This is a genomic window from Parasphingorhabdus sp. (assembly GCF_039977335.1).
Classification (GTDB): Bacteria; Pseudomonadota; Alphaproteobacteria; order Sphingomonadales; family Sphingomonadaceae; genus Parasphingorhabdus.
The window spans coordinates 1,776,849-1,833,523 of record NZ_JBDWDI010000004.1; the positions used below are offsets into that span (position 1 = coordinate 1,776,849).

Below are 56,675 nucleotides of genomic sequence, written 5' to 3' on the forward strand. Positions count from 1 at the left end.
GAGTCTCGCCAGAATTGGCTAAAGACTTCCCGATGATTTGCCGTCAGTTCGCGATATTTGATGATATCGACAAAGCGCTTGTCAAAGAAATCACCGCCAGCGATTTTCCGGAAGCCGATATATTGTTGGTTGGTGATCATATGCCGCCCTATTTCGATCGGCATAACCGCTCTCAATTTGATCCAGAGCGGGTGCCCTGGCTTTACCTAAAAGCCAAAGGACAGTCTGAAGTCGCGCAATGACCGCGATTGACCGCTTGCGAGGCAAGCTTCCTTTCATGGCTATCTGGTTCGCTGTTTGTGCAGTACTGATCATCGTATCGTTCGATCAGATAGCATCCGGCATCGGTTGGGGCCCGGATGACCAATTGCGTCAGGTACAGATACGTGATTGGCTGGCGCGGCAAAGCTGGTTTGATACCACGCAATATCGTATTGGGGCGCCGGATAGCCAGCCTATGCATTGGCCGCGCCTGATTGAGCTGCCTTTGGCTCTGATCATCTTCATCTTGAAACCTGTCATTGGGCCGTTGGCTGCCGAAACAGCCGCTATGGTCGTGGTACCCTTGGTCGCATTGGGTATCGCTATGTGGCTCGTCGCGAAAATAACCGAGCAGCTGTTCGATCGCCAAACTGCTTTGCTATCCGCAGCCCTGACAGCGACTGCTGTTTCCGTCATAGCGCAATTGCGGCCGATGCGGATCGATCATCATGGCTGGCAGATCGTGCTCGCACTGGTGGTGCTATGGACGATGTTCTGGCCAGACAAGCGCAGAGCCGGCCAAATCATGGGCCTTTCTTTGGCCCTGTGGCTGTCAATATCTCTTGAAGGTTTACCCCTGTCCGTTGCGTTCATTGTCTTGTTGGCATTTCGCTGGATTGTTTCGCTGGACGAAGGGGTCAGGCTATTCTGGACACTGGCTGGATTTCTGGGCGGTACCATCGTCCTCTATTTGGTCAATCACGGACAAGTGGAAATGTTCGCAAATTATTGTGATGCACTCTCGCCGGTCCACATCTTTTCTTGTCTGGCGGGTGCAGCGATTATCCTGCCGGGCATATATTATGGTCCAAAATCGGTGATAGCACGATGCGCTTGGTTGATAACCGCTGGCGCGTTCGCTTTGGTGACGATCGCGGCCCTTGAACCGCAATGTATGGGCAGTGCTTTCGGGCAGTTGGATCCATTGGTGCGGGACTATTGGCTCGTCAACGTCCGTGAAGGTATGCCGATCTGGGCGCAGCCATGGAGAGAAATTATCACCCTATTTGGCGGCTCGATTATCGTGGGTATCGGCAGTCTGATTTACATCCAATGGCTCCGGCCTGATGCGGCTGATAAGAACAAGCTGTTTCTATTGGCCTACGCGTTGCTCTGGGCATTCCTGGTCTCTTTGTTGGTACAGCGCGCCGCCGCAGTTGCTGCGGCTTATGCCTTGCCGCTTGTTGGTTGGGCTGTTCATCGTGCTTTTCTTGGGGCACGTGGAATCAAGCGCCCGGTCAGCCGGATATTGGCAACGGTAGCGGTGGTTTTCCTGATCTTGCCGGGCCCGCTTTTTCTGGGACTAGCCAATGCTGTTCGCGGTGAAGCTGAAAATGATAGCGAGCCGCTGGTATCATCGGATGGCAAGCCGGCTTGCGATTCCTCTGAGTCATTGGCAGGGCTAAATGCGTTACCGCAGTCTAATATTATCGCCCCGTTTGATTTCGGTCCCGAGATTTTGGTGCAGACGCAGCATAGCGTGTTGGCGACGAGCCATCACCGCAATGACGATGCCATGGCCGATCAAATACGAATTCTCACGTCAAAACCTGAAGTGGCCCTTGATCTGATTGAAGCGCGGCAAATTCGCTATATTGCGATATGCCAAGAAGAGTCCGAACTTAAATTATATGCTAGCAAGCATCCAGATGGCCTTGCGGCCAAATTGCTGGAAAAAGGGCAGCCCAATTGGCTGCAGACTGTCCATTTACGGGACAGTGCCCTAACAATATGGAAAGTGGTGCCGAAAGAGTTGCGTAACGGAACGTAAAATAAGATAGCTTCCTGTATAGACTAGTAAAATCCAGATTAGGGAGAGGGAAATGGCGAAGATCACCGGACTAGGCGGCGTATTTCACATTGTGAAAGATCCTGCGGCAACGCGGCAATGGTATAAGGATAATCTGGGACTGGATGGCGAATATGGTCCCATGCTGAGTTGGTCCGACGAAAAGGGAGATGATCCTTATAGCCTGATCAGCCACTTCTCCCCGGACACTGACTATCTCGAACCCAGTAAAGCCAATTTTATGATCAACCTGCGAGTTGATGATCTGGATGCCTATGTCGAGCAACTCAAAGCGAAAGGCCTCGAAATTTTAGGTCAGGTCGACGAGGGCTATGGAAAATTTGCCTGGATCCTCGATTGTGACGGCGTCAAGCTGGAGTTCTGGCAGCAGATGGAAGCACCCGAAGAGGGCGGCTAGCCAATATTGGAGCTCATCAGGCCGGAATAAATTTCAGAGCCAGGCCATTGATACAATGGCGTTTTCCAGTGGGCTTGGGCCCATCACTGAAAATATGTCCGAGATGCCCTCCACAGCGGCTGCAATGGACTTCAGTGCGTGGATAACCGATTTTATAGTCGGTCGATGTGCCGACGCGGCCCTTTATCGGTGCCCAGAAACTGGGCCAGCCGGTGCGGCTATCAAATTTGGTTTTTGAGGAATAGAGGCCCAAGTTACAGCCTGCGCAGGCAAATACACCCTGGCGTTTTTCTTTGTCTAGCGGGCTAGAATAGGCGCGCTCGGTGCCTTCCTGCCGTAATATGCGATAGCGCGCGGGCCCGAGCCGTTTTTTCCATTCGGCTGGTGTTCGGGTAATCTTGAATTTGCCGGATTTAGCATTGGCGCTATTCCCGAAAATACCGGTAAAGCTTGCGACGCCATAGGCACCCGCACCCAATAGTCCGGTGGCAATGAGTTTGCGTCTGCTAAGGCCTGTCATGTTCCGTCTTTCTTTGCTGTTCGCCTACTATTCGGTTCTTCTGCAAAGATAGTTACAATATGACGGCTGAACAAAGGCTTATCAATATTTGGCCCGTCGCTTTCCAGCGATCAATATTTGGACAGCTTAACCTGCATTTTACGGAAACCGTGGACGAAACAGGCATGGACGCGTTTCATTTCGCCGGTCAGATTGACCTGCATCCGGCGTTTAGCCATTTCCTCAAGCAAGATTCGGATTTGCAGCTCGGCAAGCCGGGCGCCGACGCAGCGGTGAATGCCATAGCCAAAAGCCAGATGCCGCCGCGCATTTTCACGGTCAACGATCAACTTATCCGCATCAGGAAACACGTTTTCGTCGCGATTGGCCGAGATATACCACATGATCAACTTGTCGCCCTTTTTGATCTGGTGCCCGAACAGATCGGCATCATCTGTCGCAGTGCGCCGCATATGAGCGAGCGGTGTTTGCCAGCGGATGATTTCCTGTACCGCATTGGGGATCAAGTCTTCGTTTTCTTGCAGCTTCTGGCGCTGGTCAGGAAACTGATCGAGGCCGTAAGCCAAACCAGACATGGTATTGCGGGTTGTGTCATTGCCACCAACAATCAGCAGCACGAGATTGCCCATAAACTCATGCTGATCCATATCTTTCATGGCTTCACTATGGATCATCATGGAAATGAGATCAGGCGTCGGTTCAGCGTTTACCCGCTCGTTCCAGAGATTCTGGAAATAAGCCCCCATTTCGTACAAAATTCCTCGACGCTGCTCGTCCAGCTCTGGTGCTAGCGAGAGTTCGACATCGCCAGCCCAGTCTGACCAATAGGTCAGCAGGCGGCGGTCTTCCCAGGGAAAGCCAAAGAGAATCGCTAGCATGCCAGTGGTGAGCTCAATCGAGACCTTGTCGACCCAGTCAAATTCTTTGTCCCAAGGCAAGCCGTCGAGGACCTCGGCAGTCCTATGCCGAATTTCCTCTTCCATCCGTTTCATCTCGGTGGGCGTGAAAGCCGGCGCTACGGTGCGACGCTGGCCCGTATGTTTAGGGCGGTCCATTGCAATGAACATCGGCAATTGAAAATCCGAATCGTCGCGTTCTTCTGCAATGGTTATGCCGCCATTATTGACATCGGACGAATAAAGTTCGGGCAGGGCCTCAACATGCTGGATCGTTTTATGATCACAGATATTCCAATAGGAGCCGTAGTCCGAATCTTCGACTTTGTTGATCGGTGCGTTGGCCCGCATCTCGGCAAAAGGGGCGCGCCATAAATCTTTGCTGTAGAGATCTGCCTTGCTGACATCGCGCGGATTGGGGTTAGTGTCCGCGACCGGCGGATTGTCCTTATACCAAGCTTCCAATGCCTCTGCGGCAGTAGGGGATGTGGTAAGAGTTGATGCGTTTAGGACGGGACTGGTGGCCATGATTCTCTCCTGCCGTTGCCCTTCCTGGGCAATCGGTTGCGTTTCAAAACCCGTTTAGTCTGCCTTTATTGACAGCAATGTCAACGGCCTTTCGCCAAATTGATAGAATCATGGAAGAATTTCAGGCCGATTTCCAGTCGCCCAATCGTTTCAACAGGCTTTTCTTACGCGCACTATTGCCCGACTTCATTACATTGCGGCGGAACAACATCACACTGAAGCGAATGATGACCAGCGTGAACATGGCTTGCCAGATCAGAGCCACGCCATGCTGCCAGATATCATCCATCTGCGCCGCCCGTGCGATCATCGCGAAGGGAGAGCTGAATGGAAAAACCACAGCAAACCACTCTACCGGCTCACCCAATTTGGTGACGGTAAAGGCTGCCAGGAAAAATACCAAAAGCTGCCCCATCGTGACAGGCATGGATAGGGTCTGCACCTCGCGAACGGTTGTTGCCATCGCTCCGATACCCAGAAACAAGGAGCCCAATAGCAAATAAGCCATCGAAAAATAGAGCACCATCAGGACGCAAAATAACGGCCAGCCCACAGCTGGTGCGGCCAGATTGGGAAGGCCGGCGCTAACGACCGAGACTCCGATAAAGCCTAAAGTGGACCAGACCGTAATCCCCACCAGCGCCATGCCTAACATCGCAAACAGCTTGCCCAGGAATATGGCATCCATCGGAATGGCTGCGGCCAGTATCTCAATAATCTTGTTGGTTTTTTCTTCCACCAGATTGGACAGGACCATGCCTGCGAGGATCATGGTGAGCAGGATCAAGATTATCTGTCCGCCCTGCGCCGTGGCAATTTGGGTCCGCTTTTTGGAACTGCCAGTAGCGGCCACGAAATCGGTTTTCACGGCGACAGGATTGGAACCGGACAAAGCGGTTTCCGACAACAGGGCGACTTTACCGCTCCATCGTTTGACATCGCCTTCGGATCCGGTGAGCACCGGGGCTTCCAGGGAGCCCGAAATAATTGCGGTGAGGGGTTTGGATGCCGTGTCGAGCTTGGCCTTTATATCAGGGTCCGCCGGACTTACATCGGTTAACACCAGCAATTCCGGGAAGCTGCCATTGCCAAGATTTTTGGCCAAGGCGGTGCGCGCATCCAACAGTTTCGCTGTCTGACTTTCTTCCAGTGCCACACCGATGACCGGCCGATCAATATCTTGCCGGACCTGTTGGCCCAGCCCGCCAGCAGCAATTCCTATAATCAGCGGAAAAAGCGGGCCGAGCAGAAAAAAGAAAAAGGATTTGGAAAAGATGATCGCGGCAAAGTCGCGGCGAGCGATGACGAAAGCGGCGCGGATAGTCTCGATCATGCCGCTTCTCCTTGCAATCCGGCATCTGCGGCGAGGTCTTCTTCCATCTTCTTCGCCACGGCTTCACCCGCAATATGGACAAAGGCATCATGTAGACCGGGGCGTTCGATGGATAGCGATTGGATACCGGCATCCCCCTCTATCAGTGCCCGGAGCAGCGGTTCGACGCCGCTTTCCGGCAGGGTAAAGTGCCAGTTATGTCCAAGCGGCTGACAATCGGCGGGAATGGCCGATCGCCAAGGCCCCTCAAGATTGCGGGTCTCCAGATGGACTTGCGGACGCAGCCGGTCGCGGGCGGTCGACACTTTGCCAGTAAAGGGAATTTTGCCATTGGCGACGATCGCGATTTCTTCGCATAGCCGTTCGGCATGGGCGATGACATGGGTCGAGAAAATCACCGTCACGCCCTTGTCGGCCTGCCCACGGATCAGGCGTTCCAGCTTGCCTTGATTCAGCGCATCAAGGCCGGAAAAGGGTTCATCTAGGATGATCAGGTCCGGATCATGAACGATCGTGCCGAGCAGTTGTACGGTCTGGGCCATGCCTTTGGACAATTGGCGAATTTGCTTGTCTGCTGCGTCGCCGAGGCCGTGATCTTCCATCATTTGTCGGCCCCGTTTGCGCCCTTCGGCCAGCGGCAATCCGCGCAGAGCGCCCATGAATGCAATCGCGTCATAGGCTTTCATGGATTGATAGAGACCGCGCTCCTCTGGGAGATAACCGACCTGATGGGCTTTGCTGATCGGATCGGGAGAACCGAGCAAGAACCGTTCTCCTTCATCGGGGTCGATTATGCCGAGCAGCATACGCAATGTTGTGGTTTTACCGGCACCATTGGGGCCCAATATACCGAAAATACTGCCCTTTTTAATCGTCAGGTCAATGCCGTCGACGGCTGTGTCACCGTCAAACCGTTTAACAATGTTATGGGCTTCAATGGCGTTAGGGGAACTAGGTTCTTGTGCGCTGGAAGTCATTTACGGCTTTCCTAATGAGACGCTGTGATTGATAGTGGCCTCTTATGGCTGATGACAAGTTAAGAATAACCAAAAGCCTTGAAAAAAGGGCAAAGGAAGAAGGTTTCGCTGCCTTTGGTGTTGCGCCTGCGAATCTGGCCCCGATCACCGCCGAACGTCTAAAGGCTTGGCTGGCGGAGGGACAGCATGGTGACATGATCTGGATGGAAAGCCGTGCCAATGAACGGGCCGACCCCCAGACATTGTGGTCGGATGTGCGTTCCGTGATCATGTTGGGGATGAGCTATGCACCGACTACAGATCCGTTTGCCCTAGCCGATGTGGAAGATCGCGGCCGGATATCGGTCTATGCACAGGGGAAGGATTATCATGATGTCGTGAAGCGCGCTCTGAAACGCACAGCGCGCGGATTGCTGGAATCCACCGATTGTCCTGACGGTACGCAGGTAAAGGTTTTTGTCGATACCGCCCCTGTGATGGAAAAGCCGCTGGCCGAGGCAGCAGGGCTGGGCTGGCAGGGTAAGCATACCAATCTGGTCAGCCGCGACCATGGCAGCTGGTTGTTCCTTGGTGCTATCTACACGACATTGGAATTGGAGCAATCGACCGGTGGTGGAAATCGCTGCGGCAGCTGTTCAGCTTGTCAGGATATATGCCCGACCAATGCCTTCCCGGAGCCTTATCGCTTGGATGCAAAGGCCTGTATCTCCTATTTGACGATTGAATCAAAGGGACCGATCCCGCGGCAATATCGCGAAGCGATGGGCAATCATATCTATGGTTGTGACGATTGCTTGGCGGTTTGTCCGTGGAATAAATTTGCTGAAGCAGCGGCGGCCAATAAGGCTTTTCTTCCTAGAGCCGAACTAGCGGCGCCCGCTCTGGCGGATTTGCTTGCTATGGATGATGCCAGTTTCAGAAAGATATTCTCCGGATCGCCGATCAAAAGATCCGGCCGCAACCGGATGGTCCGCAACAGCTTGATCGCGGCAGGCAATAGCGGTGATGCGTCTCTGGTTCCGACGGTTACCGCGTTGCTGGATGATGAGGATAATGTTGTGCGGGGGTCGGCAGTCTGGGCCTTGTCGCAGCTTGATCCCGTTCGGTTTGATCGGGAAAAAGCAGCGCGGTTGTCAAAAGAGCAGGATGAAGATGTGCTCGTGGAATGGCGATCAGCCGTGTTTAACGGACCCGTAGGGCATTGACGCAGGACACGCGATCGACAGCCGCACCATTGCTGCGGCGGGTATCAATATGGGTGACCCGGCCTTCGCCACCGCTTTTTTCGGGGTAAAGATAAGCATCCAATATGCATGCGCCGCTGGAAAATTGCAGCTTCCGTGCGGGCGGTTCGGCGACATCGGCTTGCGGCGTTCCGAATAGGCGTTTCAGTTGATTGGCGGTTTTACCCATGACCAGTTCTAGCCCTTGTACCTTGCTAAGCGGCGATGCGGCAGCGGTAGGCAGTGCTGGCGCAGTAACCGCTCCCGACGATACGCAGGCAGCGAGCGCTGGCAAGGTGGCTAAGATCAATAGCTTACGGATCATATCAGTTGCTCTCTTTCAGACCGTTTTCACGTGTCTTATGAACCAGATGGGTAGCCATAGCGGCTCCCAAAACGGGTGCAAGGAAATTGACAAACGGGACCGCGAGCAACAGCGCTATGGTCAGTCCGAGCCCAAAACGGGTCAGCTTGTTCAGCCGCCAACTATCGTCCATCTGCGCGACATTGCCAACATGGCGTGCGGCCACCATATCCTGCAAATCGCGGCCAATAAGGATCGCGTTGACCCCAAAAAAGGCAATTGGAGCGCCAATGCCGGTGATCAGCAGCATTATATAGATAGGCGATGCCAATATGTTATAGCCAATAGCCCGACCAACCGATGCCAATCCCATTTTTAGCCCAAGCGCGTAGCCCGGCGGCTTGGCCAGCTCGGCCCGGGCCGGATAGTGGAGCGCTTCGACCGCATCGACAATATCATCCGAAAATATATTGAGCACGAATATCGCAATGACGCGAAACAGGAAGATGGTGGTTAGTGCGGTGAAGATGACTGCCACAGCCGCTGCTGCAAAGCCACCGCTTTCCAAAGCCGTCAGCGAGAATAACCAAGACAATAGAAAATAGGCACCGACCCCGAAAACCGCGAGAAGCACCACGGAAATCAAAAAGACTTTTAAAAGCAGAGATAATATCCGCCGGTCCGATAGCTGGCCGATGGAAAGAAGAAGAGCATCAATCATCGCAAACCCATGTCATGAAATTGCGCTTCGGGTCAATTCTGCTTGAACCCGCTGCGCCTAACCCCTAACGGACAGCGCTTATGCGCTCCCATATAAGGATATGTTTATGACCACCGAATCCCGTTACGATATTGTTGCCGTCGGCAATGCGATTGTTGATGTTATCGCACAGGCCGATGATGCTTTTCTGGAAGAAGAGCAACTGAACAAAGGGGCGATGACGCTGATCGATGCAGAGCGGGCGACGCAGCTTTATCGTGATATGGGCGTAGCGCGCGAGATTAGCGGCGGTTCCGGTTCCAACACTTTGGCAGGCGCTTCCACTTTGGGCCGTCAATGTGCTCTGATCGCGCAGGTTGCTGATGATCAGCTTGGCGAAGTATTTACCCATGATATTCGCGCTACCGGGATTGATTTTGATGTGCCGCCGCTGGGTAAAGAGCCGCCAACCGCACGCTGCCTGATTCTGGTGACGCCTGATGCGCAGCGTACGATGAATACTTTTTTGGGTGCTTCCCAGTTTCTGCCGCCTGCATCCGTAGATGCCGATTTGATTGCCAGCGGGGCCATTCTCTATCTCGAAGGCTATTTGTGGGATGCCGAAGAGCCTAAAGCGGCCATGGCTCTGGCGATTGATATCGCGCATAAAAACGACCGCAAAGTGGCATTCACCTTGTCCGACGGTTTTTGCATTGAACGCCATCGGGATGACTTTGCCAGACTGATAAAAGGCGGCATGATCGACATTTTGTTCGCCAATGAAGCGGAGATAAAATCGCTCTGTGAAACAGAAGATTTCGATGCGGCAGTGGCACAAACTGCGGCTCAGGTCGATACGCTGGTAGTGACGCGTAGCGAAAAAGGCGCGATTGCGGTGCAAGGTGGGAAGACGCATGCGGTTGCCGCCGAGCCAGTTGAAAAAATTATCGATACCACCGGTGCCGGCGATCTATTCGCAGCTGGATTCCTCAGCGGATATATTGAGGAGCGGTCTCTGGAAGATTGCCTGACAATCGGTGCCATCGCGGCGGCAGAGGTAATCTCGCATTATGGTGCTCGCCCGGAGACAGATTTGCGGGAATTGGTGAAACAGCGGCTAGGTTAAAAAGACTCAGTTTTTCATCTTGAACAGCTTGCGGTCTTCCGGCCCAAAGCCCCATTTCCAGATGACCCAGGCATAGCTACCCAATATCATTGGGATACCAACAATTAATTCGGCCCATTCGGGTAAATAGGTTGCGAGATAGCCGATGGCTGTGCCGGCCATAACGGCGAATATGAGCGACCAGCGCCAGCCGTTGACCGGTGCCTTGAGCAGTTTCGACAGGAACACGGCTTTGACGACCGAGGCATAGCCTAGTGCGATCATGAGGGCGGCGGCCACAGCAGCAGCCTGGAATAGCGGCGGCCATCCCATGCGCATGCAAATCTGAATGAAAGCGACGCTGAGCGCGGCTTGCAACAACAGCATCGAGAGAGAAATCAGGAGGTTGCGATGGCGGGCGATATAGACCAGCGCCGCTTCACTAACCACAGCCGTGGCAGCCACGGCCTCTGCAGCCAAAAGGAAGGCAAGCGCTCCCGTGCCCCCGACGAAATTGGGACCAACCAGCCCCATGACGGCTTCACCGGGGATGGCCAAGGCTAGCGCAATGCCGGCTTGTGCCGCGATGATCCAGAAACCAACCTGGCTGACCTGATTGGCAATGGCCTTCATATTACCGGCCTCTAAGTTACGGGTAATGACAGGGCCCAATATGGGATCAAAGCTGGTTTTGAGTTTCTGCGGCAAGCTCGCGACCTGTTGTGCGATATAATAGATGCCGACAATGGCGGGGGAGGCAAATAGCCCAAGAATGGCGAGATCCAATCGCCGCGACCCCCATTCGGCGGCATCAGCGGCAGCCAGCGGCATATTGTGGCGGGCCAGTTTGGCGAGTGCTATTGGCTTGGGCCGCCAGCCCCATGGCAGGCCATAGCTTTTCAGCAAAGGCCATAGCGATGCGATTAATGCGGCGATCATTGATACCACATAGGATATTATCAATCCGTCGCGCAGTGAATAGTAAGAAAACAGGAAAGCCGCGATACTGATGGTCCAGGGTTCGACGACGGCGCGGGCGCGGACAGTCGAGGCAATGTCATAGCGATAGGCCAGCGCTGCCAGCGCAATATCCGATCCCGCAATAGCAAAAATCACCAAGGGCAAAAACCGGTCGAGACCGTTTATTTCGCTGTTCGGGAACATGATTTGTGGGACCAAAATTAGCAATATGGCACCCAGCATCGAGGCAAAAAGACTGACCAGCAGACCGTCCCAAACGACGTGGACATGTGGTCTTTCAGTTCGGCTTAACTGCTCGGCAAGCCCGCGTTTCAAGCCGAGTGTCGCTAGCTGCGCGACAAATTCGACAATCAATATGGCATAAGCAAATCGGCCCAGTGCTTCCGCGCCGTAGATGCGGCCAGCGATGAACAGAAAGGGGAGGCGGGCCGCTAACCGCAGCAGAAACCCGAAAACATTGGTGCGGCCACCTTTGGCCAGCGCGGCAAGATCCTCTGTGTCAGTCTCCTGATCCTTTGTCCCGGAAGCGGTGTTATCACCAGACGTCGCGGCCTTTTCGGGCAACGGGTCAGTTGATGCACCTGATGATTCCGGGCTGGTCAAAAAAAAGTCTCCGGCTGGTGAACGGGTTCATAAAACGGGGGTTGAGATCGAACGCTCGGCTTTACCGCACTCGATCCTGATTGTCATCTTTTGCGCTAGCGCTGCTCAGCGACCAAAGGCCGTCCCATAAGCTGTGCGACTATAGACTGGGAATCTGTTTCCCCAGCCAGTAATGCACAAACGGCGTCGACAATGGGCATATCAATACCGCGTCTTCTGGCATCCCGCTGCAACACGGGTGCTGTTGAAGCCCCCTCCGCAACGGTGGCGCGGTCAGATAGAAGAGCTTGTGCCGACTGGCCTTCGCCCAGCCCCTTGCCCAACGAAAAATTGCGCGAACTGGTCGATGAACAGGTCAGGACCAGATCACCTAAGCCGCACAGTCCGGACAATGTCTCCGCTCTTGCGCCGCGCGCCGTACCGTAGCGAAGCATCTCGGCAAAACCGCGGCTGATGATGGAGGCGCGTGCATTTTGGCCCAAGCCCGCGCCCTCAACAATGCCGCAACCGATGGCGAGGACATTTTTCACCGCGCCGCCGATTTCCGCACCGACAATATCATCTGAAAAATATGGACGAAATGTAGATTTTGCGATGAGCGGGTAGAGCTTCTTCCAGGACTCTTCCGTATCGCAGGCCAGTGTCAGCGCCGTGGGAAGTCCTTGTGCAACCTCATGGGCAAATGTTGGCCCTGAAAGAACCGCGAGCGGGTTGTCAGGCCGAATGTCTTCAACAATCTCGCTCATCAATTGCTGTGTCGATTCTTCAATGCCTTTGCTGCACAGGATCAGTGCGGCATCGCAATCCGGCAAAGCCTGCAGGCTGGCACGCAGATGCTGGGCTGGCGTCACGATCAACAAGGCTTCGCACCGCGCGAGCGCACCCATATCCTGAGTTGCGCGAATATTTTGCCGGAGCGGATAACCAGATAGAAAAGACTGATTTTCGTGGTACTCGTTAATCTGTGCAACCACCTCTGGTTCGCGCGCCCCGAGCAGCAATTCGTCCTGACCCTCGGACAGAACCTGCGCTAACGCTGTGCCCCATGCGCCTGCTCCGATCACACCGATCTTGGCTTTGGTTTCGCTCATGCTTTCACTCCCGCACCGCGGGTTTTCTCGGCCGTCGGGTCCAACGGCCAGCGTGGGCGAGCGACAAAGTCCAGCGGATCGGTCAAGCCAGCGGCAAAGCGCTCGGCCCCCGCCCAAGCGATCATCGCTGCATTGTCCGTGCACAGCCATAGGGGCGGCGCGGTAAACTGCATGTCATGATCCGCCGCCAATTGTTCCAGCATCGCTCGAATGGGGCCGTTGGCCGCGACACCGCCAGCAACCACCAGATGCGGAACCGTTCCATGATCTCGTATAGCTTTTTCCAGCCGGTCTTTCAGGCAATCGACCGTCGCTTGCTGGAACGCAGCGGCAATATCTTCTGACTTATGTTCTCCGCTTTGATGGGCTCTGACCACAGCGCTTTTTAGACCAGCAAAGGAGAAATGCGGCTCTTTCGATCCTTTGAGGGGCCGGGGCAGCGGAACCGCAGCGGCATCGCCCGTTTTGGCAAGCGCTTCCACTTTTGGCCCACCGGGATAGCCAAGGCCCAGTATCTTCGCTGTTTTGTCAAAGGCCTCACCGGCGGCATCATCAATTGTTGTCGCTAGGCGGCGATATTGTCCAACGCCTTCGACCCGCAATATCTGGCAATGCCCGCCGGACGCGAGCAACAGCAGATAAGGAAATTCCAGATCCGGATTGGCGAGACGCGGAGATAACGCATGGCCTTCGAGATGATTGACCGCGACCAGTGGTTTGTCCGCCGCCATTGCGAGTGCTTTGCCGGTGACCAGCCCTACCATCACACCGCCGATCAGACCGGGACCAGCCGTTGCGGCAACCGCAGCCACGTCATCCAGCGTCATTTTAGCTTCGGTCAAAGCTGCCTCAATAAGCGGGGTTATGATCTCGGCATGGGCGCGGGCAGCGATTTCTGGCACCACTCCGCCAAAAGGTGCGTGGGCCTCTTCTTGACCTGCCAGTTTATGGGCCAAAATCTCCCGATCCGACGTGACCAATGCCGCTGCTGTTTCATCACAGCTTGATTCAATGCCCAAAATTATACTCATATCTCTTTTACTTAAGCCATGGTGGGATTAGGACAAGGGCCATGACAGCTAATGGCAACAACGAGCGGGAATTATTGGCGGGCGTGGACCGGCCTTTGCGAATGGGTACGCGCCAATCACCACTCGCGATGGTGCAGGCGGAAATGGCTGCCACGGCGTTACTATCAGCGCATGGCTGGCGACCGGAACAGGTTGAGCTGGTCCCGATGGTGGCGACGGGGGACAAGATTCAGGATCGTGCACTCGCCGATGTTGGCGGCAAGGCGTTATGGACCAAGGAATTGGATCGCGCTCTGGATGAAGGTGACATTGATTGCGCCGTACACAGCATGAAAGATGTCGAAACTTTGCGGCCCGATACGTTCGTAATCGCGGCGATGATGGAACGAGCAGATATCCACGATCGCTTGGTCGGGGCGGACAGTGTCGAGGCGTTGCCGCAAGGCGCGATTGTCGGCACGGCCTCTCCGCGGCGGAGAGCACAATTGCTAAGCCAGCGCAGCGATTTGGATATCCGCCTCATCCGCGGCAATGTTCAAACACGGCTAAAAAAGATCGAAGATGGTGAATATGCTGCTACACTTTTGGCTTCTGCCGGGCTCGATCGTCTGGATATGAACGAGGTCGGACAGGAGATTTCCGAGGATGTCATGCTACCGGCACCTGCACAGGGTGCGGTTGGTCTAGAAGCGCGGACCGACGCGAACCATGTGCGCCGCCTGTTGAAGGAAATATCCTGCACTCGCACATCCCGCGCCGTGACGGCCGAACGATTATTTCTGAAAGAATTGACCGCCGATTGCCATAGTCCGGTTGCGGCGCTGGCCACGGTGGATGGGCTGCGCGTGAACTTGCGAGCGGAAATATTGTTACCGGATGGCAGCGAGAGTATCAGTGGTGCCTCTGATTTTGACAGTGGCGACGTGAAGGCTCCAGCGCGCCTTGCCCGGAAGTTATTGGGTCGGGCGAGCGCGGAATTGAAAGCCATATTTGGTCGATGACGCTTTCGCTCTTAATTTTGCGGCCGATTGAGGGTGCCAAGGAAACGGCCCAGCGCGCGCAAAATATGGGCCTTGATGCCATTGTTGATCCGTTATTTGTAATTGAACCCATGGCTTGGACAGCGCCGCCCGCATCGGATTTCGATGCAATCATGGTGACGAGCGCCAATGGCGTGCAATATGCCGGTGCAAACCTTTCCCAATATCAGCAATTGCCGCTGTTGGCCGTTGGTGAAGCAACCGCAGCCACGGCCCGGGATGCCGGCTTTGATGTCACGGAAACCGGCAGCGGCGGCGCGGACGAGCTGCTGCAATCCCTGCCCGCCGGACGATATTCGCGAATCTTGCGACTGACCGGCAAAGATCATGTGAAATTGACACCATCGGGGCAAGAAATCACCCTTTGCCGGGTCTATCAAGCGCGTGCTCTGTCCTTGGGAGAAAAGGCGCAAGCGGCGCTCCGGCAGGGCCATGTGATTCTGCTCTATTCGGTTCGAGCGGCAACAATATTGGCGGACGAGATGGATCGTTTGGGCTTGGACCGTTCCATCAATCAAATCGCCGCTTTGTCACCCAATATCGCAAAGGCCGCAGGTGGCGGCTGGAAAAGCGTGCATTCCGCCGATCGGCCAACTGACGATGCTTTACTGTCTCTGGCTGGACGACTATGTCTGCCTTAAAGGCATAATGTGATATTTGGGGCCGGACGCTGAGCCGGCGAACAGGATCTAGGGAAGTTGAATGAGTCGGGACTATGAAAAAATCGCCTCTTCGGGCGGAAAAAGCAATTTGACCCGGAATGTTCTGGTGCTGATGGTTGTCGCCTTTGTTGGCGGTGCGATTCTGACAGGTTGGATATTTTCACGCTATAATCCGTTTGGTGGCACAGATGAGGCCGCCGCGACCGTACCAGCGGTGCAAACATCGGGTGCCGCTGATCCGGCGACAGCCTTGGCGAAGCGTATTGATGCAGACGGAACGGTATTGCCGCCACCGCCCGTAAAACCTGTGCCTACTGAAATTCCGGTGCTTACACCGGATAAAGAGCGAGCTTTGGCGGTGCGGGTTGCGGATCTTGAAGATCGGTTATCGCGGATCAATGTTCAGGCGCAGGCGGCTTCCGGCAATGCTGCTCGGGCCGAAGGCTTGCTGATCGCTTTTGCAGCCCGCCGCGCGCTCGATCGCGGTTCACCGCTTGGCTATATTGAATCACAGCTGCGATTGCGTTTTGGTGACGCCCAGCCCAAGGCGATGACGACAATTGTCAATGCGTCGCGGGAACCGGTGACGCTCGAAGAACTGTCTACGGGACTGGATGATATCGGCCCGTCTTTGACCAGTGGTTCCAGCGGCGAAGGTTTTTGGACGGATTTCAAGCGTGAAATGTCTGAGTTATTCGTGGTGCGCCGGGACGGAACGCCGTCCCCTGTGCCGCAGCAAAGGTTGATCCGTTCGAAACGCTATGTCGAAAATGGTAATGTTGATGCAGCTATTGCCGAGGTTGAAAAATTGCCGGGCACTGACAATGGCGATGAACTGACCAGTCAATGGATGGAAAAAGCGCGGCGCTATAACGAAGCGCGCCGGGCATTGGACGTCATTGAAACAGCGGCGATATTGGAACCACAGCAATTGCGTACAGCCGAAGGGGAACGTGTTGATCAGCCCTCGCCGCTAGCTCCGGTGACGCCGATACCAGCGCCCTGATCGTTACGTTTCAGACAGGAACAAAGCCGACAGTTCTGGGGGAACGCGAACAGGGCGTCCCCTGATTTGATCAATAATCGCCCAATTGGTCTTTGCTGATACCTTCAACTTCCCGTCAGCTCCCGCGAAACTGACATTGCGCCAGAAACGCGCGCCCTTTGGTGGTTCGGAAATCCAGGTTCGGCCAGTCACGGTCTCGCCAGCGCTGACATTGCCGCGATAGTCAATTTCATGACGGCTTACGACCCAGATATAGCGCTCGATATATTCCGGCGGAGCTATGGCTTGCCAATGGGCTGTAGCCAGTTCCTGAATCCAGCGCACCCAGACCGCGTTGTTAACGTGGCCTAGCTCGTCAATATCCTCCGGTTGCGCTGTTATATCGAGGAAATGCTCGCTCATTTCTCTGATTCTGTCATTCCCATCTGCCAGAGAATGAACGCAAACTCTTCTGCGACTTCCTCAATCCGGTTCCAGCGGCCGGACTTGCCACCATGGCCTGCGCCCATATTGGTTTTGAGCAACAAGATATTGTCATCCGTCTTGGTCGCGCGAAGCTTGGCAGCCCATTTGGCTGGCTCCCAATAGGTTACGCGCGGGTCATTGAGACCGCCAGTGATCAGCATCGGTGGATAATTTTGTGCACTGACCTGATCATAAGGTGAGTAGCTGCGGATATATTCAAAAGCCGCTTTATCGGTGATCGGATTGCCCCATTCCGGCCATTCGCCGGGGGTGAGCGGCAGGCTTTCGTCCTGCATCGTGTTGAGCACATCGACAAAGGGTACATGCGCGACAATCGCGCCCCAGAGATCGGGATCGCTGTTGACGATCGCGCCCATTAGCTCGCCGCCAGCAGACCCGCCAGAAGCGCTGATCCGGCTTTTTGCCGTATAATCTTTGTCGGCGAGACCTTTGGCGACATCGACAAAATCGTTGAACGTATTGGTGCGCTGCATCAGCTTGCCCTGCAGATACCAGTCGCGGCCGAGATCATCGCCACCTCTTATATGGGCAATGGCATAAACAAAGCCGCGATCGACGAGCGATAGCCTTGTGGTCGAAAAGCTAGGTGGGACCGCATAGCCATAAGCGCCATAAGCATAGAGATGCAGCGGTGCACTGCCATCCAATTTCGTGCCATTTTTATAGACCAGCGAAACCGGAACCATCGCCCCATCGCGCGCCTTTATGGTCAGGCGTTCGGTAGTGTACTGGCTCGCGTCATAGCCCGAAGGGATTTCCTGAACCTTCAGTGTTTCCAAACTCTTGTCCGCCAGCGCGTAGTCATAGACCGTATCCGGTGTGATCATAGATTCATAACTCAGCCGCAGCTTGTTGACATCATATTCCGGATTGCCATCGAGCCCAGCATTATAGCTGGCCTCAGGAAAAGCGATGCGCTCTATCTTCGCCGGATCAGAATAGGAGCGGATTTCGACCTGATCGAGACCATTGTCGCGGCCTTCGGTGACATAGAAATCCTTAAACGTCGTCATGTCCGTCAGGTAGAATTCGTCTGATCCGGCAATGAGTGTTGTCCACTCTCCCGGCTTGTCCAGCGATGCTGTCGCCAGACGGAAATTCACATGATCATCATTGGTGAGGATATAAAGTTTCCCATCATGCTCCTCGACCGAATATTCGCGGCCCTTTTTGCGCGGCGATATGAGCAACTGTTCTGCCGTCGGATTGTCGGTTGGAACCAGCCGCACTTCGCTGGTTTCATTGTCCCCGGTGGCAATGACGATAAACTTCTCCGATTGGGTCAGACCAATGCCAACGGTAAAGCCGTCCTGATTTTCTTTATACAGCTCGATATCATCTTTGGGATCGCTGCCGATCACATGCATCCGCGCATTGTCGGTGCGCCAGTTTTCATTGGCGAGACCGTATAACAGGTTTTTGGAATCTGCGGACCAGACCAGGCTGGACAAGGTGCCGGGAATAACGTCCGGCAGCATTTCACCGGTTTCGAGATTTTTGATCCGTGCTTCAAAACGTTCCGCGCCCGTGTCGTCAACGGAAAAGGCCAACAGCTTGCCGTCCGGGCTAACCGCCATCGCGCCGAGCCGGAAATATTCCTTACCCTTAGCCAGCTCGTTTTCGTCGATCATCAGAACATCTGCACCGCCGGAAACGGATTTCCGATAATGCTGCTTATATTGCATGCCCTCTTCAAACTTCGCCCAATAGATCCAATCGCCATCTTTTTGCGGGACGGAGCTTTCATCCTCTTTGATTCGGGCTTTCATTTCCGCAAACAGTGATTTGGTGAGCGCTTTTTGCCCAGCCATATTCTGCTCGAACCACTTATTTTCTTCTTTCAGGTAGTCGAGCACATCCTCATCATCGACCTTGGGATAGCTCTGATCTTTCAGCCAGTGATAAGGATCGCTAATCGTATAGCCGTGGCGTTCATAGCTATGAGGCCGCTGCTCAGCGACTGGCGGTTTTTCCATTTTTTTTGTCATTATCTCTTCTGTTTCAGATTGCGCGAAAGCTGGAGCAGCAACCAGATTGGCAGCCAGTATCAGCGGTAAAAATATCTTTTTCATAACGCCTCTCTTTGGGGAAATTGGTGGCGGAAATCGTCTGAAACACCTATGTGTTTGCTAAAGCGCTAATTCAAGGAGTTTCGCAGCCAATGTTGATGTCCACTTATGAAGCAAGGCTCGCCGCTTTGCGCGAGCAAATGGTAAAAGATGGCCTGGATGGCTTTGTTGTTCCGATTTGCGACGAGCATATGAGCGAATATGTCGGCGACTATGCGCAGCGCCTTTCCTGGCTAACCGGCTTTGGCGGATCAGCGGGCTCGGCAGTTGTGCTCAAGGACAAAGCTGCGATATTCATCGATGGGCGCTACACCATCCAAGTACGCGATCAGGTGGATGGCAAACTTTATGAATATGTCGGTACCGCAGATCAAAGTGTCATTGATTGGCTCGGCGCAAACGCGCCTGAAGGCTCTTCTATTGGCTATGATGCATGGCTGCATACGCAGGATTGGGCCAGATCGGCGGAAGCGAAACTAGCGAAGAATAAGGCGAATCTGGTGGCGGTTAAGACCAATCCCATTGATGCCGTTTGGGAGGATCAGCCAGAACCATCATTGGCGAAACTAGATGTGCAGCCGGATGAATTTGCTGGAAAAAGCGCTGCGGACAAGCGTGCAGATATTGCCGCTTGGTTGAAGGACGAAGGCCTCGATGCGACCGTAATCGCCGCGCTCGATTCTGTTGCTTGGGCATTCAATATTCGCGGCAAGGATATCAGTAATACGCCGGTTCCGCGCGGTTATGCGATAGTCAAAGCCGATGGCAATGCCGAGCTATTTGTAGCGCCGGAAAAATTGACCGATGATGTGCGTGTGCATCTCGGTAATGCAGTTGCGCTGCGGGATTACAGCGAATTTCCCGATGCTTTGGCGGAATATGACGGTCAGAAAATTGGTGTTGATCCGGAGCGATCCGTCGCCGCGATCTTTGGACAGCTCGAAGGGGCTGGCGCGCATATCGTCAAAAAGCGCGATCCCACAATTCTTGCCAAAGCGATCAAAAATGACACGGAAGTCAACGGCCATAAAGCGGCCCAGGCACGCGACGGCGCGGCGCTCAGTCAATTTCTCCACTGGTTTTCGCAAGAAGCGCCCAAAGGCAGCCATGACGAGCTATCGGTCGCGGCCAAGCTGGCTGAATTTCGTGGGCAATCCGACAAGCTGATGGACCTGTCTTTCCGTACCATTTCCGGTGCTGGACCCAATGGCGCGCTGTGCCATTACAGCGTGAATGAGGAAACCAATCGCAAGATTGAAACCGGCACGCTTTATCTGGTCGATAGCGGCGGCCAATATCGCGACGGCACCACCGATGTGACGCGGACCATGGCGGTGGGAGAACCCACGGCAGAGATGATCAAACGCTATACGCAGGTATTGCAAGGTCATATTGCGCTGGCAAAGGCCGTCTTCCCCAAGGGAACCACAGGCGGACAGCTCGACATATTGGCACGGCAATATCTCTGGGCCGATGGCGTCGATTATGCCCATGGCACAGGCCATGGCGTAGGCGCTTATCTATCGGTGCATGAGGGGCCGCAGCGGATCGCTGCTTTTGGCGGGTTTGCTGAGCCGCTGGTAGCTGGCATGATCTGCTCCAACGAGCCGGGTTATTATAAGGATGATGCGTTCGGTATCCGCATAGAAAACCTGATCCTTGTCGAGGAACGGGAAGTTCCCGGGGCAGAGCAGGATATGCTGGGCTTTGAAACACTGACCTTTGCGCCGCTCGACCGTCGTTTGATTGACGTTGCCATTCTGTCCGACAGCCAGCGCAAATGGGCCGATGATTATCATGCACAAGTGCTTGATATTGTAGGGCCGCAAGTCGAAGGCGACGCGCTCAATTGGCTCAAGGAGCAATGCGCCCCCCTCTAATCTGCCCCTCTAGTCTGAATGCTGGCGCGCTCCGCACTTGATGCGAAGCCCAGGCTTAGTTTTCACACCCGCTCATCCTGGGTTCGGCATCAAGTGTGGAGCACCAAATATCAACGGACAATTTTCTTCATGACAACAGACACCAAAGACCCTCGCGCCGGCTTTCGACTGATCACTCCTATCCGCGTGCGCTATGCCGAGGCGGATATGCAGGGCATTGTATTTAATGCAAATTATCTTGCCTTTGCCGATATCGGTGTAACCGAATATTTTCGCGAGCTTGTCGGCGCCACAGGCAATGAAGATTCTCCGGGCAAGTTTCTGGAACTATTTGGCGGCGACAATTGGGTCCGCCATGCCGAGGTCGATTTTCGCGCTCCCGCCAAGGCAGATGACTTAATCGATGTCTGTTTACGCATCACCCGATTCGGCCGGACCAGCTATTCTGCCATTGCTCATATCGTGCGTGACGATGTGCTGCTGAACGTTGTCAAACTGACCTATGTCTGGTTTGATCCGGCGACGGAAGAAGTAACGCCCGTGGCGCAAAGCTTTATCGATGCGGTAACAGAGTTTGAGATTATCGAACCCGAACGGGCTGTGGTCTCCGTCTAGCGCCCTCTAACAACCTCTAATTTGGGCTGTCATCCTTCAAATCCTTGGCCTGCGCCTTGCGCCGCCGCAGATTGGCGCGCAATTGTTCGGTAAGCCGTTCGGCCTTTGCGGCCTCCCTGCGCTGTTTTTCGGACTTTGGTTGTGGCTTTGGCATGGAGAATATCTGCCAGCGAAACATGAAAATTGCAACTGCGCTTGACAAGTCCTTAACCCTTTCGCCATAGGCGCGGGGCTTGGAGCAGATGGCTCCTGCAATGAAACTAGTGCTGCTGTAGCTCAGTGGTAGAGCGCGTCATTGGTAATGACGAGGTCGGGAGTTCAATTCTCCCTAGCAGCACCATTTCTTCCCCCGATTTTGAGCGTCTCCAGCGACATGAACTGGTGGCCAGTTTAGTCCCTAAGTTTCCGTAACTTAGCTTGTGCTGTTTGTGTGAACTGTTGTCCAGAGACCATTTGTCGTCTGCCATATCGCAGCAAATAGCCGGATTATCTCGAGGCCCCGAAACGCTGGCACGGGATGCACTTTTGAAATTTGAGTGATTTGGGGTTTATTCGAACCCTAGAAGCGTCCGCTGTCCAGCCCAATCAAGAGGGAGGTCACCAGCGCGTAGAAGGCGTCTTCCAGTCAGATTGACCGGTTGCGATCCTCGAACAATGGCAGTGATGATATCAGGTGCCAAAAAGCTTAACCGGGCGAGGTTTCTTAAATGCCTTTGAGAGTAATCCGATATCATAGGTGATGTTGTTCCATCGATCAGATAGTCTCGCGCCGCAAAAGCTTTCGCAATAAGACGCACTAATACCGGATCGGGTTGGTGCTTTGCAGGACCATTGTCCGGAGCGATAGCCAGACGAAGCTCGGACCCTTTGCTGACCAGTTTTGTTCCAGTCTTCAACGAGATCGCATGCGCATATCCGGCTTTACCTGTCCATTCGACACGTTTGCGAAGTCGCTCGATCTCTCGTTTGGTTGCACCAGTCAGGCTACCATGAACACGTTCTTGCAAGCGGTTGGCAATCCCTCGTCGGAGCAAGTCGGGTCCGATATCGGGCGCTGGGGACTTAAACGTATCACGCCAGGCAGACCGCAATTGGGCAGGGGGCATGGCCATGAGTTCAGCCAATTGATCATCCAGCACGGTCATGCTGCACCTTTGGCGTCTTTATCGTTTAGACCTTGTGTGATGCGACAGGCTGTCCCATCTTCACCGCGCTGTTCGCGTGCGAGCAGATAGCCTTTCTTACGCAGGCCGGTCAGAAAAGCACGGACGCTATGTTGCTGCCAGTTCGTTGCTTTGCAAATCTCAGTGAGAGTTGCGCCGCTGGTTCGCGATAGCAGCGCTATGACTTTTGACGATTTGGTTTGCGGTTTTGATTTTGGCATTAAAGGTCTCCAACAGGCGCTGGACTATCCAGCGCTTCCACTGACCCGAGCCGCAGTTCGCTTGTTGAAGCGGGCGGCTTGTCGCGATCATTGTTCGCGACAGGAATGACCATGCTAGAACAAGCACTGAAGTCCAGTCGTTTATCTACGAAATGGTGACAGCTGCATATGGACTTCTAAACGACTTCGAGCATGGGTTCTGGCGTGGCATTCACAGATGACGAGATTGATCCGATCAAGGTACGAACTGGATTGTTTGCACTGATTACCGCGCGGCTCGAAGATGTGCATGAATTTGCCGTCAAAGGGCAATCCACAAAGGTAAATGCCGAACAAGTAAGCGAATATGTCAGCGACATTAGATCAAATCTAGATGAAGTTTATCTCCAGCTGACTGCAATTGAACTGATCAAAAACCGTAACTCCTAATGTCCGCAATATCCCGAAAGCGGACACTAGCTTTCGCCACGTGGTATGCCTGAAAGTGTGGTCGTTAGCGGACATTCAAGATGGTATGACGGTTTTTGGGCCGATTGCGAACTGTCTGCTTTGGGAGCCTCAGCGAGAAAAGCTGACTTTCGAGAAAGGCCCAATGTCAGACGGCTTGGATTGTTCACGCCAATGACCGCTTTGAGCGCAAAAACGGACATTGGGATAGCCGCTTTGTTCCAATCAAACAGATGATGCCAAACATTTGCCACGATTAACAGCGTATCTGTCTTGAGTTATCTGATGACGGACAATCCATATATCGGAGGTTCGATTCCCTCTAACTTGCCGATGATTTGGCAATTCAATCAGCTAAGAGGCCCAGCGTTCAATCTTTCGATAAAGCGTTGAAGGACTGAGTTTTAACGCTCTCGCGGCCGCGGGCACATTCCCGTCTTCGCGGGCGAGGGCACGATCAACAACATAGCGTTCGACTTCCTCCATCGACATATTGTCCAACGGATTCGCGTTAAGTCCGTCGGCCGTTTTTTCTAGCTCGTTGGATCGATCAACAACACCGCTATCCTTGGCTAAAGTTCCGATCATTTCAGTCGTCAGAACGGCACCTTCGTTCATCACAATCGAGCGTCTGATACGGTTCTGCAATTCGCGGACATTGCCTGGCCAGTCATAAGCGGCCAATGCCAGTGCTGCGTCACCGTCCAAACTCTGAAAGGATTTGTCTTCTTCTTCCGAAAAGCGGCGCAAAAACTCATTGGCGATCAGGGAAATATCATGTCCACGATCACGAAGTGGAGGAATCTCAATAGGGATAACCGCCAACCGATAGAATAGATCTTCCCGAAACCGTCCTTCAGCTACTTCATGGGCCGGGTCTCTATTTGTTGCACAAACCACGCGCACATCGACCTGTTCAGTGTTTGAACTGCCCACTCGCTGAATGGTTCCAGTTTGTAGAAACCGGAGTAATTTTACCTGGAGTTTAATGTCCATCTCGCAGATTTCGTCGAGAAACAGCGTCCCGCCGCTGGCTGCGAGAGCAGCCCCCACTCGATCCGAAGTGGCCCCGGTAAAGGATCCTTTCATATGACCAAAAATTTCGGACTCAAGCAAATCTGCGGGAATCGCACCACAGTTTATCGCAACAAACGGACCTTTTGCGCGCTTACCCTGCTTGTGCACCGCTTCTGCGGTAACTTCCTTGCCGGTCCCGCTTTCACCGGTAATGAAAATTGTCGCTTTGCTATCCGCAACATTTTCAATAGCTTTATACAGAGCTTGCATTTGCGGCGATTTTCCGATGAATCCATGAAAATTCGTTCGGTCCCGAAGATGTTTAACCGCCCGGACTTCCTGAACCAGTTCACTTTTTTCACTCGCATTGCGAGCGGTTGTCATCAATCGTTCCGGGGCAATCGGCTTGACCAGAAAGTCGTATGCGCCAGCCTGCATCGCTTTGATCGCACGATTGATAGATCCATCGGCCGTTACCACAATCACGGAACTATTTTGTAGATAAGCACTATTCTGTTGTAAAAGGTCCAGACCATCAATGTCAGGCAATTGAAGATCGAGAAGGATAATAGAATAGGGCTTTTTGGCAGATTGCAGCAATTGCAAGGCCGTTGCGCCGTCATCTGCAATATCTACTTCAAAACCCTCATTCTTAAGCTGCTCAGAATAGTTGAACGCAAGACTGGCCATATCTTCCACAACCAGCGCATGATGAACGGATTTGGACATTATGCTGCCGCCGCGCTCGGCGGAGCAATAATGAACGATGCGCTGAAAGCGGGGGCGTCCCGTTCCCAGCTCACCTCGCGATTGTCGCCATAGTGGATCAAGCATTGTTCAATTAAACCAAAAGCAATTGCCGCCATTGGTCGATGGGACGAATAGCGCACGATCAATCTGTCACCTTTTTTTTCGGTGCTGACCTGCGGCGGTTGAGCATCTGGATATAGCGTGCATACTTCGGTGTGAATATGTGGTCCGACATTGTCCAATAACTCCGACGCATTCTTGTAGCGTGACAGAATCTCGGGAAATAATATGATGAAGCGTGAGAATAGTGTTCGCCCAAATTGCCGGCTGAGTTCAGAAGCGTCAATCCCGCTGAGTTCGACTGCTGCCTCGATCATCTTGGCGGCATGGGCGGTGGGATAATTCCCTACGCTCGTAAATGCACCATTATTGGGTAGATCCGCATTGACCAATACTTTGTCTGCGAATTCGGGCGAGACGGTCTCCTCCATAAACCGAACCAATTCTGTAAAAATCACGCCTTTCATAGAAATATCCTCTTTTTGATGGCAGCTACCATAGCTCTCGATAGTTGCATTTTGCTAATATTCCGTTTGCATTTTGCAATTAATGACATTTATTTATTGGATGAATTATTGTAACCCACTGATATAATAGAATATATTAATTCTGGCATATGATTTGCGAAGTTGGGGGAAACCCATTGTCAGGATTTTGAAGATGAATTTGTTTACCCGCCTTATCACATCGCTATCCGTAGTTTCGCTGCTGAGCGCTTGCGCGGCAGGTCCTGCGCCAAGCAATTTGTCCGACAGTCGGTGGATGAATCAACAGCGTCAGCGCACGGCAGACTCAAGCGATCAAGGGCACAATTTTTCTTGCATTCAACCTAGTCGCCCAAAATTTCTTGAAGCCAGTAATTTTGTCGAACCGAACGATTTGCCCGGTGGAAGTAATATATTGTCTCCCGGAGATCGGGTTAGAGTAACTGTTGCTGGGGATGTCGACGTTCTAACAGGAATTTATGTTCTGACGGAAAATGGTTCCATTCAACTACCCCAAATCCCCCCGATTGCGATAGCGGGAAACAATGTTCTGGCAGCAGAACGTGCGATCAGATCGCATTTGTTATCCGCGGGATTTGTAAGGGACATCGGCAGCAATGTTGATGTTCGTTTGATCGAAAATTCGGGTGTCGCAATTTCAATATCTGGAGCGGTATTTCAACCTGGTTCGGTGCGCGTTGGGGACCGCCGCACCGAAGACCGGGTAGGCCAAAAAGAAGGGCTGACCAGCGGGGATACCAATCCAGGTCGCACAGTATCGACGGCGCTACAGGTGGCGGGTGGGGTTCGTCCCGATGCCGCCGTCGATACTGTGTATTTGATTCGAGGAGGCAAGTGGACGCAGTTAAATTTGACGGGTAATTTCGACGGCTCCGATCATAGTAATCGCCCTGTAGTTGCGCTGGATCGTCTTATTGTTCCATCAAAGAAATGTTTTGATCCTTTGCTGGTTCGCCCTAGCGCCATCACCGCTCCAGGCATTCGCGTGTTCATGTCTAATCTGGCACGGTCAGCTAACAATAACGCCGGCGCAGCCATCGGCGAGAAAACCACCAGTCTGCCTTATGGAACACGTCTTTTGCAGGGTGCGATTGCGCTGAATTGCGTTGGCGGTTCTGCAATGAATGCTGGCCGCAAGGTTATCTTGATTTCGCGTAATCCGATCAATGGTCAAAGTATTGTGACCGAACGCAAAGTTGAACGGCTTGTTCGCAGCGCGGATCGCGATGCCTTTAATCCTTACTTAATGCCAAATGACTCCCTCGCTTGCTATGACAGTGCCTTCATGAACTTTCGCGATGCTCTGAGCCTTGTTACCGATACGGCTACGCCGGCCCTTATCTTTGGGAATATCGGCAAATGATCCATAGTCCAATATCAAAGAAAAGGCGTGTTGAACGCTTTTGGGATCTCGTTCGAGACGGATTGCATACCGAGGGGCGGTATGCCCGATACCTCGCGTTAATGTCAGCCATTCTAGGTCTGATATGGCTGATCACTTTAGCATTTCTCGTTCTCATGCCCAATCGTTATGATAGCTCTTTCACACTGATTTTACCTGGTTCGGGTGTCGGGAGCAGCCTTAATCTAGAATCGATTGGACAAGCGACAACGGCAACCAATTCAGCGTTTAGTTCTTCATCGATCAGTCCAACTGAGAATTACAAACGATTGCTGATGGCCGATGTCACTCTGGCAAGAGCAGGCAAATTAGCCGGCGACGAAAATGAAAAGATGTCAGCTCCCCATGTGAAGCTGATCGATCAAACTAATTTGATAGAAGTCAGTATAACGGCTGACTCGCCTTCTCAAGCACAGAAAAAAGCGCAATCGTTGCGTGCAGCATTTCTGGATGGATTGGACCAGCTACGCCAAGATGAAGGCGAAAAGCGCGAAGAAGCCGAAAGCAAGCGTTTGGTTCAACTTGAAACCAAGGTCCGTGAAGCGCAACAAAAGTTGTTGGCCTTTCAAGGCGAAACCGGTCTTGTGTCATTGGAGCAGTTTAACAACCGGATATCTGCACTCGATTCACTCCAGGATCGCGAGCGGCAGGCCCGAACCGATACCAAGCGCGCATCGGCCACAGCGTCCCGAATTGCCAGCGCGCTCAACATATCGGTCGCCACCGCAAACAAAGCGTTCACCCTAAAGGCTGATCCGGTTTTTCAATCTCTGCTCGCCCGCTATGCAACTGTGAATACTTCCGCTTCGGAGAAAAAGGCTACGCTTGGCCCTAATCACAGTCAGGTACAGCAGATCGATGCCGAGAATGAGCAGCTAAAAACCCAAATGCTTGCCCGCGGCAGCAAACTAACTGGCCTCAGCGGAGAAGTTCTGATGGGTTTTGCCGATCTATCAATGTCCAGCGAACGCGGTGCACTAGTTGGCGCCATGGTTGCTCGTGATTCAGAACGTCTCGGTGCCAGCGCCGGACTGGCAGACATTCGTGCGCAAATATCAGAGCAAACAGCCAAGGCACCAAAGCTGGTCAACCAGGCGTCACAATTGGCGGATCTACAAAGAGACCTGCGCGTCTCAGAAGCCGTTTTCTCCTCAGCTCTTGCGAGAATTGATACCAACAAGGCAGATCCGTTCGCTTCTTATCCTCTGGTTCAAACACTGGAAGAGCCGAGCTTGCCAGAAGAACGCTCGTCGCCGTCCACTATTGTCGCTATAGCTGGAGCATTAGGGTCGTCCTTGGTGTTATTGATCGGATTTGGGTTATTGTGGTTCAGACAGATAATCATCCGCAAAGTTTTGCCGAACGCCTGATATATTACTCCCTATTGAGCACATGGGCTTTGTGGTTGATCGGGGGTCTATATATTGCCGGACCGGTTATCGCCTGGATACTCGCACTTCATGTTGCCTGGCGGTATTATCTGGCTCCCGGCTTACCCGAACATCAAAAACCACATAAAGCTGGATTGGGCGTATGGACCTGGATTGCCGGTATGGCTTTGTTGCTGGTCACATTGTGGGTCGGTCATATTAACTTTGACCTTGGTCTTGGCGCTACAATTAAATCGTCGATTGGATGGGCCAAAGGATGGGCGCTGCTCGCCATATTCATTATAGCGGGCGCTGCCCTCGATGTGCGCCCGGCTGTGATATATCGTGCGATATGCAAACTTGGTGCACAAACATTGGTTCTGTTGCCGATCTTTCTGATAGCACCGTTTGTCGGCCTACCGGAGACACTCTATGTCTCTCCTTTGAAAATCGTAGGCGGTCCTGGACCGGAGTATTTTGCAACCACGCTTTACACGTTAGAACCCGGTGCTGGCATTCCACGCTGGCAATTCTTTGCACCATGGTCACCTGCCGCTGGCATGGTCGCATTGGTTTACATAATTTGTGCTATTGAAGAACAAGAACTGAAATGGAAGGTCATAGGAATTAGCGCCGGTTTAATAGTGGCACTGCTCAGCCAGTCGCGATTGGCGCTGGTCGCAATTGCCGTCATTTGGCCAATGGCCTTTGCAATCTCGCGGATGAATAAACCCGTCATCTGGTTTCTGGCGGCACCGGTTCTACTTTTTATCGGTTTCTTCTCTGTCAATATTGTTCAGACTGCCGGAGAAGTGCGATCAAATTTCGAAGGCGCGCGCGCAGATTCTACTCGGGTTCGAGCGACCTTAGGTCGCATCGCCGTTGACCGTTGGCAGGAGGAGGCCCCCTGGTTTGGTCACGGTATTGTCGAAAAAGGTCCCCACTTAGTAGAATATATGGTCATTGGCAGTCATCATAGCTGGTATGGATTGCTGTTTGTAAAAGGAATTATTGGTCTGTTGGCCTTGGCAATTCCGATGATGGTGAGTTTGTTCTTACTCGCAAAAAGAGCATATCGATACCCAGAAGCCCGTGTCGGCCTGTCCTTGCTGTTGTTGCTTTTTCTTTACAGCTTTGGGGAAAATCTAGAGATATTGGCCTATCTATATTGGCCGGCGCTCATCTTGATAGGAAATGGCCTGCGCCCTAGACCGACAGATGTTTCGGAAGCCGCGTGACGGCTCCAACTGGTGTCTGATGCAAAAAATTGAGCCAGTCCGATAACCGCTGATCCTCAAAAGTCATAGCCTGTTGCCGAGCCGAATGAGACATTTCGGTTAGCGGCAGCCGCCGAAGGTCGTTGAGCACCGAAACCAGACTATTCTGATCTCTGCAATCAACGACAACGCCAGAATTGAGGGCCTGTTCCGGCAGACCACCAACTGGTGCAACAATAATCGGACGTCCAGCCATCTTTGCCTCTGCTGCAACTAAGCCAAAGCTTTCAAAATGCGACGGCACGGCCACGACATCGCAGCGGCTTAAAAAATCAGGTAGGGATTCTATTTCTCCGAAGAATCGAATATTTGGGCAACCATGAGCGAGTGCGCGGAGCGTTTCTTCCTGTTCCCCATAGCCACCAATATGAAGATATATATTGCTTGCATTATCAGTGCGTTTCACCGCCTCGATTAGCTCCGCAAATCCTTTGGCTTTCGTAAACCGGCCATAAGCACCTATTGTGAGCGACCTGTTTGCGGAAAAGCGAGGCAATGCAATCTGTTCCAACCCCGTGAAATTGCTCCATGGATTAATCACATGAAAGGCACTTTCATTGACCTGCGTAACTTCACTGAGCCATTTTGCTTGCGCATTGGAAACACAGATCACTTTGTCAAATAAAGCGACCGCGCATCGCAGCATAGCGCGAAAACGAGATTTAACGGGGACGTGCAAGGCTTCCCATTCGCGATTATAACTATGTTCCATCCACACTATATTAATATCGGGATTCCGGCTTCGCAAAGAAACAAGAAATGCGAGAACTTTCCAACTCGGTGGAAAATGGACGAGAATAATGTCGGTGTTCAATTTAGGTGCGATAGACCATTTTGGGTCAACCTCGACAATGGTCGATTCATATCGCGCGGTGAGATTTGGGTCTTGAAAAAGCTCAAGGTTTTTCGTCACGCCGCCTAGCGCAAAGTCATCAAGCAAATGGGTGATTTGAGTCCTTTTCATATTGCTTTCCTTTGCCCAGTCCACGAACCGGCAAATGCAGCAAACTGTGCCGGCTTCATGATGCGTGCGGCCAAACAAGCCAGATTGGTGATGATAGTTTTCCGAGGCTCCTCAAGTATCATTTTTGGAAACGTGACCAAGGCCTGAAGCGAAAGGGAGAGCGCGAACGGCCCATCCCCCATGCTCGCAGCTCTGCGTGCGAGATAACGGAGCTGATAAGCTTTTGCCCTTGCCTTATTCTTTTTGATAAAATCGGGCGCATAAAGAGCTGTTTTATCGATAGCTCGTTCCCAACTTTCAAATTGCCGCACGACGTTGGAAGACAAAGCGCCGGATACAATTCGATATTCCGTCAGCAAACCACCTATTCCTTCAAAATTTGCGGAAGCCGACAAGGCTAACCTCAACCAGCATTCAATATCTTCAGATTGCTTGAAATCCTCATCGAAATAGCATGTACGCTCCGGGAATCTGGGATGCTGGAAGGCGATCTTGTCTAGCGCTGACTTGCGAATTACTGGTGCCGATCCATTGCCGACCGGATTGCGAGCAACAATGTCTGATGCGGAAATTTTTCCGAGCTTTGGTCGCATGGCAACCCGCAGGCGATTTCCATCCTCATCAATCAAGCGCGAACCAGAGAAGCTTACGTCCACATGGTAATTGCAGGTCAGGTGAATAGTGTGCAGCATGAGTTTACTGGGCAGCCAACGATCATCGCTGTCGAGAAACGCAATAAGAGATCCTTTTGCTAGTCCGATGCCACGATTGCGCGCGCCCGATAATCCGCGATTGGCTTGATGCACAATCCTGATCCTCGGGTCGGTAAATTCGGAGCAGATATCAATGCTGGCATCTGTTCCACCATCGTCAACAATGATGAGTTCAAAATTTTCATAAGTTTGATCGAGAACTGACTGGATGGCTTCACGAACGTAGCGTTCAACATTGTAAACCGGCATTATGATCGAGACGAAAGGTTGTGTCATTTTCATATCCTTTTAAGACTATTGTTTGTTTATGCGAAGAAGCGGATGCGCGTTTCACGCGGGAGAAACTGCGCAGCAATTGCACCGGTCAACGTCGCCAATCCGCGGTTTCTGCCTGAGAAAAAGGCGCGGATATTGAGGCGTAGGCCTCGCAGAGAGAAACCGAGAGCAGTATTGGCTCTCGCACCGGTTCTCAACGCTCGTCGCGCTAGGTAACGGCAATATTGTGCTTCTGCAGCGGACCGGTCGAAATGGGTTTCGTAGGAGGAAGCAAGCAATCGCCAGCCAGCATACATTTTCTCTAGATTGGCCGATAGGCCATCACCGCTCATTCGATAGTCCACCAGATGGCAGTTGATACCGCGAATATTAAGGCCTTTGGCGCGTGCACGAACCAGCCATTCCTGATCTTCGGCATAAGACATCCCTTCGCGAAATAGACCAATTTTCTCCAGGCAATCGCTACGAAGGACAATGTTGGACGACGTGCATGTTGGATTTTCGGCAACAAGCTCTGCGACACTAAGGTTCATCGGCGGCACGGTAGAAACGGCTCGCGATGCCTCAGGGAAATTTGATATAAATTCGACTTGGGCAAAACTGATCGCAATGTCAGGGAAACTGCGATGCCAAGACCAATGCCGCGCAAGTTTGTTGGGAAGCCAAAGGTCATCAGCATCCAAAAATGCGATGAGTTTGCCATGGGCGCAAGTGAGGCCGAAGTTCCGCGCAGCAGCAACGCCCATATTTTGTTGCGACTTCACTTTTATACGAGTGTCTTTTGACGCCATTGCCAGCGCCTTCCGCAAGCTGTTATCGGTCGAACCATCATCGACGATAATGAGTTCAAAACTTTTTTCAGTTTGTTGCAGCACACTGGCGATCGTTGATTCCAAGGTCGAAGCCGCGTTGAATACGGGAATGATAACTGAGAATTTTAAATTGGTCATATGAGTGTCTCCTTCTTCGACGAAAAATTTATGGGCATTTGCTGATGAGCCTTCCGGTAGAAGGCGATGGATATCGGAATGAAGGTGATGGCCAGACCGAGCCCATATCCTATGGCTGCAGCATTGAGACTGACACTTGCTCCTAGCGCTAAGCAGACGAGCGTCGTTCCGGTTGCCAACGCGACTATCGCAAGGTCCGCCGAGGTACGATCCGCGGCTCGCAACCAAGTTGTGTTCGCCGCAGCGCAGAAAATCGGGATGGCGGCGAGTGACAACAGGCTCACCAAAGGTGCCGCCTCGCTCCATTGTTGCCCAAAAACGAAAGGCACATAAATTGGTGCGAACAATGCTTGAGCAAGCGTCAATGGCAAGAAGATAGCTGCGCCCAATAGAAATGAACTGCGATAGCGTTGCAAACGCAGCATCCCGTTTTTGACACCGCACAGATGGGGAAACAAAATGGTTGAAAATGCTGTTACGATAGATGTCGTGATGCCGAGGCCAGCATTGAAGGCGAAGTAATAGATGCCGAGTGCCTTCACCCCCAATAGCGAACCGACAATCAATTTGTCGGCCTGCATCCGGACGGCCGTTAGCATCTCACTTCCGAGTACACTCAAGGAGAAGTTTACAAAGCGGTGTGCCGGAATCTTTCCTTCTGCCGCGTTATATTTCCACTTTTTGGCCTTGCGGACAGCAATCAACCAAATCGGAGCCGTGAGCAGCTTGGGTAATACAATTGCCCAGGCCGAGGGCCAAAGAACAACAAGAACCATGGTAAGAAGATGATCTGCAATTGTCTGCACGGCGCCTATTTTTGCCGTGACCGCCATTTGCCCGTCTCTCATTAGCAGAAACACCTGAACCAGACCGCCCGGCATAAAAAGAAACACGGCAGATAGAACAGCGAGCATGAATGCGGCGTCGGTTTGCCCGAATATGAAATGAAGCAGACCGGCAACGCACAATTGGATCAGGCCAACAAGCCCACACCATATCCAGAAAAGGCGATGTGCCGTATTCGCCGTCGCCGGCAAATCTGCTTTCGAAGCCATTATGATTTTTTGACCGATCCCGGCGTTTGCGAGGACTCGAACCAGTTCAAACAGGCTAAGCGATAATGCCGCGATACCCATTAACTCCGGCGTGACGGCACGGGCAATTACAACGACAGCCACGATTCGGATCAGGCGTACGAGCATTTCGGCACTGCCATAAGCCGCCAGGGATGAAAGGAACCAAATACTGTCCTTTCCCAACCTTGTTTTCGCTTGATGCCAAATGGCCATGATGATCTCCATAATCGAATATGGAAGTCACCTCTCAAGTCTCGTGCCATTTATATAAAACATTGTAATATAAAGATAATTATTGAATTTATGGTTCGAACACTCTCCATATTTGCATATTGCGAACATATTTCAAAAAATCACTGCAAAATGCGAATTCAGTTTATAAATTCTACATTGCATATTTTATTTTCTAATGATTTTAATAACTTAAATTAATTGGCATAGTTTCTGCAAAATCCGTTTCCAATCAATTTGATAAAAAGGATTTTGAAAATGCTTCATCAGAAACTTCTCGCGGATAAGTCAAATGCAACAGAGTATAATACGCTAGATTTAAGGTCCCTTCTTTCGAGTTGGACGAAGTTCGATCGTTCCGAGCTTTTCGGTTTCAATTTGATCCGAGCAGATCGAGAATCTGCCGCCAGTGCAATCATGCAATCGGCCCGAAGCAATCAAAAAGTAACGGTGAACTTCATCAATGCACATTGTATCAATATAGCAACAAAAGATTCCGTGTACCGCGAATGTCTAAAGGCAAGCAGCGCGCTTCTTCCGGATGGATCAGGCATGTCTATCGCCTCAAAATTAGCGAAAGCTCCGTTAGGAGAAAATTTGAACGGAACTGATCTGTTTCCCATTCTGTGCCAAAAGGCAGCAGAGGCGGGGAAATCTATATATCTGCATGGTGGTGAGCCAAAGGTAGCCGAGCAGGTCGCCAAAAACATGAAAAAGCAATATCCCGATTTGATGATCGCGGGAGTGAGCAATGGCTATGAGGACCATGCTGACACAGCTGCAACAATTGCAAAAATCAATAGATCAAATGCCGACTTAGTTTTTGTCGGCTTGGGCGTTCCGATGCAGGAAAAGTGGATCGCCGAACATCGCTCACGGATCAATGCCCCAGTCGTTCTGGGTGTTGGTGGGCTTTTTGACTATTATTCGGGTCGTATTCCAAGAGCACCACGACTGGTAAGAGCGGCAGGCATGGAGTGGGCTTGGAGATTGATGCAAGAACCCCAGCGGTTGGCCAACAGATATTTGGTGGGCAATATTAGTTTTCTTGCCAAAGCCGCAGTGAATGGATGGCATGCAAGAGGTCTGCACCAAAAAGTATTTGTAACCAACAAGCGTGTGTTAGACCTAACTTTAACATTGCTCGGGCTCATTTTGATTGGGCCGTTCTTTGCGGCCATTTCTCTGTTGATCCTCGCTGAAGATCGCGGCCCCGTCTTTTTCAAACAAGTTCGAATTGGAGAGAATGGGCAGCCTTTCAAAATGTGGAAATTCCGATCCATGGCAGTCGATGCCGAACAGCGATTGAAAAAGCTGATGGAGCAAAGCGATCGCGATGATGTGTGCTTCAAGATGAAAAATGATCCCCGTATCACCAAAATCGGCAAACTTATTCGCCGTTTTTCGATGGATGAATTACCTCAGCTCATAAACGTCTTGAAAGGAGATATGTCATTGGTCGGCCCACGCCCCGCGCTACCCAAAGAAGTCATGCAAAGACCAAATAAAAGTATGAATCGGCTCGCCGGAAAACCGGGACTGACCTGCACGTGGCAAGTTTCCGGTCGGGCAGAAATACCGTTTGAGGAGCAGGTCAAAATGGACGAGGAATATCTTAGTCATCAAAGCGTGCTGAAAGATATTTCGCTTCTCGTCTCCACCGTACCGGCCGTTCTAACGGGACGCGGTGCCTATTGAAGGATGCTCTATACGCCGCAGGCTTTCTCAACTTCACTCAGCGTTTTGTTTGCGGAGTTTTTGAACCTATCAAGGGATTTCGGATCAGAGAGATCTGCGGCGTTCGCTTGATCCAATAAACCGTCAAATCCGAAAGTTTGTGCTACTCCTTTAACCCGATGACGGACTCCGGATAAAAGCTCATCGCTTTGATCGGTATATGCAGCTTCCATATGCGAAACCGAGACCGCCAAATCCTTTCGCAGTGTTTCTTTCAAAGCCTCTCGTCTGTCGGGCGTAAGGGTGGCTAAGACCGAGCGGAATTGATCAATATTAATAGCTGCAGGCATATCCGACTGAGAGGGGGAAATCTGCTCATCATCTTCAGCTTTGCTCAACGCGCTTCTTATCGCACTTGCCAATTCATGCTTGTCGATCGGCTTCGCCAAGCATTGGTCCATACCGATGGCCAGCAGGCTTTCCCGTTCTGTTTCCATCGCATGCGCCGTAACACCAATGATCGGGATGTTAGACTTGACAGAACCCATTTTTCGGATGGCTTTCGTCGCTTCTTTGCCGTCCATCACGGGCATCGATACATCCATGAGGACCAAGTCAAACTCATGGTCTTCCAGCATATCTATCGCTACTTGACCATTTTCAGCTAATGCGTTGGTGCATCCGAAAAGATCAAGCATAGAAGCAATGACGAACTGATTGGCCTCCACGTCTTCCGCTATCAGTATGTGGGGCTTCTCTCCGTCACGGTTTTTAATCAGCAACGGCGGCGCGCTGATCGTGTTGACTTCGATCGGAACAGTTGCTTCTTCCAATGGTATCTCGAACCAGAACATGCTGCCGCGAGCTTCTTTGCTGATTAGGCCGATATCGCCGCCCATCGCACTGACCAATCGACGGCAGATCGCCAGACCCAAGCCAACGCCTTCTATTTCACTCCGCTCCACTTTCGGCGAGCGAGTGAAATTGGCGAATAGAGAGGATTGTATGTCTTCTGGCACCCCCATACCATTATCCGCCACCTCAACACGCAAAAATCTCTTTTCGTCATGTTCACTCTGCAGAAGTGAAACTGATACTTTCCCGCTCGGACCCGGCGTGTATTTTATTGCATTGCTTACAAAATTGTTGAGCAACTGACGAAACCGCGTCGGATCAATGAACAGCGCAGTTGGCAGACTTGGATCACGGTCTGTGTCTAATTCAATGCCTTTTGCCTTGGCCGCACCCGACCAGAAATCCATTACGCCAGTGACCACCAGGTCCAGCACGGTAGGTGCTGGTTCCAAAGAAATAGCGCCTGCCTCTGCGCGAGCCAGATCGATAATGTCGTCGAGCAGAATTTTCAGCAACTCGCCACTTTGCATGGCCAAACGCAGCTGCTTTCTTTGTGGTTCACTGAGCTCGGTTTCCTCCATCAGCGATAGCATACCCAACACCCCGTTCATGGGTGTTCTGATGTCGTGGCTCATCATCGCCAAAAATTCCGACTTAGCTCGATTAGCCCGCTCTGCTTCCATTTTTGAAGAGCGAAGTGCAGAACTCAGGGTTTCCAATTCATCGACGCGTTCGCCTAGTTGCGACCGTTGTTCTCTCAAGCGGCTTTCTATCTTTTTCAATTCGCTGATATCGGTATAAGTCCTCACCATACCGCCTTTATACGGAGCAACAGTTATCTGAATATGTTCCCCGTTGCTGCTACGCAAAAGATATTTATGCGGCTTTACGTTCCCAGCCCGGTCTCTTTCAATGTAAGATAATGCTTCGAGATTTTGCACCTGGAACTCTGACTTCAACGCGTGATAATCTGAATATTCCATACCTTTGGAAAGGTTTTCATATTTGGTTCCGATCAATTCCTTCAGCTTGTCGTTCCAACTGACAAGTCGCAAATCGTCATCAAAAACGGCCACCCCTAATGGTACATTATTCAAAACAGCTTGGAGATAAACTGCATTTTGACGTTCACGTTCTGTTGCTTTGGCTAGCTGCTCACTGGTTCTGTTTAGTTGCTTGATTCGCCGTTCTGCAACCAATTGCAGTGCCTTTGCACGTCTACCAATTGCTCGAGTTTCTGTGATGTCTTGAACGGTACCATATATGCCAATCACCTCTCCATCTGCATTCGCTTGTTTGGCCATGCTCCACTTGAACCACATTGTGTCGCTCGAGGGAGTCACCATCCGACATTCATAGCTATGATCGGCGCCCGGAGGCGCAGTCAAAAACTCCAGCCGGAGCTTTGATACGCGGGCGCGGTCAAGAGGATGCACGGCCCGCCATGCCCGTTCTGCAATCGACTCTCCATCAGACTCTATGCCAAGCATTTCTCGGAAGAATGGAGAATAAGAAAGCCCTTTGTTTTTAGGCCAATGGAGCGTCGCGATACGCCCGGTCTTCTCGGCTCGTATCAATTCCTGTGAGCTTATTTCCATTTTGTTGATTAGCTCTGCTTCGCGCTGTTGAAGCTCGACACTTCTAAGCGCAACCAGTCGCGCTTTATCCTCTAGCAGAGTCTCTGCTTCCTGGCGGGCAGCTTCGGAACGAGCCAAGCGGCGTTGGAGAAAAGCAATTTTCTCCTGCTCATTCATCCCGGCGCTAAGAGAAGTTGTTTCATTCGCCATCGGTAAAGCTTGTCTCCATATCAAAAGCTGATTTACTGGATTTAGCAGATAAGGTCGACCATAAGATTAATTCTGTATTTCGTTTACATTCACTGCCTACAATAATTCTTAGGACGAACGAATGTAGGCCAAATAGGCCAATCCGAAGCAACTCCATGCACTGACACCCCGCTCGTAGCATATGCCTGTGGTGGATCATGAAAAAGCTCATCAAAATAAGAGCTTAGGAACTGCGAAAATTAGACAAATCTCCGAAGAAATGCATAAATATCGTTCTTTGCGAGAATATTTCCATCTGATTTCGCATTTTGCAGTGATTTCTCCAAATTATTTTCGCAATATGCGAATTTTTCTTGAAATCAAGATGATGGAAAACTTATTATCTTTATATTACAATAGATTATCGGATTGGCATGGAAATTGAATATCGTCTTCGACCAAATGAAGGAGAATTCAAAGTGAAAATCTATCTATTGGCAGCTGTCGCGACGGCTGCATTCACATCATCGGCAAGCGCTGCCACCTACATTCCGGTGGGGCCGCAGACCAACGTTGAAGTTGCGACAGTTACGGGCGGTGGTTGGTCAGAGTGTTATTCGAGTACCTATGGTTCGACCGGACAATCGGTAGCCAGTATACTGAAAGGTTGTAACAACGGTGACAGTTTGATGTTGGCGGCCCGTGAGATCGGAAGTGATACTTTTTTGGTGCTTGCACAAGCGTTACGTGCTGATGTGTTGTTTGATACCGGCCGTAGCAATGTTACGCACAATGCAAACGGAACGGAATGGTATTTTTCCGACAACTATTCCTGGGGCTTCGCACCTGGCGGGGAATCAGTAACTAGGAATAGTTGCGACACCACCAATAGAGGAAGCGGCGACCGGCTATGCTGGCATACGCGTGCCGGCAATATCAATGGTGGTTGGCGGGCTGGTTCAAACACCGGCCTGAATAGCAGCGATGCGTTTGAACGAGTCATCTATACAGCAAATGCATCTATTGGTGCTGTGCCAGAACCAGCAACATGGGCGTTCATGATCTTTGGCTTTGGTGCCATTGGCGGAGCGATGAGGTCAGATCGACACCGTCAGCGCAAAGCGATTGTGAAAACTAGCTACGCATAACCCTTAGACTATGATTTTACCCAGAGGCCCTGTCAGAGAGATCTGGCGGGGCATTCTGTACGAGCACCAAGTCCGCTTTCGGGATATTACCGGCACCATTGTAACGTCTGAATTTGGGGCGCTTACCCAACCGGCAGCTTCCGCATTAGTAGTGTCCGCTTTTGCGCCCTTAGCGGACACTAGCTTCAGAAACAAAAAGGGCTCTGGAACCGATCCAGAGCCCTTCGCAAATCAAACAGGATTTGCATTTATCCAACCACAATCATCGCCAGCGACCAGGCTGCTTTTCGGCAGCGTCGACCAGCACATGGCGCGGCTATCCGCCATTTATTCCATGCGTTTTTTATAGCATTTCTTGAGCGTTTTTCCCGCTTCTTCGGCTTGGCCAATGTCTCGGCTTCTGTTTTGCATTGCCCAAGCGGGGAGTCCGCAAATGCAGCTGCCATCGCACCATCGGAATCAAATGACGCAGACAGAACACCGTCGGGGGTGAATTCTACCGGCTGCGCGACCTGAGACAGCAGTTCCCGGCCGACGGGAAGCCTGGCGCGCTTTCCGGTAATGAAACCGGCAAAAACACCGATGGCAAGGACGCCAACGCCGGTGGCCACCGTGTTACCTTCACCTTCCTGTCGGAAACTGCCAGTGACAGGTATGCTTTGGCCGTTAAGTTCAACAGAGCGCATCGCGAATTCCAGCTTGCCGGATTTCCCAAAAGCGCCTTTGCCGGTCCGCCAGGTTATCTCGGCAGATGCGGGCGTGCCGCTTGGTATGACGACAGTGTCACCAACCCGAACATCCTCCAATACTGTCAGTCCAAAAATATCACCCGCGTCATGCGTGCTGCTGTTCACTTCTTTGGCTACTGCCAGCTTTATCGGCGTTCGGTCTTTTAGCATCAGCGGTTCCAATGCCATAGGCTCTGGGACAATCTCCTCAGCGACAGTTTCCTTTGGACCGGTTACAGCCGGATCTGCTGGAGTGGCTGTATGTAAATCTTGTTCTAGCTGCGCGTGCACAGGCGCAGTGGTCAGTGCGGCGATTGCCGCACTTGCAATAAGTCTTTTCATGATATTCCCCCTTGTAGCATCGACGACTTGTGATGCTCCCGGGAATTGCTAAGAATTTTTACATATGTGTACAACTTCTAGAAGGTCCATTTTGGAAGCTAGACTATTTCCTCTTGTTCCGGATCCCCTCACCGCACCTTCGAGGCTAGGCGTGCAACCAAGGAACATAGCAGGCATCGGCGACAGCGTCCGATAGTGTCGCCGAAAGGGTCTTGCCTTGGTTTTTCTTTGAGAAAGTTAAATGACATGTAAGCATTTGTGAGCAATAGAGTTATGGTTAATTGAAAACGGACTTTAGGGTATAAAATGCAGTCTGCTCTTATCGGCTATACGGGCTTTGTCGGAAGCAACCTTTTACGGTCGCGATCCTTTGACCGGCAATTTAACTCCACGAACATAACCGAAATTGCAGGTGACAAATTTGATGAAGTGATTTGTGCCGGAGTGCCATCGGTCATGTGGGCGGCCAACGCCGACCCTCAGGCCGATACACGCAATCTTGGAATTTTGGTGGATGCTCTGCGCAAGGCTAATATTGGGCGACTGATATTGGTCTCGACCATCGGCGTTTTTGACGATGTCTCTGCCCAATATACCGAGAGCAATGCGCAGTATGAGCAGCATAATGCCTATGGCCGCAATCGGCGGCAACTAGAGGTTGAGCTGGCATCAAGCTTTAGCGACACGCATATTATTCGTCTGCCGGCATTGTTTGGGCCGGGACTCAAAAAGAACTTCCTGTTCGATATTTTAAACCCGGAACCGTCTTTCATTAAGCCAGATAAATTTGACGTCCTCTTGGAAGCTTTTCCCGATACAGAAGCTGCGAGCCTGCAACAGGCCTATGCCTATGACGGGGATTTAGAAATGTGGGCCTATAAGCGAGCGGACTTTGCGAATAGCGATGTTTCCAAGGCTTTGATCGGCGCTTTCACACGCGAGAATTTCTTGTCGACCCAGTTCACCAACAGTGAAAGCCGCTTTCAATATTATAATCTCACCAAACTTTCCGACGATATCAATACGGCGGTTCAAAAGGACGTTGATATCCTGAATATTTGTTCGGCGCCGGTGCAAGCCAGCGAAATCCATAAATTTTTAACCGGAAAAGAATTTACCAACACTGCGCCACCCTGCGTCCGTGAGGACGTCCGGTCCAATCATGCGACGGCTTTCGGTTCCGATGGGAACTATCTCTATGAGAAGGGCGAAATCCTGGATGATTTGAAACGCTTCTACTCTTCATCGATGGGCCAGTTATGAAGCTGGCGATTTCAAATATCGCGTGGCCAGCAAACCAGTTGGAAAATGCACTTGCTATCATGCAAAGATTTGGCGCGCGTGGCCTCGAAATTGCTCCCGGTTTGGCGTTTTACCGCGACGATAATCCCTTTGTTCCAGATGATCAAAGCATAAGGGAATTTTCGCTGTTGCTGTCAAAATATGGTGTGCGCCCGGTGTCGATGCAATCATTGCTATTTGGTGTCGACGGTGCCTTGCTGTTCGGCAAAGAAGATGAGAAAAACCGCTTCAAGACGAGTTTGATGGCGGCGATCCAGCTGGCCGAGCGCGTCGAAATCCCGAATTTGGTGATGGGATCCCCGCGCAATAGGATTATTCCATCAGCTTTGGATGAAGCAACGGCAATTGCAAATGCCGTAGATGTTTTTTATGGATTAGGGGAATATGCCAAACGGGCAGGTGTCAAGATTGCCTTGGAGCCTAATCCCAAAGAATATGGGACCAATTTTTTGAACACTATGCTGCAAACCATAAACTTTGCCGAGCAAGTCGATCATCAAGCGGTCACTGTGAACTTCGATATCGGAGCCCTGCATATGACCGGCGAAATAGATGATGCAGCCCAGTTGTTCCACAAAGCAGCCAAGCGAATTTCGCACATCCACATCAGCGCGCCGAATCTCGAACCGGCACCAAAGAACGCCGAACAATTTTCCAGCGTCGCTGCCAATATTGCCGAGCAAGAATATAAGCACTGGTTCTCGATTGAAATGAGGGCGGTTGAAGGCGAGGAATTGGTTCAGGTGGAAAAGTCTCTCAAAGACTGCTCCGAAATATTGACCCGGCTGGACAGGACATGACTCAGGTCGCTCGCCGCGAAGATTTTCTGGTTTCCATTGGCCTTGTCCAAGAAGGCAGCGTCGCCGATGATCTGAAGAAACTGGAGGCGCTGTCCAGGCAGGTCGCTGATCGGTTTCATTATTCTGAAATTGTCTATGCTGTCAGTGAACGGTTTCACTCTTCGCTGAGCGAGGAGGCATCAACAATATCCAGAATTCGCAACTTGCGGATCATCATCGTCAGCAATGACATTAGCTTCTATCGGCGGCGCGTGCTGGTTGCATCAGAAGCCATCGGCGATGTCGTCGTGCTCTCGTCCTTCCGTGAGCTCGATCATATATCTGTCACAGATATCGCAGAAGAGGTGTTTGAAACCGGTGATGTCATTCTGACACGGCGATCCCGGCGGCGCATTGCCATGCCGGTTTTTCATGCGGTTTTGAGCGCGGTGTCAAAATATAAAGTAAGCTCTCGCGACATGCGAACCATTGGTGTTGCCAGAACGTCTTTGGGGAAAATACTCAACGCGCCGACCGCGACGGTCGATCTGGTCTTTGAACCGAAGCAGGGTAATGAAAATTACAAGCGCCAGAAAGTTGATTATCCGACATCGCTGCAGAGCCGATCGACTATGGCGGACCGGTTTGAACTGGTGTCCGAACTCGTCACCAACTCAGCGCCCAGAATTTTGAGGGGCTTTGCAATCTTCTCGACACTCGTCGTCTTTCTGGCGGTGGCCTATGCAATCTATGCATGTACGGTATTACTGACGGTCGACAATGTGCAAGACGGCTGGTTCTCGACCGCCATCGTACAATCCGGGTCGGTCGCCTTTATCGCCATGGCATTGGGGCTGCTTTGCCTGGGATTGGCTGGCATTTACGACCGCTTGCGCGGCTCTGACGAAGGGCTCATTCGGGACGAGATATCCAACACCAGTTTTTTTGACCAAACGACGGACCTCAATGTCGAAGTTGAAAATATGGCCCCTCTCGCCGCCGACAAAAGCGCCTAGAGATGGCATCTGAGATCCATGGACAACTAAGCGCACAAGATTGGCAGGTACCCAGTTTTGAAAAAGAGGTGCTGAAAGACAAGGCATCGAAATATGTCATCATCATTCCGGTCATCAATGAGGGTGAGCGGATCAAATCCCAATTGCGCGACATGGCGCAGCAAGGCATTTGCCGCGCCATAGATACGGTGATCGTTGATGGCGGGTCCACCGACGGTTCGCTGGCTCTGGATTTTCTAAAGGACATGGGCACGCGCGCCCTGTTGACAAAAACCGGGCCGGGCAAATTATCGGCTCAGTTGCGATGCGGATATGCGTGGGCATTGACGGAGGGCTATGACGGGATCATCACTGTCGATGGCAATGGCAAAGACGGAGTGGATGCTGTTCCCAAATTTGCCGAAGCGCTGGATAGCGGCCATGGCTATGTCCAAGCGTCGCGGTTCATTCCGGGCGGGCGAAGCGAGAATATTCCCCTGTCACGTTATCTCGCGATAAGATTCATTCACGCGCCCTTGCAAAGCCTTGCGGCAAAACACTGGTTTACCGACACCACACAAGGTTTCCGGGCCTATTCGCGGGATTATTTACTCAACCCGGGCACGCAGCCTTTTCGAGAGGTTTTCACAAAATATGAGCTGCTGGCCTATTTAACGATCCGTGCCAGTCAATTGGGATATCCGGTTACCGAGTTGCCAACCAGCCGTGTTTATCCCGCTAATGAACCCGTCCCGACCAAGATAAAAGGCTTGTCGCCGCTGCTCGAACTTCTGTCCGTTTTGTTCAAGGCTCTATTCGGTGTCTATCACCCCAAATCGGGGCAAACTGAATAATCATGACACAGGCAAAAGAACAAGCCGACTATGATGCGATAGTGATCGGCGGCGGTTTTTATGGCTGCTGCCTTGCGCTGTTTCTTGCGAGCAAAAGCGACCGTGTTGCGCTGATCGAAGCAGGTTCCGATATCATGGGCCGCGCTTCACGGGTCAATCAGGCCCGTGTCCACACAGGCTTTCACTACCCGCGAAGTTTTGTCACGGCGTTGCGGTCCAAAGCTCTGCAATCGCGCTTCGCCAAAGACTTCCCCGACGCAATCATCGATGATTTTTCGATGATCTATGCCATCGCCCGCAGACGGTCGAAAGTATCAGCACGGCGTTTCCACCGGATGTATTCCGATATGAATGCGCCCATATCGGTCGTCAAACCGCAACAAGAAGCGTTGTTTAACAACGAGCTGGTCGAGCAGGCTTTTCTATGTCAGGAATTCGCCTTTGACTGGACCAAGTTAAGGGACCAACTGCGCGCGCGCTTGGATGAAGCGGGTATCGATATCCTGCTAGACGAGCGCGTCGAAAATGTAAGCTCACAGGAATCGGGCGTTAGGATACATCTGGCTGGAGAACGGTCTTTCCTGGCGAGCAATGCGTTCAATGTAACCTACGCCAATATCAACAATCTATTGATCAACAGCGGCCTGGCCCCGATAGAATTAAGATATGAATTGGCGGAATTGGCTCTGGTAACCCCGCCAGATGAGTTTGCCGATCTGGCGGTGACAATAATGGACGGCCCATTCTGGTCCTGCATGCCCTATCCATCTGAAAAGCTGCACTCGCTCACCCATGTCCGTTATACGCCGCATCATAGCTGGACCGATAGCGAGAGCGGGACATCTCCAGACGTTCATTTACGCGATATGCCCAAAGATAGCAGATGGCGGCATATGATTAACGACGCGCAGCGATATATGCCTTGCTTTGAACAGGCGCGATATGAAAAATCGCTGTTCGACATTAAAGCGGTTTTGGTCAAAAATGAGCGGGACGACGGTCGCCCGATCTTGTTCCACCGGCACAGTGATGCTCCGGATCTTATTTCGATCATGGGCGCAAAGATCGACAATATTTACGACTTTTTCGAAATGCTTCCACAAATTGATCCCAAGTGGGAAGGCGCGAATTTGAGCCGTCTGTTCCCGCAAAATCCATCATGAGCGGGAATGGTAATTTTCGATATGTGGCTGCCGTCATCATCGGACTCGTCGTTGATCTATCCATAGCTTTGGTGTTGCGATCTCAGTTTCAGTTGTCTCTTGAAATTTCCGCCGTGCTTGGTTTTTTGGTCGCGATTGGTTGCAACTATCTGCTTTTTGAATTTTGGGTTTTCAAAACACCTGGTGCTTCATTCTCTTTGGAGCGCATGGCCAAGACCTATGGCAGCGCCTTGGGCGCATTGGTCCTGCGGGTTGCGATCATCTATGTTTCCGGCTTTTGGATAGCGGACGGGATGCTTCCTGATCTGCTGCGTCTCGCTGTCGCAATTGCCGCATCTTTCGTGTTAAACTTTGCCTTGTTGAAGCTGGTGTTCCGGCCTAAATGATACTGCGTTTCGCATTGCATTGGGGGTAATTGCTTTGTTCTTTGCGGCCAGATTTCTAAACCGACCTGCGTATCAGCAATGAACGACACACCCTTCCCTTTACCAGAAAAAGCGAAGCGAGATCGCCGCGCCATTCTGGCCGCATTTGCCGGATTTGTATTTTTGGCAATATTGTCCTGGTTCGGCTTTTACCCGGGCACCATGTCGCCGGATAGCTATGAACAATATGAGCAAGCAAAGAGCTTTCGCTTTGACGAGCATCATCCGCCAGCCATGGCCGCGCTTTGGAACTTCCTGCTTCCGCTGAAAAATGGACCACAGCCGATGCTCCTCTTGCAGGTTGGGTTATATTTCACTTGCTGGTTTCTGCTCTTCAAGAAATTCTGGTCCGACGGTCAGCACAGATTGGCAGTTGCGGTCGGGCTATGCTCCCTTGCACCATTCTGCCTGAATTTCGTCGGTGTGATCTGGAAGGATGTGCACAATGCACTTCCATGGTTTTTCGTATCGATCATCGCGATATTTTTTCCGCCGAAAAGACGGCTGTCTAGCGCGCTACTCTTGGTTGCGCTGTGGTACGGATGGATGGTTCGCGGCAACGCAATTCTGGCAGTGCTTCCGCTTATCTTTCTGGTTCTCCACCGAAAAGAGCGAAAGCTGATCACGACAGGCGGCATGGTAGCGATTGTCTTTGCCCTGTTCTTTGTCGGCAAGACGATCGTGCATGATGTGATATTGAAGCCCAGCCACTCCGATCCCTATTCCCGAGCGATGGTCCACGATCTGGCCGGAATCGCACATTATGGCGGTGAGCCCATATTACCGCCCACTCTGGTCTCGGATAATCCTGATCTGAAACGTCAGCTATCGCATTATGAGGCGGGTGACATTAAGTCGATCCTGTTCGAAAATCCCGACGGGAATATTGTCCTGCAAAAATCGGACCCCGTTGCAATGGTGGACCTGCGCTCTGCGTGGCTCGCATCCGTGACGGGCAATCCGTTGGCTTATGCCCAACATCGGTTAGCCTTTTCGCTGGACTTCATCCACCTATTCAGAGGACGCGGCTATTATCTGCGCGAAATACATTTTTCCAAACCAGCAAAAGAAGCTGGTGTCCCCACTGCCTATCCGACGCCGTCCAGAATCATACAAGCGTGGCCCTTGTTCTGGGAAAGGTGGCCGTTCATGCAGGGATGGTTTTGGGTAATGGGGTTGCTGGGCTTGGGCTTTTTAGGTTTTAGACTGCGTGCGGTCCCTGACGGACAAAAAATACTGGCCTTATCATCCTCTGGTATCCTGTACCTCGGACCGCATTTTGTCTTCGGTCAAGCCGCCGATTTTCGATATTTTTATTGGGCCATATTTTGTGTAATTCTGGGAGCCATCATCCTGCTCGCGAGACGCTCACGAAAAAGGGCCCCGGAAACAATCCAGAGCCCTTCGTAAAATAAAAATCTTTGGTTTAACCAACCACAATCATCGCCAGTGAACGGGCTATGAGCGCCGGTGTTTCGATGCCGTCAATTTCCACCGTGACATCATAGGTCATCAACCAGCGGCCGGGTTGTTTTTCCACCGCATCGACCAGCACATGGCGCGCGCGGACTTTTGATCCGGCACGGACCGGGTTGAGGAAGCGGACTTTGTCATAGCCATAGTTGATCCCCATCACCGCGCCTTCGAGGCCGAGCGTGCAGCCATAGGACATGGCTGGCATCAAGGACAGCGTCAGCAGGCCGTGGGCGATAGTGCCGCCAAAGGGGGTGTTCTTGGCTTTTTCCTCATCAATATGGATATACTGGTGATCCTCGGTGCAGTCGGCAAATTTGTTGATCCGGTCCTGACTGGCTTCAAACCATTCGGACACGCCTACTTCTTTGCCTTTCCAGCTGTCGAGTTCACTTGCGTTAATTACTGGCATTTTATTTCTCCTATTTGGGGGTCTTTTAGCCCTTCATCACTTCCTGCATCCGGCGGAAAAATTTACCGCCCTGTCCGCCACCATTGGCATATTCCTGCATCCCGGTTTCATCGAGAATCTCGTCGATATTTGCAGCAATCGCTTCGGCGCTGCGATCAGCTTCTGGCAACCAGATGCCTTCTGTTTCGAGAATTTTCGCCGCTGCATAACCGCCAGCACCAGCCGTCAGGATGGTTTTCGATGGCGCGCCATCGCTGCACAGATACACCACGGCAGGGGTTACCGCTTCGGGCACCAACGCTTTCAACGCTTCTTCCGGCATGATGTCTTCGGTCATGCGGGTGGCCGCGACCGGAGAGATACAGTTGGTGTGAATGCCTTTGCCTGCGCCTTCCTGATGCAGGCTGTTCATCATGCCCACCAGTGCCAGTTTCGCGGCGCCATAATTGACCTGACCAAAATTGCCGTACAGTCCGGTTGACGATGTCGTCATAACGATGCGGCCATATTGGCGTTCGCGCATGTGATCCCACAGCGCCTTGGTGCAATTAGCACTGCCGGTCAGGTGGACGTCCATGACAAACTGAAAATCTTCCATCGACATTTTGTGAAAGCTCTTGTCGCGTAGCACGCCAGCATTGTTGACCAAGATATCGACATGGCCCCATTTTGCGATCGCATCGGCAACCATTTTTTCAACCGCTGGCATGTCGGTCACGCTGCAACCCGCTGCCATTGCTTCGCCGCCTTCGGCTTCGATTTCTGCAACAACGCCTTCTGCCACGGTTGCTGATCCACCTGTACCATCACGCGCGCCGCCAAAATCATTGACCACAACTTTTACGCCGCGGCGGGCCAGTTCCATCGCATGCTGCTTGCCAAGCCCGGCACCGGCACCGGTGACAATGGCTACGCGGTCATTAAATTCTACTGTGCTCATGGGGTTTTCGCCTCTCGCTTGTTCATGTTGGATTTCATTGCGCCGATGGATGGGCAATCAAATCCAGCGAGTCAAGCTGCGGCAATGACTAGGGGCGGCGATAAACGCGCCCTGAAAAGCGGTTTACTTCTTGCGACCCTTGCCTGCCGTAGCGGCACGTGTGGTCAGGCGCTTTTTCGGTTTTTTTGCCGCAGCCTTTTTCGGCTTTGCTTTTTTGGCTGCTGCTGCACTCGCTTTCTTTGCCGCTGCCAGCAGCGCCTTGAAGCTTTTCTCGGCGAAATCGACATATGCTGCCGGATCTGGCAGCATCTCCCGGTCTGCTGTAATCGTCAGCATAACCTCTCCATGATAGCTGGTGACGATATGGAACACGCCCATGCCATCGGTCGGCAGGCCCATGCCAAAGCTGCGCTTTAGCTCGGCCCCGGTAAAATACATCGATACGGGCGGCCCCGGTACGTTGGTCACAACCGTATTCATCTGCGGCGCCACCGTCTGACCCAGGCCCATGCGCGCGGCAAGTTTTGTAGCCGCTGCGGTGAGACCAGCAGGCATTGCGCCGCTTAATTCCATCAAGGTCCGCGCACCAACGGCTTCGACCATATGTTTGGACCGGTTTGTTTCCTTGGCAACAAACTCCAGCCGTTTTGCCGAGTCCGCAATATGTGTACCGAGGCCGACCGTCATCATCGATACCTGATTGCCGCCAGCGGCTTCACCATTGTCATTGCGCACCGAAATCGGCGCACCGGCTTTTAGTGTGATATCGGGCAGCTCGCCTTTGCTTTCCAGATAGGCGCGCATCGTTCCGCCGACCACGGTTAGCATGACGTCATTCACAGTCACACCAGGGAATGCGGTGCGGATGGTCTTGATATCGCTAAGCGGGAAAATCTTGCCGTCAAACACGCGGTGCGGCGTCAGCCTTTCGCCAAAGCGCGTCTTGGGAATACCGGTCGCCGCATCTTTTTGCTGCTTATTGTCTTTGGCGAAATCAAACATCCGCTTCGGCACCGGCAACAGCTTACCCAGCGTCTGCAGACCGCGCACCGGGTTGGCAATATTATTCACCTGTGCCCGCATCAACAGGCCGAGATCATTGGGCTTTGGTTCTGATCGCCATTGTTTATCCCATTTCCGCAGCTTCATTTTGGCATCGAGATCATGCAGCGCCAGAGTCATTTGAAGTCCAGATTGCCCGTCCATCGCCGCATGATGGAATTTATGTAGGACCGCAAAACTGCCTTTGGGAATGCCGTCGACATTCTCAAGGCCTTCGATAACAGTAAACTCCCATAACGGGCGATTCATGTCTAAAGGCCGCGCATAAATCCGCGCCGCTTGTATGCAAAGCTGCCGCCAGTCGCCGGGTTGCGGCAAGGCAATATGACGGACATGATATTCGAGATCGAAATTCTCGTCCTCTATCCAGTAGGGATGATCGAGGTCCAGCGGCACCCGCACCAGTTTCTGACGGAATATCCGCGCGCCATCCAAGCGGCCTTCGATGTAATGCAATATGTCTTTGAACCCGACCTTACCGCCGGGCGCGGTGGATGGATCATAGATAAGCAGCTGGCCAATATGCATCGGCGTATTGCGTGTTTCCGTATAGGCAAACATCGCATCGAGCGCGCCTAATTGTTCCATGACCGTCCCCCTCGTGATTCTTGTTGGAGGGAGCATAAATCAGATTGGTTAAAGAAGCGAATCAGTTGCTTAAAGAGGCTTCGCTTCTGAACAAGCGTGTCACTTTATCCAGCAGTCCGCCGACAACCGACCGGCCCGTCGCCGCAATCTCGACACTCCCGGGGGTTAGCTGCAACGCGGCACCATCCTTGTAGGCCTTTTTGGAAGCGATCAGGCGCACGCGGTAAAGCGCCGTGCGGGGCCGCAAGATATTCTCGTCCTTATCCGATGCTATCGGCCCACCATTGACCGACGCCAATATCGGTTGATCAATTCTTTCGACCGCATTGGTTGATTTCTCGATCAGCTTGGCTGCCAGCGACGCCTGCACCGGATCATCCGGAATGAAGCGGCCGCGCGCGTCTTTGGATATCCGCCAGATATCATCTTCACTGACATAGGCCTGAATATCATAGTCATCGGAGGTGACGACATAGGCAATGGCCTCCGCCCCGCCCAGCCAGCGGCCCATATGGATGTCGGGCGACAGGTCCGTCACGATACCGGCAATGGGTGCGCGCAGGATCAGGCGTTCGCTGCGCAGTTCGAGACCGGCAAGCTGGTCCTGCTCTTGCTTTAGTTCGCGTTCGAGCACCATGCGGTTAGACAGGTCAATATCATCCGCCGCGCCGCGACCAAATTGCAGTTGCAGGTTGGCGATTTTCACCTTGGTGGCCGCAACAGACTGTTCCAGCTCAGGCGCAGACAGTTGGATCAACGGTGTTCCCGCTTTCACTCTTTCCCCATTTTCGACGAATATCTTTTCGATCTTGCCCGGATCACCGGCGACAATCGGGGATGCGCCAATAGGGGTCAACACGGCCGGCGCGCTGATATGCCGGTCCAGCGGCAAGAGACAGAGTAAAAGCGTTATGCCGCTGCCGATCAATAATAGCCGCGTCCGTGATGTGGCCAATATCCGGTCCTTCATACTCGCCCAGACCATGAATTCAGCCATGACCGGCCGGGCGATGAAGACTGCGATCTCGACGACAAACAGGATCACGCCAAGCAGTTTGAAGAAGAGCGTATAGACCAGCAGCGCGATACCGATGAACAGGAATAATCGGTAAATCCACGTCATCCAAGCATAGACGATCATCCCGCGGCGCAGCCGGTCCGGCACCTGTTCAGGCGCTTGGTCGCCCAAAGCGAACAGTATCTCACGCAACCGCCAGCGGCCCAAAGCAAAGGCGCGCGGTTGCAGGTTGGGAACGCCGAGCCAATCGGACAAAACATAATAGCCGTCAAAGCGCATGAATGGGTTGAGGTTGATCGCCAGGCTCATCACCCAGCTGGTGGTGGCGAGAATGAAGGCAACACTGCGCAGCATGCCGTCGGGAAGCAAAACCCAAGCCATGGTCGCAAGGCCGGCAATCATCAACTCCACCGTTACCCCGGCGCAGTCGATCATCAACCGCTGTTTGCGCGAGGTTAGACGCCACGCGCTGGATGTGTCGGTGTAGAGGACAGGCATCATCACCAGAAAACTGACCCCCATGCTGGGTATGCGGCAACCGAAGCGGGTGGCGGTGTAAGCGTGGCCAAGCTCATGCAATATCTTGATCGCGAACAGACCAAGACCATAGGCGATCAGACCTTGCCAGCTAAAAAAATAGAGGAAGGATGCGAGAAAGCTATCCCATTGGCGTGCGACGAGAAACAGACCGGTCAGCGCCAGCAAAGCGAAGAAGGTCAAGGCCGGATAGGACCAGAGCGGCGCAACTTTGTCGATGGTCCGTTCGAGGAAAGCCGCCGGCTTCACGATGGGGATGCGGATGAAGAGATAATTATCCAACATCCATTTCCACCACGCTTTTTTGGCCGTTTTTCGCTGTTCCGTGAAGCTGGCAACCGTGTCACCCATAGGCGTAACGGTAAGGCTGTTGGTCAGGGAAAAGTCGACCACCTGCCCAAAGGCATTGTTGATTTCTTCCTCGTCCAATCCTTCCGCGGCCAGATCCTCGCTGACCTTGGCCAAGTCGCCGGATGCCCAGCGCGAAAGGATGCGATATTCGGTCCTGCCGAGTTGAAAGAATAAGTGCCGCACGGGGTCGAACAACGTCCAGCTGGGCGCGCCGGTGACAAGCGCAGCGCCCGGTTCGATCCGCAATTCTTGCCGGAGCGGCGGCAGTAGCGGCCGTTCCGGTTCGACAGGCGCATTTGATACGGGAGCGGTCATAGCCCGATTGTTTGTCTAAAGCTCGCTATCGGACGCCTGAGCAACGAATAGATGAGCGGCACCCACTGGCCATAAAGCTTGGCCGTTCCGCGTGAGCCGATGCGCGGATTACCGGAGGTTGGTTTGGCGGTGACTGCGAAGGCTAATATGCCTTCCGGTGTCTGCCGCGCCTGATAGCTGGCATGCTCGACCTTGCCCTCGACTGCCCAAAGCGGCTGTGCGTCAAGCCAGACTTTCACGCGCGATCCATTTTCCAGTGCCATTTGTTCGGCCGTGGGAAGATCAATGCGCAGCGCGATTTGGCCGGGGTCGGCGACCTGCAATATCGGATCGCCGACATTGACCGCGCGCCCTTCCCAATCCCTGCGGTCGCTATAAATTGCCATGCCAGCGCGCGGCGCCTTTATCTGCGACATGCCCATGACATCATTGGCAAAATTATAGTCCGCCTGCGCCAGTTCATATTCCGCACGCAGGGTCGCGATCTCGCGGGTTTCATCATCCTCGCCAAAAGCAGAGCTGGTCGAGCGGTCCACCTTTGCCTTTGCCACAGCCAGTTTTTCCTGCGCCAGCTTGAGTTCGTTGGACAGCTTCACATCATCAAAAGATACCAGCAGCGCACCTTCTTCAACCGCTGCATTGGGCGTGACATGGATGCGGGAAATGACACCGGAAAAAGGGGCCGCGACCATGAACGGACGCGCCGCGACGACTTCCACGGGCGCGAGAGCGGTCATCCGTACCGGGAACAACGCAACTACCAGCAGAGCGACCATCACACCGATTTTCTCTTTGCGGCCAAAGCGACCAATGCGTTTGACCGGCTTGTCTCCAGTCAGCGCCCGCCAGCTATGCGAAACGGTTTCGGAAAGCCGCGTCAGCCGATAGCCCTCGCCTTCGCGAAACGGCGTCTCGCGCATCACCAACAGCCCGCCAAATAGCTTTTCCTCGCTGTCGAGCAACGGCTGCCAGCGGCATTCGCCATAGGGATATTCGGCCAGTGCCGGATCCGCGCTCATCGCATCCAGAGTGAAATCATGGGGCCGGTCCAGACCATCATCTTTCGCCAGTTTCGCAATCAGCTTTTCCATAGCCTGGATCAGCGGCGCGTTGCGGTCCACCGACGATATGCTGGACGCGCAGACGATATGATAGTCATCGCCTATGCGCGGCTGGCGCGCGATGAACATCTGCTCATAGGGCAGGATGCGACGCATCTCATTGGCGACATGATAGTGGAGTTCAGCTACCCCCGGCTGGCGGCGTACCTCCGCTTCAAACTGCAGCAAGCTGGCCAGCATATTGGCATCACCGGATATCGGTGCTGCCCCCGAGGCTACAGGTAATATCGCAATAGGTGCAGGGTCGGAATCAGGAGGGCTGGCGGCCATCGGCTTTTGCTGCTTCTGATTTGGCTGGGGCATCGGACGATGCTTTTTCCGCCGCGCTCTGCGCCGGTTTTTCCGACGGCTTCACAAACACCCCGGTACCGCTCATCCCCGGCAGAACCAGACTTTCGGTTTTATCGACATTGCCGGTGACGCGAATAGTCTTGCTCACCGGATCAACCGACGCACCCAACCGGGTAATCTGGCCGGTCACATCAGCACCTGTTTCGTCAATCGTGAAGGTGAAGTCTACGCCGGGACGCATCCATGTCAGCCAGTTACTCGGCACGATCAATTCGACCTCAAGATCACCGCCGCTCTGGATCGTCAGCAATGGCTGGCCACTGGCCGCAATCTCACCACGACCCGCAATTTCCTCCACAACCGTGCCGGAAAATGGCGCATAGACAGCGCAATCCGTCAGGTTCGCCTTGATCGCACTGGCTTCAGCATTGGCCTTACCCAGATTGGCTTTTGCAACGGCGACCTCATTCTTGCCAATGGCTTCATATTGGTCGAGTTCGACATTGGTTTTATAGGTGACATTATAGGCATTGGCCGCCGCTTGCGCGGCTTTCAGTTCTGCACGGATCGCCGAACAATCAAATTGCGCGAGCAATGCGCCTTTTCGGAAACTGCGTCCTTTGCCAAAGGGCATCGACGTGATCCGGGCGGTCATCCGGGATGCTATGGTCGATTCTTGCTTGGGTTTGATTACCCCGCGCACATCCGGATCAGGCTTGGGTGCAGGTTTTTGGGCCTCAGCCTCAGCGGTTTCCGCGGACTGTTCTTCCGTGGCATTTTGTGCCGCTTCATTGCTCGACCAATTGGGGCCATCACCGCCACTGGCAACGCCCACGCCGATTGCTGCGGCCAGCGCTATGCCGCCGCCCCAGAGCCATGGAGCCTTTGATTTTTCCCCGGTATCCGAGGCTTCGTCCTCGGGTGCTTCGCTCATAAAATGTGCTTTCTGGTTCTTCGGTTATTGGTCCAGCTTCATCGCGGCTTCGCGTTCCTGCCAAAGCGTGGTGAGAGAGCTGGTCAATGTGCTGACGTCCTCGCGGCCTGTCAGATCCGGCGCGAAATCATCAATGCCCATGGAAGCAAACAGGTTCGCATAGGCATTTTGCGCCTCAGCATAAGCTATATCATATTTCACCTCTGCAACCAGCGTGTTCATTTCCTCGCGCAACAAGGTTTGCTGGCTCATTGCACCGGCCTTGTGGCCTGCGCGGATTTGATAGAGGATCTTGTCCTGCACCCGGTGCTGATGTTCAGCGGTCTGCAGCTCTTCCTGCAAATGACCAAAGCGCGCGCGCGACACGTGAACCTGTGTCATCACCGCCATGGTCAGCGCGAGTTCGCGTTGCCGCAACAATTCATCCTGCGCACGAACCGCCTTTTTCTTAGGGCCAAGCTTGAACAGGTTGAGCACATTCCAGCTCGCCTGCGCGCCATATTGGAACCAGTTATTGTTGAACAGGAAGTCATTGGAATCAACATTCACGCCCAATATGCCGCGGAAACTCGGCAAAGCGGAAAGCAGCGCGGCATCCAGTTCCTTGCTGTTAATCCGCTGACGATAGCTGACTTCACGCAGCTCTGCGCGATTTTTCAGCGCGGTCATCATCATGTCCTCGCCGGAATATTTGACCGCTGGCAAATTGTCTGTCCGGTCTGGCAAGACCAGCGAGAAATTGGTGCCGGGGCGCAGGTTCATCAGCGCCGCGAGCTGCGCCTTGGCAACTACCAGTTCGCGCTGCAATTTGCGGATTTCGGCCTGAATCTGGACCAGTTCGCGTTGATAGGTGAGCGCGGTCAGCGGCGCGGACAAGCGCCGTTCGGCGAGCCGTTCGCTATTGTCGAGCGTGGTGCTGACATTGCCTTCCAGCTCCTTGAGCTTGGTCAGCAGGCGTTCGGCACTAACGGCACGCCAATAAGAGGTGCGGACATCTTCGATGATCCGGTTGGCAACCTTGCGACGGCGTTCCTGAGAGATCAGAAACTCGTCCGCCTTTTGCTGGGAGCGGACATAGGACAAACCAAAGTCGAGCACATCCCAGCTGAGCGACAGGTCGCCGGTGAAAATATCCCGTTCGGATGAGGTTGATGGTTCGAGTGACTGACGCCGGGTGATCAGAGACAGCGAACTTGCACCGGAGAAATTATTCCGCCCGGCATAGCCAGCATTGGCAACCAATTGCGGCAGCATATCGTAACGCGACAGGTTAAGTTCCCGGTTCTTGAGCGCTTCTTCCATCAGCTCGACTTTATAATCGAGATTATATTTGAGCGCCCGTGCCATGGCTTCATAAAGGTTGATCGGAGCCGTTACGGGCTCCTGATCAGCATCCACAGCAACAATATTTTCGCGGGCTGTGGTGTCAATTTGCGATGGCGTCAGCGGTTTGGGATTGACCGCACAGCCAGCCAATAAGGCCAGTGCCGAAATACTCAGAGTTTGTTTCATGTACATATTCTGCTTCCCCATCTAGGCCTTGAACGCAGCAAGTAGCTGCGCAGTTTCATCTGCGGCACTGGCATCCGCCAATGCCATGGCGCTGCCCAGAGGCGCAGCACCTTCTGTGTTCTGAGAAAGTTTGAGCTTCTCATCAA

The 56,675-nt window shown here is 52.6% G+C and carries 54 protein-coding genes and 1 tRNA gene (2 of these 55 cut by a window edge); 24 read left to right on the forward strand and 31 right to left on the reverse strand.

The window, feature by feature from the left end; translation table 11 throughout:
- The 3 genes in view from ABJM21_RS15900 to ABJM21_RS15910 are tightly spaced (at most 52 nt apart) and all read left to right on the forward strand, a layout consistent with a single transcriptional unit that may run on beyond the window.
- A protein-coding gene (locus tag ABJM21_RS15900; RefSeq protein ID WP_348301905.1) for a sulfatase-like hydrolase/transferase crosses the window boundary here: on the forward strand, nucleotides 1-242 show its end. Its footprint begins 1,129 nt before the window's first position; 242 of the gene's 1,371 nt are visible here — the last part of the coding sequence; its start codon lies beyond the left edge, outside the window; it ends in the stop codon at nucleotides 240-242.
- Nucleotides 239-2,032 (forward strand): hypothetical protein, encoded by a 1,794-nt coding sequence (locus ABJM21_RS15905; protein ID WP_348372725.1) that lies wholly within the window; start codon nucleotides 239-241, stop codon nucleotides 2,030-2,032. The genes ABJM21_RS15900 and ABJM21_RS15905 overlap by 4 nt, the downstream gene beginning before the upstream one ends.
- A 52-nt stretch (nucleotides 2,033-2,084) precedes the next feature.
- Nucleotides 2,085-2,468, forward strand: a complete 384-nt coding sequence (locus tag ABJM21_RS15910; RefSeq protein ID WP_348301907.1) for a VOC family protein — start codon at nucleotides 2,085-2,087, stop codon at nucleotides 2,466-2,468.
- Between the two features lie 16 nt (nucleotides 2,469-2,484).
- On the opposite strand, the gene msrB is transcribed toward ABJM21_RS15910, so the two are convergent.
- The 4 genes from msrB to ABJM21_RS15930 all read right to left on the reverse strand — a co-directional run bounded on the left by msrB (nucleotide 2,485) and on the right by ABJM21_RS15930 (nucleotide 6,722).
- Nucleotides 2,485-2,988 (reverse strand): peptide-methionine (R)-S-oxide reductase MsrB, encoded by a 504-nt coding sequence (gene msrB / locus ABJM21_RS15915; protein ID WP_348301908.1) that lies wholly within the window; start codon nucleotides 2,986-2,988, stop codon nucleotides 2,485-2,487.
- A 110-nt stretch (nucleotides 2,989-3,098) separates the two neighbouring features.
- Nucleotides 3,099-4,412 (reverse strand): cytochrome P450, encoded by a 1,314-nt coding sequence (locus ABJM21_RS15920; RefSeq protein WP_348301909.1) that lies wholly within the window; start codon nucleotides 4,410-4,412, stop codon nucleotides 3,099-3,101.
- Nucleotides 4,413-4,533: 121 nt separating this feature from the next.
- On the reverse strand, nucleotides 4,534-5,745 hold the full coding sequence (locus ABJM21_RS15925; RefSeq protein ID WP_348301910.1) for an ABC transporter permease: 1,212 nt from the start codon (nucleotides 5,743-5,745) through the stop codon (nucleotides 4,534-4,536).
- Complete coding sequence (locus ABJM21_RS15930; RefSeq protein ID WP_348301911.1) at nucleotides 5,742-6,722, reverse strand: ATP-binding cassette domain-containing protein; 981 nt, start codon at nucleotides 6,720-6,722, stop codon at nucleotides 5,742-5,744. The genes ABJM21_RS15925 and ABJM21_RS15930 overlap by 4 nt, the downstream gene beginning before the upstream one ends.
- Before the next feature lie 44 nt (nucleotides 6,723-6,766).
- On the opposite strand from ABJM21_RS15930, the gene queG reads away from it, so the two are divergent.
- Nucleotides 6,767-7,927 carry a tRNA epoxyqueuosine(34) reductase QueG gene (queG, locus tag ABJM21_RS15935; RefSeq protein WP_348301912.1) on the forward strand — a complete coding sequence of 387 codons (1,161 nt, stop codon included), beginning with the start codon at nucleotides 6,767-6,769 and terminating at the stop codon, nucleotides 7,925-7,927.
- Here the strand turns inward: queG and ABJM21_RS15940 are convergent.
- Together ABJM21_RS15940 and ABJM21_RS15945 are read right to left on the reverse strand one after the other, a co-directional pair.
- Nucleotides 7,905-8,270, reverse strand: coding sequence for a hypothetical protein (locus tag ABJM21_RS15940; protein WP_348301913.1), 366 nt, complete (start codon nucleotides 8,268-8,270; stop codon nucleotides 7,905-7,907). The two genes, queG and ABJM21_RS15940, sit on opposite strands and share 23 nt — an antisense overlap.
- A 1-nt stretch (nucleotide 8,271) precedes the next feature.
- On the reverse strand, nucleotides 8,272-8,970 hold the full coding sequence (locus ABJM21_RS15945; RefSeq protein ID WP_348301914.1) for an EI24 domain-containing protein: 699 nt from the start codon (nucleotides 8,968-8,970) through the stop codon (nucleotides 8,272-8,274).
- A gap of 106 nt (nucleotides 8,971-9,076) precedes the next feature.
- On the opposite strand from ABJM21_RS15945, the gene ABJM21_RS15950 reads away from it, so the two are divergent.
- Entirely contained in the window at nucleotides 9,077-10,075 is a 999-nt protein-coding gene (locus ABJM21_RS15950) for an adenosine kinase (RefSeq protein ID WP_348301915.1), read from the forward strand.
- A 6-nt stretch (nucleotides 10,076-10,081) separates the two neighbouring features.
- Here ABJM21_RS15950 and ABJM21_RS15955 read toward each other — a convergent pair whose 3' ends face one another.
- From ABJM21_RS15955 to tsaD, 3 genes are all read right to left on the reverse strand, one after another.
- Nucleotides 10,082-11,515 (reverse strand): lipopolysaccharide biosynthesis protein, encoded by a 1,434-nt coding sequence (locus tag ABJM21_RS15955; protein WP_348302078.1) that lies wholly within the window; start codon nucleotides 11,513-11,515, stop codon nucleotides 10,082-10,084.
- A gap of 218 nt (nucleotides 11,516-11,733) precedes the next feature.
- Entirely contained in the window at nucleotides 11,734-12,729 is a 996-nt protein-coding gene (locus ABJM21_RS15960) for an NAD(P)H-dependent glycerol-3-phosphate dehydrogenase (RefSeq protein ID WP_348301916.1), read from the reverse strand.
- Nucleotides 12,726-13,760: a tRNA (adenosine(37)-N6)-threonylcarbamoyltransferase complex transferase subunit TsaD gene (gene tsaD, locus ABJM21_RS15965; RefSeq protein ID WP_348301917.1), complete on the reverse strand. Its 1,035-nt coding sequence runs from the start codon at nucleotides 13,758-13,760 to the stop codon at nucleotides 12,726-12,728. The genes ABJM21_RS15960 and tsaD overlap by 4 nt, the downstream gene beginning before the upstream one ends.
- Before the next feature lie 41 nt (nucleotides 13,761-13,801).
- Between tsaD and hemC the strand changes: the two genes are divergently transcribed.
- The 3 genes from hemC to ABJM21_RS15980 all read left to right on the forward strand — a co-directional run bounded on the left by hemC (nucleotide 13,802) and on the right by ABJM21_RS15980 (nucleotide 16,468).
- The gene (gene hemC / locus ABJM21_RS15970; protein ID WP_348301918.1) at nucleotides 13,802-14,761 is read left to right on the forward strand and encodes a hydroxymethylbilane synthase; all 960 of its coding nucleotides are present in this window, start codon (nucleotides 13,802-13,804) and stop codon (nucleotides 14,759-14,761) included.
- A complete protein-coding gene (locus ABJM21_RS15975) occupies nucleotides 14,758-15,441 on the forward strand; it encodes a uroporphyrinogen-III synthase (protein ID WP_348301919.1) in 684 nt (227 codons plus the stop codon). Before hemC ends, ABJM21_RS15975 begins: the two co-directional genes overlap by 4 nt.
- 61 nt (nucleotides 15,442-15,502) lie before the next feature.
- Entirely contained in the window at nucleotides 15,503-16,468 is a 966-nt protein-coding gene (locus ABJM21_RS15980; protein WP_348301920.1) for a mitofilin family membrane protein, read from the forward strand.
- Between the two features lie 3 nt (nucleotides 16,469-16,471).
- Here the strand turns inward: ABJM21_RS15980 and ABJM21_RS15985 are convergent, their stop codons facing one another.
- Together ABJM21_RS15985 and ABJM21_RS15990 are read right to left on the reverse strand one after the other, a co-directional pair.
- Nucleotides 16,472-16,870, reverse strand: coding sequence for a thioesterase family protein (locus tag ABJM21_RS15985; RefSeq protein ID WP_348301921.1), 399 nt, complete (start codon nucleotides 16,868-16,870; stop codon nucleotides 16,472-16,474).
- Nucleotides 16,867-18,942: a S9 family peptidase gene (locus ABJM21_RS15990; RefSeq protein WP_348302079.1), complete on the reverse strand. Its 2,076-nt coding sequence runs from the start codon at nucleotides 18,940-18,942 to the stop codon at nucleotides 16,867-16,869. Before ABJM21_RS15990 ends, ABJM21_RS15985 begins: the two co-directional genes overlap by 4 nt.
- 179 nt (nucleotides 18,943-19,121) lie before the next feature.
- Here ABJM21_RS15990 and ABJM21_RS15995 point away from each other — a divergent pair, with 179 nt between their 5' ends.
- Together ABJM21_RS15995 and ABJM21_RS16000 are read left to right on the forward strand one after the other, a co-directional pair.
- Nucleotides 19,122-20,903 carry an aminopeptidase P family protein gene (locus ABJM21_RS15995; RefSeq protein ID WP_348302080.1) on the forward strand — a complete coding sequence of 594 codons (1,782 nt, stop codon included), beginning with the start codon at nucleotides 19,122-19,124 and terminating at the stop codon, nucleotides 20,901-20,903.
- Nucleotides 20,904-21,032: 129 nt separating this feature from the next.
- Entirely contained in the window at nucleotides 21,033-21,518 is a 486-nt protein-coding gene (locus tag ABJM21_RS16000; RefSeq protein WP_348301922.1) for a thioesterase family protein, read from the forward strand.
- 16 nt (nucleotides 21,519-21,534) lie between these two features.
- On the opposite strand, the gene ABJM21_RS16005 is transcribed toward ABJM21_RS16000, so the two are convergent.
- Complete coding sequence (locus ABJM21_RS16005; RefSeq protein WP_348382177.1) at nucleotides 21,535-21,720, reverse strand: hypothetical protein; 186 nt, start codon at nucleotides 21,718-21,720, stop codon at nucleotides 21,535-21,537.
- Between the two features lie 63 nt (nucleotides 21,721-21,783).
- On the opposite strand from ABJM21_RS16005, the gene ABJM21_RS16010 reads away from it, so the two are divergent.
- Nucleotides 21,784-21,858: transfer RNA gene (locus ABJM21_RS16010), tRNA-Thr, on the forward strand.
- A gap of 208 nt (nucleotides 21,859-22,066) precedes the next feature.
- On the opposite strand, the gene ABJM21_RS16015 is transcribed toward ABJM21_RS16010, so the two are convergent.
- Both ABJM21_RS16015 and ABJM21_RS16020 read right to left on the reverse strand, forming a co-directional pair.
- The gene (locus tag ABJM21_RS16015) at nucleotides 22,067-22,663 is read right to left on the reverse strand and encodes a DUF2924 domain-containing protein (RefSeq protein ID WP_348117730.1); all 597 of its coding nucleotides are present in this window, start codon (nucleotides 22,661-22,663) and stop codon (nucleotides 22,067-22,069) included.
- Nucleotides 22,660-22,902 (reverse strand): DUF3489 domain-containing protein, encoded by a 243-nt coding sequence (locus tag ABJM21_RS16020; RefSeq protein ID WP_348117733.1) that lies wholly within the window; start codon nucleotides 22,900-22,902, stop codon nucleotides 22,660-22,662. Before ABJM21_RS16020 ends, ABJM21_RS16015 begins: the two co-directional genes overlap by 4 nt.
- A gap of 204 nt (nucleotides 22,903-23,106) precedes the next feature.
- Here ABJM21_RS16020 and ABJM21_RS16025 point away from each other — a divergent pair, with 204 nt between their 5' ends.
- Nucleotides 23,107-23,331, forward strand: a complete 225-nt coding sequence (locus ABJM21_RS16025; RefSeq protein ID WP_348117736.1) for a hypothetical protein — start codon at nucleotides 23,107-23,109, stop codon at nucleotides 23,329-23,331.
- A gap of 26 nt (nucleotides 23,332-23,357) precedes the next feature.
- Here ABJM21_RS16025 and ABJM21_RS16030 read toward each other — a convergent pair whose 3' ends face one another.
- The 3 genes from ABJM21_RS16030 to ABJM21_RS16040 form a co-directional block, all read right to left on the reverse strand.
- Entirely contained in the window at nucleotides 23,358-23,552 is a 195-nt protein-coding gene (locus ABJM21_RS16030) for a hypothetical protein (RefSeq protein WP_348301924.1), read from the reverse strand.
- Nucleotides 23,553-23,703: 151 nt separating this feature from the next.
- Nucleotides 23,704-25,095, reverse strand: a complete 1,392-nt coding sequence (locus ABJM21_RS16035) for a sigma-54 dependent transcriptional regulator (protein WP_348117738.1) — start codon at nucleotides 25,093-25,095, stop codon at nucleotides 23,704-23,706.
- Nucleotides 25,095-25,643 (reverse strand): heme NO-binding domain-containing protein, encoded by a 549-nt coding sequence (locus ABJM21_RS16040; RefSeq protein ID WP_348117740.1) that lies wholly within the window; start codon nucleotides 25,641-25,643, stop codon nucleotides 25,095-25,097. Before ABJM21_RS16040 ends, ABJM21_RS16035 begins: the two co-directional genes overlap by 1 nt.
- Nucleotides 25,644-25,836: 193 nt before the next feature.
- Here ABJM21_RS16040 and ABJM21_RS16045 point away from each other — a divergent pair, with 193 nt between their 5' ends.
- The 3 genes from ABJM21_RS16045 to ABJM21_RS16055 all read left to right on the forward strand — a co-directional run bounded on the left by ABJM21_RS16045 (nucleotide 25,837) and on the right by ABJM21_RS16055 (nucleotide 29,692).
- On the forward strand, nucleotides 25,837-27,045 hold the full coding sequence (locus tag ABJM21_RS16045; RefSeq protein WP_348117742.1) for a polysaccharide biosynthesis/export family protein: 1,209 nt from the start codon (nucleotides 25,837-25,839) through the stop codon (nucleotides 27,043-27,045).
- Nucleotides 27,046-27,359: 314 nt separating this feature from the next.
- Nucleotides 27,360-28,454, forward strand: a complete 1,095-nt coding sequence (locus ABJM21_RS16050; protein WP_348372741.1) for a hypothetical protein — start codon at nucleotides 27,360-27,362, stop codon at nucleotides 28,452-28,454.
- Nucleotides 28,409-29,692 (forward strand): O-antigen ligase family protein, encoded by a 1,284-nt coding sequence (locus ABJM21_RS16055; protein ID WP_348301926.1) that lies wholly within the window; start codon nucleotides 28,409-28,411, stop codon nucleotides 29,690-29,692. The genes ABJM21_RS16050 and ABJM21_RS16055 overlap by 46 nt, the downstream gene beginning before the upstream one ends.
- Here ABJM21_RS16055 and ABJM21_RS16060 read toward each other — a convergent pair.
- From ABJM21_RS16060 to ABJM21_RS16075, 4 genes are read right to left on the reverse strand one after another with little or no spacing between them, the layout of a single operon-like run.
- Entirely contained in the window at nucleotides 29,661-30,695 is a 1,035-nt protein-coding gene (locus tag ABJM21_RS16060; protein ID WP_348301927.1) for a glycosyltransferase family 4 protein, read from the reverse strand. The two genes, ABJM21_RS16055 and ABJM21_RS16060, sit on opposite strands and share 32 nt — an antisense overlap.
- Nucleotides 30,692-31,684, reverse strand: a complete 993-nt coding sequence (locus ABJM21_RS16065; RefSeq protein WP_348301928.1) for a glycosyltransferase — start codon at nucleotides 31,682-31,684, stop codon at nucleotides 30,692-30,694. Before ABJM21_RS16065 ends, ABJM21_RS16060 begins: the two co-directional genes overlap by 4 nt.
- A 29-nt stretch (nucleotides 31,685-31,713) precedes the next feature.
- Entirely contained in the window at nucleotides 31,714-32,634 is a 921-nt protein-coding gene (locus ABJM21_RS16070) for a glycosyltransferase family A protein (RefSeq protein WP_348301929.1), read from the reverse strand.
- Nucleotides 32,631-33,923: an oligosaccharide flippase family protein gene (locus ABJM21_RS16075; RefSeq protein ID WP_348301930.1), complete on the reverse strand. Its 1,293-nt coding sequence runs from the start codon at nucleotides 33,921-33,923 to the stop codon at nucleotides 32,631-32,633. The genes ABJM21_RS16070 and ABJM21_RS16075 overlap by 4 nt, the downstream gene beginning before the upstream one ends.
- Nucleotides 33,924-34,199: 276 nt before the next feature.
- On the opposite strand from ABJM21_RS16075, the gene ABJM21_RS16080 reads away from it, so the two are divergent.
- Nucleotides 34,200-35,639 (forward strand): WecB/TagA/CpsF family glycosyltransferase, encoded by a 1,440-nt coding sequence (locus ABJM21_RS16080; RefSeq protein ID WP_348301931.1) that lies wholly within the window; start codon nucleotides 34,200-34,202, stop codon nucleotides 35,637-35,639.
- An 8-nt stretch (nucleotides 35,640-35,647) separates the two neighbouring features.
- Here ABJM21_RS16080 and ABJM21_RS16085 read toward each other — a convergent pair whose 3' ends face one another.
- Nucleotides 35,648-38,260 (reverse strand): ATP-binding protein, encoded by a 2,613-nt coding sequence (locus tag ABJM21_RS16085; RefSeq protein ID WP_348301932.1) that lies wholly within the window; start codon nucleotides 38,258-38,260, stop codon nucleotides 35,648-35,650.
- A 458-nt stretch (nucleotides 38,261-38,718) separates the two neighbouring features.
- On the opposite strand from ABJM21_RS16085, the gene ABJM21_RS16090 reads away from it, so the two are divergent.
- A complete protein-coding gene (locus ABJM21_RS16090) occupies nucleotides 38,719-39,387 on the forward strand; it encodes a PEPxxWA-CTERM sorting domain-containing protein (RefSeq protein WP_348301933.1) in 669 nt (222 codons plus the stop codon).
- Nucleotides 39,388-39,635: 248 nt separating this feature from the next.
- Here the strand turns inward: ABJM21_RS16090 and ABJM21_RS16095 are convergent, their stop codons facing one another.
- Complete coding sequence (locus ABJM21_RS16095) at nucleotides 39,636-40,457, reverse strand: hypothetical protein (RefSeq protein ID WP_348301934.1); 822 nt, start codon at nucleotides 40,455-40,457, stop codon at nucleotides 39,636-39,638.
- A 306-nt stretch (nucleotides 40,458-40,763) separates the two neighbouring features.
- Between ABJM21_RS16095 and ABJM21_RS16100 the strand changes: the two genes are divergently transcribed.
- From ABJM21_RS16100 to ABJM21_RS16130, 7 genes are all read left to right on the forward strand, one after another.
- Complete coding sequence (locus tag ABJM21_RS16100; RefSeq protein ID WP_348301935.1) at nucleotides 40,764-41,720, forward strand: NAD(P)H-binding protein; 957 nt, start codon at nucleotides 40,764-40,766, stop codon at nucleotides 41,718-41,720.
- Nucleotides 41,717-42,559, forward strand: coding sequence for a sugar phosphate isomerase/epimerase (locus tag ABJM21_RS16105; protein ID WP_348301936.1), 843 nt, complete (start codon nucleotides 41,717-41,719; stop codon nucleotides 42,557-42,559). Before ABJM21_RS16100 ends, ABJM21_RS16105 begins: the two co-directional genes overlap by 4 nt.
- Nucleotides 42,556-43,554: a hypothetical protein gene (locus tag ABJM21_RS16110; protein WP_348301937.1), complete on the forward strand. Its 999-nt coding sequence runs from the start codon at nucleotides 42,556-42,558 to the stop codon at nucleotides 43,552-43,554. Before ABJM21_RS16105 ends, ABJM21_RS16110 begins: the two co-directional genes overlap by 4 nt.
- A gap of 2 nt (nucleotides 43,555-43,556) precedes the next feature.
- Complete coding sequence (locus ABJM21_RS16115; protein WP_348301938.1) at nucleotides 43,557-44,387, forward strand: glycosyltransferase family 2 protein; 831 nt, start codon at nucleotides 43,557-43,559, stop codon at nucleotides 44,385-44,387.
- A 2-nt stretch (nucleotides 44,388-44,389) separates the two neighbouring features.
- Nucleotides 44,390-45,550 (forward strand): FAD-dependent oxidoreductase, encoded by a 1,161-nt coding sequence (locus tag ABJM21_RS16120; RefSeq protein WP_348301939.1) that lies wholly within the window; start codon nucleotides 44,390-44,392, stop codon nucleotides 45,548-45,550.
- Nucleotides 45,547-45,936 (forward strand): GtrA family protein, encoded by a 390-nt coding sequence (locus ABJM21_RS16125; RefSeq protein WP_348301940.1) that lies wholly within the window; start codon nucleotides 45,547-45,549, stop codon nucleotides 45,934-45,936. Before ABJM21_RS16120 ends, ABJM21_RS16125 begins: the two co-directional genes overlap by 4 nt.
- A gap of 78 nt (nucleotides 45,937-46,014) precedes the next feature.
- On the forward strand, nucleotides 46,015-47,385 hold the full coding sequence (locus ABJM21_RS16130) for a hypothetical protein (protein WP_348301941.1): 1,371 nt from the start codon (nucleotides 46,015-46,017) through the stop codon (nucleotides 47,383-47,385).
- A 16-nt stretch (nucleotides 47,386-47,401) separates the two neighbouring features.
- Here ABJM21_RS16130 and ABJM21_RS16135 read toward each other — a convergent pair whose 3' ends face one another.
- The 8 genes from ABJM21_RS16135 to ABJM21_RS16170 form a co-directional block, all read right to left on the reverse strand.
- Entirely contained in the window at nucleotides 47,402-47,860 is a 459-nt protein-coding gene (locus ABJM21_RS16135; protein ID WP_348301942.1) for a MaoC family dehydratase, read from the reverse strand.
- A gap of 25 nt (nucleotides 47,861-47,885) precedes the next feature.
- Entirely contained in the window at nucleotides 47,886-48,800 is a 915-nt protein-coding gene (locus ABJM21_RS16140; protein WP_348301943.1) for an SDR family NAD(P)-dependent oxidoreductase, read from the reverse strand.
- Nucleotides 48,801-48,923: 123 nt separating this feature from the next.
- Nucleotides 48,924-50,450 carry a wax ester/triacylglycerol synthase family O-acyltransferase gene (locus ABJM21_RS16145; protein ID WP_348301944.1) on the reverse strand — a complete coding sequence of 509 codons (1,527 nt, stop codon included), beginning with the start codon at nucleotides 50,448-50,450 and terminating at the stop codon, nucleotides 48,924-48,926.
- A gap of 61 nt (nucleotides 50,451-50,511) precedes the next feature.
- Entirely contained in the window at nucleotides 50,512-52,671 is a 2,160-nt protein-coding gene (locus ABJM21_RS16150) for an HlyD family efflux transporter periplasmic adaptor subunit (RefSeq protein WP_348301945.1), read from the reverse strand.
- Nucleotides 52,668-54,062 (reverse strand): HlyD family efflux transporter periplasmic adaptor subunit, encoded by a 1,395-nt coding sequence (locus tag ABJM21_RS16155; RefSeq protein WP_348301946.1) that lies wholly within the window; start codon nucleotides 54,060-54,062, stop codon nucleotides 52,668-52,670. Before ABJM21_RS16155 ends, ABJM21_RS16150 begins: the two co-directional genes overlap by 4 nt.
- Complete coding sequence (locus tag ABJM21_RS16160; protein WP_348301947.1) at nucleotides 54,043-55,017, reverse strand: efflux RND transporter periplasmic adaptor subunit; 975 nt, start codon at nucleotides 55,015-55,017, stop codon at nucleotides 54,043-54,045. Before ABJM21_RS16160 ends, ABJM21_RS16155 begins: the two co-directional genes overlap by 20 nt.
- A gap of 24 nt (nucleotides 55,018-55,041) precedes the next feature.
- A complete protein-coding gene (locus ABJM21_RS16165) occupies nucleotides 55,042-56,529 on the reverse strand; it encodes a TolC family protein (protein ID WP_348301948.1) in 1,488 nt (495 codons plus the stop codon).
- Nucleotides 56,530-56,550: 21 nt separating this feature from the next.
- Nucleotides 56,551-56,675, reverse strand: the 3' end of a protein-coding gene (locus ABJM21_RS16170) for an Ig-like domain-containing protein (protein ID WP_348301949.1). Its footprint extends 14,305 nt past the window's final position; 125 of the gene's 14,430 nt are visible here — the last part of the coding sequence; the start codon falls outside the window, past its right edge; the stop codon is at nucleotides 56,551-56,553.

Coding starts and splice junctions, on each gene's coding strand:
- ABJM21_RS15905 (WP_348372725.1), top strand. CDS start 239: ATGACCGCGATTGACCGCTTGCGAGGCAAGCTTCCTTTCATGGCTATC.
- ABJM21_RS15910 (WP_348301907.1), top strand. CDS start 2,085: ATGGCGAAGATCACCGGACTAGGCGGCGTATTTCACATTGTGAAAGAT.
- msrB (WP_348301908.1), bottom strand. CDS start 2,988: ATGACAGGCCTTAGCAGACGCAAACTCATTGCCACCGGACTATTGGGT.
- ABJM21_RS15920 (WP_348301909.1), bottom strand. CDS start 4,412: ATGGCCACCAGTCCCGTCCTAAACGCATCAACTCTTACCACATCCCCT.
- ABJM21_RS15925 (WP_348301910.1), bottom strand. CDS start 5,745: ATGATCGAGACTATCCGCGCCGCTTTCGTCATCGCTCGCCGCGACTTT.
- ABJM21_RS15930 (WP_348301911.1), bottom strand. CDS start 6,722: ATGACTTCCAGCGCACAAGAACCTAGTTCCCCTAACGCCATTGAAGCC.
- queG (WP_348301912.1), top strand. CDS start 6,767: ATGGCTGATGACAAGTTAAGAATAACCAAAAGCCTTGAAAAAAGGGCA.
- ABJM21_RS15940 (WP_348301913.1), bottom strand. CDS start 8,270: ATGATCCGTAAGCTATTGATCTTAGCCACCTTGCCAGCGCTCGCTGCC.
- ABJM21_RS15945 (WP_348301914.1), bottom strand. CDS start 8,970: ATGATTGATGCTCTTCTTCTTTCCATCGGCCAGCTATCGGACCGGCGG.
- ABJM21_RS15950 (WP_348301915.1), top strand. CDS start 9,077: ATGACCACCGAATCCCGTTACGATATTGTTGCCGTCGGCAATGCGATT.
- ABJM21_RS15960 (WP_348301916.1), bottom strand. CDS start 12,729: ATGAGCGAAACCAAAGCCAAGATCGGTGTGATCGGAGCAGGCGCATGG.
- tsaD (WP_348301917.1), bottom strand. CDS start 13,760: ATGAGTATAATTTTGGGCATTGAATCAAGCTGTGATGAAACAGCAGCG.
- hemC (WP_348301918.1), top strand. CDS start 13,802: ATGACAGCTAATGGCAACAACGAGCGGGAATTATTGGCGGGCGTGGAC.
- ABJM21_RS15975 (WP_348301919.1), top strand. CDS start 14,758: ATGACGCTTTCGCTCTTAATTTTGCGGCCGATTGAGGGTGCCAAGGAA.
- ABJM21_RS15980 (WP_348301920.1), top strand. CDS start 15,503: ATGAGTCGGGACTATGAAAAAATCGCCTCTTCGGGCGGAAAAAGCAAT.
- ABJM21_RS15985 (WP_348301921.1), bottom strand. CDS start 16,870: ATGAGCGAGCATTTCCTCGATATAACAGCGCAACCGGAGGATATTGAC.
- ABJM21_RS15990 (WP_348302079.1), bottom strand. CDS start 18,942: ATGACAAAAAAAATGGAAAAACCGCCAGTCGCTGAGCAGCGGCCTCAT.
- ABJM21_RS15995 (WP_348302080.1), top strand. CDS start 19,122: ATGTCCACTTATGAAGCAAGGCTCGCCGCTTTGCGCGAGCAAATGGTA.
- ABJM21_RS16000 (WP_348301922.1), top strand. CDS start 21,033: ATGACAACAGACACCAAAGACCCTCGCGCCGGCTTTCGACTGATCACT.
- ABJM21_RS16015 (WP_348117730.1), bottom strand. CDS start 22,663: ATGACCGTGCTGGATGATCAATTGGCTGAACTCATGGCCATGCCCCCT.
- ABJM21_RS16020 (WP_348117733.1), bottom strand. CDS start 22,902: ATGCCAAAATCAAAACCGCAAACCAAATCGTCAAAAGTCATAGCGCTG.
- ABJM21_RS16030 (WP_348301924.1), bottom strand. CDS start 23,552: ATGTCCGTTTTTGCGCTCAAAGCGGTCATTGGCGTGAACAATCCAAGC.
- ABJM21_RS16035 (WP_348117738.1), bottom strand. CDS start 25,095: ATGTCCAAATCCGTTCATCATGCGCTGGTTGTGGAAGATATGGCCAGT.
- ABJM21_RS16040 (WP_348117740.1), bottom strand. CDS start 25,643: ATGAAAGGCGTGATTTTTACAGAATTGGTTCGGTTTATGGAGGAGACC.
- ABJM21_RS16045 (WP_348117742.1), top strand. CDS start 25,837: ATGAATTTGTTTACCCGCCTTATCACATCGCTATCCGTAGTTTCGCTG.
- ABJM21_RS16050 (WP_348372741.1), top strand. CDS start 27,360: ATGGCCGATGTCACTCTGGCAAGAGCAGGCAAATTAGCCGGCGACGAA.
- ABJM21_RS16060 (WP_348301927.1), bottom strand. CDS start 30,695: ATGAAAAGGACTCAAATCACCCATTTGCTTGATGACTTTGCGCTAGGC.
- ABJM21_RS16065 (WP_348301928.1), bottom strand. CDS start 31,684: ATGACACAACCTTTCGTCTCGATCATAATGCCGGTTTACAATGTTGAA.
- ABJM21_RS16070 (WP_348301929.1), bottom strand. CDS start 32,634: ATGACCAATTTAAAATTCTCAGTTATCATTCCCGTATTCAACGCGGCT.
- ABJM21_RS16075 (WP_348301930.1), bottom strand. CDS start 33,923: ATGGCCATTTGGCATCAAGCGAAAACAAGGTTGGGAAAGGACAGTATT.
- ABJM21_RS16080 (WP_348301931.1), top strand. CDS start 34,200: ATGCTTCATCAGAAACTTCTCGCGGATAAGTCAAATGCAACAGAGTAT.
- ABJM21_RS16085 (WP_348301932.1), bottom strand. CDS start 38,260: ATGGCGAATGAAACAACTTCTCTTAGCGCCGGGATGAATGAGCAGGAG.
- ABJM21_RS16095 (WP_348301934.1), bottom strand. CDS start 40,457: ATGAAAAGACTTATTGCAAGTGCGGCAATCGCCGCACTGACCACTGCG.
- ABJM21_RS16100 (WP_348301935.1), top strand. CDS start 40,764: ATGCAGTCTGCTCTTATCGGCTATACGGGCTTTGTCGGAAGCAACCTT.
- ABJM21_RS16105 (WP_348301936.1), top strand. CDS start 41,717: ATGAAGCTGGCGATTTCAAATATCGCGTGGCCAGCAAACCAGTTGGAA.
- ABJM21_RS16110 (WP_348301937.1), top strand. CDS start 42,556: ATGACTCAGGTCGCTCGCCGCGAAGATTTTCTGGTTTCCATTGGCCTT.
- ABJM21_RS16115 (WP_348301938.1), top strand. CDS start 43,557: ATGGCATCTGAGATCCATGGACAACTAAGCGCACAAGATTGGCAGGTA.
- ABJM21_RS16120 (WP_348301939.1), top strand. CDS start 44,390: ATGACACAGGCAAAAGAACAAGCCGACTATGATGCGATAGTGATCGGC.
- ABJM21_RS16125 (WP_348301940.1), top strand. CDS start 45,547: ATGAGCGGGAATGGTAATTTTCGATATGTGGCTGCCGTCATCATCGGA.
- ABJM21_RS16130 (WP_348301941.1), top strand. CDS start 46,015: ATGAACGACACACCCTTCCCTTTACCAGAAAAAGCGAAGCGAGATCGC.
- ABJM21_RS16135 (WP_348301942.1), bottom strand. CDS start 47,860: ATGCCAGTAATTAACGCAAGTGAACTCGACAGCTGGAAAGGCAAAGAA.
- ABJM21_RS16140 (WP_348301943.1), bottom strand. CDS start 48,800: ATGAGCACAGTAGAATTTAATGACCGCGTAGCCATTGTCACCGGTGCC.
- ABJM21_RS16145 (WP_348301944.1), bottom strand. CDS start 50,450: ATGGAACAATTAGGCGCGCTCGATGCGATGTTTGCCTATACGGAAACA.
- ABJM21_RS16150 (WP_348301945.1), bottom strand. CDS start 52,671: ATGACCGCTCCCGTATCAAATGCGCCTGTCGAACCGGAACGGCCGCTA.
- ABJM21_RS16155 (WP_348301946.1), bottom strand. CDS start 54,062: ATGGCCGCCAGCCCTCCTGATTCCGACCCTGCACCTATTGCGATATTA.
- ABJM21_RS16160 (WP_348301947.1), bottom strand. CDS start 55,017: ATGAGCGAAGCACCCGAGGACGAAGCCTCGGATACCGGGGAAAAATCA.
- ABJM21_RS16165 (WP_348301948.1), bottom strand. CDS start 56,529: ATGAAACAAACTCTGAGTATTTCGGCACTGGCCTTATTGGCTGGCTGT.